The organism is Faecalicatena orotica (genome assembly GCF_905197545.1).
GTDB lineage: Bacteria > Bacillota > Clostridia > Lachnospirales > Lachnospiraceae > Faecalicatena_A > Faecalicatena_A orotica.
Window position 1 is genome coordinate 57672 of the sequence record NZ_CAJJZH010000009.1, and the last position, 57671, is coordinate 115342.

Below are 57671 nucleotides of genomic sequence, written 5' to 3' on the forward strand. Positions count from 1 at the left end.
CATCGGGATCGACGGGGGGATGTTTAAGGTACAGAATACATATCTGGCATATGAACATGCAAAGAGAATGGAGGAAGCCAAATGAAAGGAAATATGAAAGCATTAGTATCCTACGCGCCATATGATAACAGGCTTGAAGAGACAGGCATCCCGTCGGCGGGACCTGGTGAGCTCGTATTGAAGGTTCTTGGCTGTGGAATCTGTGCAGGGGATGTGAAGTCTTACCACGGGGGGATCAGAATCTGGGGAACGAGTGAAGAAAACCGTTACATCGAGGCTCCTGTAACAGGCGGACATGAATTTTTTGGCGAGGTAGCAGAGGCAGGAGATGGCATGGGGGAATATAAGACCGGAGACAGGGTATGTGCGGAACAGATTGCCCCATGCGGCGAATGTGATTTCTGCAGACAGGGAAAATACTGGATGTGCACCGGGTCGGCTGTATATGGCTTCAAACAGCATATCCAGGGAGGTTTTGCCGAGTATATCAAACTGCATAAAAACAGTATTATACATAGAATCCCGGATACATTTACGAATGAGCAGGCAGTCCTGATTGAACCGATTGCCTGCGGGATGCATGCGGTCGAACTTGCGGATATCAGACATGATGATGTCGTGGTAATTGCAGGCCTCGGCGCTATCGGAACCTCTATGGTAAACCTTGCCAGACTCTGCCTGCCAAAGATGGTGATCGGAATCGATATAAAAGAATTCCGCCTGGATATGGGCAGAAAATATGGCGCAGATTATGTACTGAATCCGGCAGAATGCAATGTGGCCGAAGAAATACACAGGCTCACAGGTGGGGATGGGTGTGATGTATATATAGAAGCATCAGGAAGCCCCAGAAGTGTATCACAGGGACTGGAATCACTGAAAAATCATGGCAGATATGTGCAGATGGGCGTATTTGCGGAGGAAGTAAAAGCAGACTGGAATGTAATCGGGGATGGAAAGGAACTGAGCATCAGGGGCTCCCACCTGTCTGCGCTTACCTTTCATTCAGTCATAGAAGGGATTGAGAGCGGCCTGATAAAAACAGACGGGCTAATCTCTCATTCCTTTGAACTGAAAGACTGGGAAAAGGCATTTCGTACGGCAGAGGAAGAGCCGGCAGCAATGAAGGTTATGCTGGTTCCTTAGCCAAAAGGACGAAGGAGGGGAAGAAAAAAATCACATCTGATGAAAAAATCAAAGATTTCTGGTATAATATAACAAGCTATCCATGCGGGGTAAAACAAGGCGTGGTCATCGATTTTCTACAGCCGGGCGGCATAATTTATATCGATGGGAAAGGAAATACTTGTGGCGGTTATAAAAGATGTTGCAAAATTAGCCGGAGTTTCAGTTGGGACAGTTTCCAAATACCTGAATACACCGGAGCTATTAAGAGAAGATAAAAGGGAAGCTGTTGAGGATGCGATTCAAAAGCTGAACTACAGACCCAATTTATTTGCCAGAAATTTAAGAGTACAGGATTCAAAGACAATTGCGGTTATTGCGCAGGAGATACGGAATCCATTTCATGCGGCACTGTTCAATACAATCAGGAAGGAGGCAATGAAGTACAATTATTCCGTTGTGCTGTACTCTATTAATGATGTGAACGGGAACATTGACACCCTGTTTGAATCACTGCCCCTCCACTATTTCAGCGGGCTGGTTTTGTGCTACTTTCATGATATGGAACAGTCGATCGCCTTTGCAAAAAGGCATGACAAAGTACCGATGGTCATTATGAGTAATTCAGACCGGTATTTTAATGAGTATGACTCTGCGAAGATCATCCATGCAGATTTTACTCTCGGGATTGAAAAAGTATGTGAATATCTAATCAGCCGGGGCAATAAGAACATAGCCTACATAGGCTGCAAGACGAAGGATACGGCCCACGAGCCGAAGCTGAAAGGCTTTCTTATGACAATGGAAAAATATGGCCTGAAGCCCCACAGCATCACGAGACTCGAGAAAGAATATACAATGGAGACCGGGTATGAGTCCGCCGGACAGATTCTAAAGTGCGATACTTTGCCGGATGCTATTTTAAGCGATACAGACATCATGGCGGTAGGTGCCCTGAACTGCCTGAGGGATCATAATATCAAAGTGCCGGATGACCTGATGCTGGCCTCCTGTGACAATATTGAATTTGCCAGGTACTGCTGTCCAAGACTGACGACCGTGAATGTCCCCATAGAAGCAATGAGCATAAAAGCGGTAGAGCTCCTTGTGGCCCAGATGGAGGACAAACCCCACCTAAGCACAGGCACCTCCTTCGAGCTGGAGCTGATCATCCGGGAGTCTACAAAATAAAATATCAAAGAGGAATCTGCGGCCCCCTGCCTTTCACTTGCTGATTGGCCGGGGGCCTTCTTGTCACAAGCCTGTTACAAGTTCGTCCTATAATTCCCAATTTGTTATTGATTTTTGGATTGAGGTTTAGTAGAATGAATGCAGTAGCGTTAGGAGGAATAGAAATGTCTGATATTACAAGAGTTGCCCTGGATGCAATGGGCGGCGATAATGCACCGGGAGAGATGATCAAGGGTGCGGTGGAAGCCGTGAAGCAAAGGGGCGATATCAAGATCCTGTTGACAGGGCAGGAAGAACTGCTGAAGAAGACGTTATCAGAGTACACATATCCGTCAGACCAGATTGAGATTATAAATGCATCTGAAGTAATCGAGACTGCCGAACCACCTGTTGTGGCGATTCGCAGGAAGAAAGATTCTTCCATTGTGGTAGCTATGAATCTGGTGAAAAAAGGAGAAGCTGATGCGTTCGTATCTGCAGGAAGCTCCGGGGCGATTCTGGTCGGCGGCCAGGTGATCGTCGGAAGAATCAAGGGGGTGGAGAGACCGCCGCTGGCGCCGCTGATTCCCACAGCCAGAGGTGTATCTTTACTGGTAGACTGCGGTGCGAATGTAGATGCAAGGCCTTCACACCTTGTGCAGTTCGCAAAGATGGGTTCCATCTATATGGAGAATGTCATAGGGAAGAAGAACCCGACCGTAGGAATCGTGAATATCGGTGCGGAAGAAGAAAAAGGAAACGCACTGGTCAAGGAGACATTCCCCCTGCTGAAGGAATGCAGCGACATTAACTTTGTGGGAAGCGTGGAGGCCAGGGATATTCCGGCAGGAGCCGTAGACGTTGTCGTGTGCGAGGCTTTTGTGGGTAATGTAATCCTGAAGCTGTATGAAGGCGTGGGAGGTACACTGATCAGCAAGATTAAGGCCGGCATGATGACATCACTTAGGACCAAGATCGGGGCACTTCTCGTCAAACCGGCGCTGAAAAGCACACTGAAGGACTTCGATGCCAGCGAGTACGGCGGAGCGCCGCTTCTGGGATTGAACGGGCTGGTTGTCAAGACACATGGAAGTTCTACTTCGAAAGAAGTATGCAATTCAATTATCCAATGCGTGACATTCAAGGAACAACGGATCAATGAAAAGATCAGAGACGTAGTATCCAAAACGCAGGAAGAAAAAAAAGAAGACTAATGTAACAAAGAAAGGGAAGAGGACAATGGAATTTGAAAAATTACAGGAAATTATTGCAGACGTATTAAACGTACAGAAGGATGATATCAATCTGGAGACGACATTTGTGGATGATTTGGGAGCAGATTCATTAGACATTTTCCAGATAATCATGGGGATTGAAGAAGAATTCGACATTGAGATTGACAATGACGAGGCAGAGAAGATTGCGACAGTAGGTGATGCGGTTTATCAGATTAGAAAGGCTGTAGAATAATAGGTTACTTATGAAAAAGCCCCCTATGGGCTTTTTCATTTTAACTGGATTGATAAAAAGAAGGAGGGCAGTAAGCCGGCTTAAGTGCGGACATGCTTTCCGGAAGGTGGGGGTTATGAGCGATCGTTTAAAAGAACTCGAGAAGAAAATAGGATATAAATTTCAGGATTTTTCTCTGCTTAGGCGTGCAATGATGCACAGCTCCTATACAAATGAGAAGCATCTGGAAAAGTACCATTGTAATGAACGCCTGGAATTTCTCGGAGATGCAGTGCTGGAACTTGTTTCCAGTGAATTTTTATTTTTAGAGTCACCCAAGGTGTCAGAAGGGGAACTTACGAAGACACGGGCAAGCATGGTATGTGAACCTGCGCTCGCTTTCTGTGCACGCGATATCGATCTGGGAAGTTATCTGCTGCTCGGAAAAGGAGAAGAGGCGACCGGCGGGAGAAAGCGTGATTCCATCACGTCAGATGCATTGGAAGCCCTGATCGGGGCGATCTATCTGGACGGTGGTTTTACTAATGCAAAAGAGTTTATCCATCGCTTTATACTGACGGATTTAGAGGATAAGAAGCTCTTTTTTGATAGCAAGACTATTTTGCAGGAGATCGTACAGGCAAAGATGGAAGGCGCTATTTCATACCATTTGGTAAAGGAAGAAGGGCCGGACCATAATAAGTCCTTCTTCGTAGAAGTACTGATCGGTGAAAAAGGGTTCGGAATCGGGGAAGGCAGAACCAAAAAAGCCGCAGAACAGGAGGCCGCATATAAGGCAATTCTGGAAATTAGAAAATAAAGCAGGTGTTATATGTATTTAAAGAGCATAGAGGTACAGGGCTTTAAGTCTTTTGCCAATAAAATTAAATTCGAATTCCACAACGGGATCACCGGTATCGTGGGCCCGAACGGCAGCGGGAAGAGCAATGTTGCCGATGCAGTGCGGTGGGTTCTCGGAGAACAGCGTGTGAAGCAGCTTCGCGGCGGCACGATGCAGGATGTCATTTTCTCCGGAACAGAGAACAGAAAACCGCTCAGCTATGCATCCGTTGCCATTACACTGGACAATTCGGATCACCAGCTGCCCGTGGAGTACGGGGAAGTGACAGTCACCAGAAAGCTGTACCGCTCCGGGGAGAGTGAATATCTTATTAACGGTGCAGGATGCAGGCTGAAAGATATCAACGAGATGTTTTACGACACCGGGATCGGGAAAGAAGGGTATTCTATCATCGGTCAGGGACAGATTGATAAAATCCTGAGTGGAAAGCCGGAAGAACGCCGTGAATTATTTGATGAGGCGGCCGGAATCGTGAAGTTTAAACGGCGTAAGAATCTTTCTTTAAAGAAACTGGAGGATGAACGACTGAATCTGACCCGTGTCAACGACATCCTCTCAGAGCTGGAAAAACAGATCGGGCCTTTAAAGAGGCAGTCAGAGGTGGCAAGAGAGTATCTGAAGAAAAAGGAAGAACTGAAGACTTATGATATTAATATGTTCCTGCTGGAAACGGAACGTATCAGGGACCAGATCAGAGAGCTGGACGATAAGCTTAAGATTGCCGGCGATGAATTAGATGAGACAAGCGTCAAGTATGAAAATATGAAGACGGAATATGAGGCCATTGAAGAAGAAGTGGACGAGATTGATTTTTCGATCGAAAAGGCGAAGGGCCAGCTCAATGAGACCACCCTTTTAAAGCAACAGCTGGAAGGCCAGATCAATGTCCTGAAGGAACAGATTAACACGGTCCGCATGAATGACGAGCATTACGATAACCGCCTGAATACCATTCGTGTGGAGATCGATACAAGACAGGCACAGCAGGAAGAGCTTCTAAAAGAACAGGCCGCCGTGAAGGCAAAGCTTGCGGAGGTGACCAGAAGTGACACAGAGGCCAAAGAAGCCCTGATCGATATCCAGACGCGTATTGCGTCCCGGACGGCGGAGGCGGAACAGAGCAAGGCCGAGATCATGGAGCTCTTGAACAGCAGGGCATCTACAAAGGCAAAGATCCAGCATTACGATACCACTCAGGAACAGATTACAACGAGGAAGGCCGAGCTGGGGAGAAAGATCATAGAAGTGTCTTCTGAAGCGGAAAAGCAGAATGCAGTGCTTGCCTCATATGAGAATGAGCTGAGGCAGATATCAGAGGAAATCAACGGATATACGGCACAGGTCAATGAAAACGAGCAGGAGATTGAGACACTCCAGAAAGTCCTGTCAGAGAAGCAGGAACAGCTGCGCATCGGACAGACTGCATATCACAGGGAATCATCGAGACTGGAGTCTCTAAAGAATATCACGGAGCGGTACGATGGTTACGGCAACAGTATCCGTAAAGTGATGGGCAATAAGGACCGGGAAAAGGGCCTGATTGGTGTTGTTGCGGATATCATCAAGGTTGATAAGGAATATGAGATTGCCATTGAGACCGCGTTAGGCGGAAATATCCAGAACATCGTGACAGATAATGAGGAGACTGCGAAACGTATGATCTCCTACCTGAAACAGAATAAGTTCGGGCGTGCCACTTTTCTGCCGCTCACAAGCATGCACAGCGGCGGGGGACTGCGCCAGCCGGAGGTGTTAAAAGAACCAGGGGTAGTGGGGCTTGCCAATACACTGGTACATGTGGAGGCGCAGTTCCAGGGGCTGGCCGACCAGCTTTTAGGAAGAACAATCGTCGTGGAAAACATCAATCATGGGGTGCAGCTCGCCAGAAAGTACAGGCAGTCCCTGCGCCTTGTGACACTGGAAGGGGAACTGATTAATCCGGGCGGTTCCATGACAGGAGGAGCTTTCAAGAATTCCAGCAACCTTTTGAGCAGGCGGCGCGAGATCGAAGAGTTCGAGCAGACGGTCAGAATGCTGAAGAAGGATATGAACGACTGCGAGAAGGCAGTCAACGAGGTGAAGGCAAAGCGTGCCGCGTGCTACAGCGTCATTGACGAGATCCAGCAGAAGCTGAGGAAGGCATCCGTAGTCGAGAACACCGCTAAGATGAATCTGGAGCAGGTGATTACAAGACAGAAAGAGGCGAAGGACCGCTATGACAGCTACCTGAGGGAACAGGAGACACTGGAGCAGCGCCTTCAGGAGATTCTGGACAATGAGGATTCCATCCAGATGGAACTGGAAGCTTCGGAAGCACTGGAAAAAGAACTGAATGAAAAGATTGAAAAACTGCAGAAAAATCTGGAAACAGATAAGGTGCAGGAGTCTATACAGTTAAAGCGTTCAGAGGAAGTACATCTGGCGCTTGCCAGCCTGGAGCAGCAGAATGTGTTTATCCATGAGAACACGAGCCGTATCAAAGAGGAAATCGAGAAGTTTGAAGCAGAGCTGAAAGAACTGGATATCAACAAAGGGAATGCGTCAGAAGAGATTCAGGAAAAAGAAAATAAAATACAGGATCTTAAGGATACGATAGAGCAGTCAAAGGAACTGTTTGCAGAGATTGATACGGAGATTAAGAGCCAGGTGGCGAAGAGAGACGAACTGAACCAGAAGCATAAAGCATTTCTTGGAAAAAGAGAGGAACTCTCCAGACATATGTCAGAACTGGACAAGGAGTGTTTCCGCCTCAACAGCCGGAAAGAGTCTTATGAGGAGGCATCGGAAAAGCAGATTAACTACATGTGGGAGGAATATGAGATCACCTATAATCATGCACTGGAGCTGCGGAACGAAAACCTGACGGACCTCGCCTATATGAAACGCCAGATCCAGAACTTAAAAGGAGATATCAAAAAGCTGGGCGATGTCAATGTCAATGCTATCGAGGATTACAAGAATGTCTCAGAACGTTTTGAATTCCTGAAAGGACAGCATGACGATCTGATCGAGGCAGAGGCCACACTGATCAAGATCATCGAGGAGCTGGATGCGGCGATGCGTAAGCAGTTTGAAGAACAGTTTGCACTGATCTCAAAAGAATTTGACAGCGTATTCAAGCAGCTCTTCGGAGGCGGAAAGGGTACACTGGAGCTGATGGAGGATGAAGATATCCTGGAGGCGGGGATCCGGATCATCGCACAGCCGCCGGGGAAAAAACTACAGAATATGATGCAGCTGTCCGGCGGGGAGAAGGCACTGACGGCTATTTCACTGCTGTTTGCCATCCAGAACCTGAAGCCTTCCCCATTCTGCCTTCTGGATGAGATTGAGGCGGCGCTGGATGACAGCAATGTAACCCGCTTTGCCCAGTATCTGCATAAGCTGACAAAGAATACACAGTTTATCGTAATCACGCACAGAAGGGGCACCATGACCGCGGCAGACAGACTCTACGGTATTACCATGCAGGAGAAAGGGGTTTCCACCCTTGTATCCGTAGACCTGTTGGAGAATGAACTGGATAAATAAGAATGGAGGAGTAAGATGGAAGAAAAACAAGGCTTTTTTAAACGGCTTGTGTCCGGCCTGACAAAGACGAGAGACAATATTGTATCCGGCATGGACAGTATTTTCCACGGCTTTTCGAAAATAGATGACGACTTCTATGAGGAACTGGAAGAGACCCTTATCATGGGGGACTTAGGCGTGAATACGACGATGGAGATCATAGAAGACCTGAAAGGGAAAGTCCGGGAACAGCATATCAAAGAACCTGTGGAATGCAGGCAGCTTTTGATTGACAGTATCAAGGAACAGATGGATGTAGGCGAGACAGCCTATGAATTCGAAGAAAAGACATCCGTTGTGTTTGTAATCGGCGTCAACGGGGTCGGTAAAACGACGACGATTGGCAAGCTGGCAGGGAAATTCCATGACCAGCATAAAAAGGTGATTCTGGCAGCGGCGGATACATTTCGGGCGGCAGCAGGTGAGCAGCTGAAAGAATGGGCAAACCGCGCAGAGGTGGAGATGATCGGCGGGCAGGAGGGCGCAGACCCGGCATCCGTCGTATATGATGCGGTAGCCGCCGCGAAGGCGAGGAAAGCAGACATACTCCTGTGTGACACAGCAGGAAGGCTCCACAATAAGAAGAATCTGATGGATGAGCTGAGAAAGATCAGCCGTGTGATCGAGAGAGAATATCCCGAGGCATATAAGGAGACACTTGTCGTACTCGATGCCACGATCGGACAGAATGCCCTCGCACAGGCAAAGGAATTCAATGAAGTAGCAGATATAACGGGAGTCATCCTGACAAAGATGGACGGCACGGCAAAAGGCGGAATCGCCGTTGCCATACAGGCCGAGCTCGGTATCCCGGTAAAATATATCGGAGTCGGTGAGACGATTGAGGATTTACAGAAGTTTGATGCAGATGAATTTGTAAATGCATTATTCTACAGCGGGCAAACGGAAGAGGAATAGCCAAAAAGAAAGAAGGGGTAAAATGTTAACGTTAGAGAAGTTTGAAGAAGCAAGTGAACTCGTAAAACAGGTAACCAACCCGACCAAGCTGGTTTTTAGTGATTATCTGAGTGAACTGAGCGGCGGGAAAGTGTATCTGAAGCCAGAAAACATGCAGCACACAGGTGCATATAAGCTGCGCGGCGCGTACTACAAGATCAGCACACTGTCCGAGGAGGACCGGCAAAAGGGGCTGATCACGGCATCAGCCGGCAACCATGCCCAGGGCGTGGCATACGCAGCAAAGAAATACGGCTGTAAGGCAACCATCGTCATGCCCACGGTTACTCCGCTGATTAAGGTGAACCGTACTAAGAGCTATGGCGCCGAAGTTATTCTTTACGGGGACGTTTATGATGATGCCTGTGCTTATGCATATGAACTGGCGGAGAAGGAAGGGTATACGTTTGTACACCCGTTTGACGATCTCGATGTCGCAACAGGGCAGGGAACGATCGCAATGGAGATTGTGCAGGAACTTCCCACAGTAGATTACATCCTTGTCCCGGTCGGAGGGGGCGGACTTATTACAGGCGTGGCCACACTCGCCAAAATGCTGAACCCGAAGATCAAAGTGATCGGCGTGGAGCCGTCTGAGGCTGCCAGCATGACGGCGGCTTTAAAGGCCGGGGAAGTCGTGGAGCTTGAGAGTGCCAATACGATTGCAGACGGTACTGCCGTGAAGTCGGTCGGTGTCCAGAACCTGCCTTACGTACAGGAAAACGTTGACGATATCCTTCTGGTTGACGATGACGAGCTGATTGGCGCCTTCCTCGATATGGTGGAGAATCATAAAATGATCGTGGAAAACTCAGGCCTTTTATCCGTTGCGGCACTTAAGCAGCTGGACTGCAAAGGAAAGAAAGTAGTCTGTATCTTAAGCGGCGGCAACATGGATGTGATTACGATGTCTTCTATCGTGCAGCACGGCCTGATCCAGAGAGACAGGATATTCTCCGTATCTGTCCTGCTTCCGGATAAGCCGGGTGAGCTGGTGAGCGTCGCTTCCACGATTGCAGACCAGCAGGGTAACGTAATCAAACTGGAGCATAATCAGTTCGTAAGCACGAACAGAAACGCGGCTGTGGAATTGAGGATTACAATGGAAGCCTTCGGGACAGAACACAAACATAAAATACTGGATGCACTGGAAGCAAAAGGATTCCGTCCGAAACTAATCAGTGCGAAGTTATATTAATCAGGAGCTGGATATGGAACGTAAAAAGCCGCAGTCAGGGGAAATCTATACACACTTTAAAGGCAGACAGTACAAGGTGCTGAATGTAGCTATACACACGGAAACGGGGGAAGAACTGGTCATATACGAGGCAATGTACGGCAGCCGGGGAATTTACGCCCGCCCGCTTGCCATGTTTTTAAGCCCTGTTGACAGAGAAAAATATCCCGATGCCGGTCAGAGATACCGGTTCGAACTGGCCGGAAGAGATGAGGGACAGAAAGCAGCTTCTGAAACAGAAGGCGAGGGCAAGAAAGCAGAGCCGTCATTGATTATGCAGTTTTTAGACTGCAGGTCAAATGAAGAAAAACTGAGGTTCCTCTATCAGCACCGTACTGAGGTAAAAGAGTCCTTCCTGACAACGGCAGCAGAGAGTCTCGGCAGTGTTCTGACGGAAAAGACGACAGAACTCAGATACGAAGAACTCATGAGTTATCTACGGATGAAGATCAAATATGAGACAGGCAGATTAAGATAAAAATCAAAGAACCGGATCACTAAATGAGGAAGTGATCCGGTCTTTTTTAAACTCTTTCGGAATTTCTCTTTTTTTCAAGCAGAGCGTGAATCTTATCAGTTGGATTAAGAACAGCTCCGATCGTTGTATCGTGGTTCAGCGAATCGATGATCAGTGCAAGGAACTTACTCATATCCGCTGTTACGAAATAAGGCTTTTCCTTCACAACCGGAGGCAGATACGTAAGATTTGTTGCGATAACCCGGTCCAGATAGCCTTTTTCATAATACTCATCAAATTTGCCAAACCCTTCGGTAAACAGTCCGAATGTTGTACACACAAAAACACGTCCGGCCTTTCTGTCCTTGAGCTGCTTAGCAACATCCAGCATACTCTCACCGGATGAAATCATATCATCTACAATGATAACATCCTTGCCCTCGACATCATCTCCGAGGAATTCATGAGCAACAATCGGGTTCTTTCCGCCTACGACAGTAGAATAGTCGCGTCGCTTGTAGAACATCCCCATGTCGACACCGAGAATATTAGAAAAGTAGACTGCACGATGCATTGCACCCTCATCGGGGCTGATAATCATCAGGTGCTCCTTGTCTACCTTTAAGTCTGGTACGGAGCGGAATAAAGCCTTCATAAACTGGTAAGGCGGGTTAAAGCTGTCGAATCCATTCAGTGGGATTGCATTTTGCACCCTTGGGTCGTGTGCATCAAAGGTAATGATATTGGATGCCCCCATGTCAATCAGCTCTTTCAGTGCGATTGCACAATCCAAAGACTCTCTTTTCGTGCGCTTATGCTGACGGCTTTCATACATAAATGGCATAATAACGTTGATGCGGCGTGCTTTGCCTGTGGCGGCGGAAATAATTCTTTTCAGGTCCTGGTAATGGTCGTCCGGGGACATGTGGTTAACATGGCCGTTGAGGGTATAGGTCAGGTTATAGTTGCATACATCTGTCATAATGAATAAATCAGTCCCGCGGATAGTTTCTTTGAGAATCCCTTTGGCTTCACCGGAGCCAAAGCGCGGACAGCAGCAGTCTACGAGGTAATTATGGGATTCATAATTGACATAGAGGGGGGAAGGCTTTACTTCACAAATTGTATTTTCGCGGAAAGATACAATATAGTCATTTACCTTTCTCCCCAGTTCTTTACAGCTTTCCATAGCAGCGATCTTAAGCGGCGCGACAGGAAGTGTCTTTTCTAACAGTTCGATGTTTGACATGATTTTCTCCTATGTTCGACGAAATTAAGACCGGAAAATCCCAGTCTCTTACATATAGGTTATATCATTTTTTTGAATGAAATTCAAGCATGGCTTTCGCAGGGGAGGGTTTTATGATATAATAAGGTTACTGTGCGCATAACAGTAAATATGATACAGCAGGAAAATAAGGAGTTAAGAAATATATGAAACATGTACACGTTGTAAGCCAGGTAGAACCGGGGAGCATCGGTGAAGAAATGGGGATCGGGCCCGGGGACAAGCTTCTGGGCATCAACGGCAATGAAATTTCGGACGTATTTGATTATTATTACTATATGGAAGCGGAAGAAGTTCTATTGTTAATAGAGAAACCCGATGGAGAACAGTGGGAGCTGGAGATTGAAAAGGATGAGGATGAAAGTCTGGGACTTCAGTTTGAGCAGAGTCTGATGGATGAGTACCGTTCCTGCAGGAACAAGTGCATGTTCTGCTTTATAGACCAGATGCCGGAAGGAATGCGTGATACCTTGTACTTTAAGGATGATGATTCAAGGCTTTCTTTCCTGCAGGGAAACTATATTACACTGACCAATATGAGTGAGGAAGACGTAGAAAGGATCGTAAGATACCATCTGGAGCCGATTAATATATCATTCCAGACGACGAACCCGGAACTCAGGTGCAGGATGCTCCATAACAGGTTTGCAGGAGATGCACTGAAAAAGGTGGACATCCTGTATCAGGGCGGAATCCAGATGAATGGGCAGATCGTGCTCTGTAAGGGCGTGAATGACAAGGATGAGCTGGAGAGAAGCATCCGTGACCTGACAGGCTACCTGCCGTTTTTACGGAGCGTATCTGTCGTTCCGGTAGGACTGACAAAGTACAGGGATGGCCTGTATCCTTTGGAGCCTTTTACAAAAGAGGACGCAAGGGAAGTTTTAAAAACGATCCATGCGTGGCAGGATAAAGTCTATGAGGAATATGGAATCCATTTTATCCATGCGGGAGACGAATGGTATATTCTGGCCGAAGAGGAACTCCCGGAGGAGCAACGCTATGACGGCTATTTGCAGCTGGAGAACGGCGTGGGAATGCTGCGTCTCTTATTCGATGAATTTGAAGAAGGATTAAAGGCGCTTGAAGGAGATTTGCGAAAAAGAGAGATATCACTTGCAACCGGCCGGCTTGCATACCCATATTTAAAGCGGATGCTGGGAAGACTAAGAGAGAAGTTCCCAAATGTCCTCGTCCGTCTCTATCCGATCGAGAATCATTTCTTCGGGGAGCGCATCACAGTTTCCGGACTGATCACCGGACAGGACCTGACGGAACAGCTGAAAGGGAAGGAACTGGGGGCGGCACTTTTGCTTCCCTGCAACATGCTCCGCATCGGGGAAGAAGTGTTTTTGGATGATTTTACGGTCCAGGATGTGGAGAATGCTTTACAAGTTCCGGTAGATATTGTAAAATCAAGCGGGCAGGATTTCATAAATGCTGTATTGGGCCCGCATACAGATTAAGAAAGGTAGTTATATAATATGAGTAAACCAGTAGTAGCGATTGTAGGAAGGCCGAATGTTGGAAAATCTACACTATTCAATGCTCTGGCAGGAGAGATGATTTCAATTGTCAAAGATACACCGGGAGTGACAAGGGACCGTATTTATGCGGATGTCAGCTGGCTGGACAGAGAGTTCACCCTGATTGACACAGGTGGTATCGAACCGGACAGTAAAGACATTATCCTTGCACAGATGAGGGAACAGGCGCAGATTGCCATTGACACGGCGGATGTTATTATTTTTATTACAGATGTAAGACAGGGGCTGGTAGATTCTGACTCTAAAGTGGCAGATATGCTGAGGAGGTCAGGAAAGCCGGTTGTACTTGTCGTAAATAAGGTAGACAGCTTCAATAAGTTTATGCCGGATGTATACGAGTTTTATAACTTGGGAATCGGGGACCCGGTTCCGGTTTCCGCATCATCACGGCTCGGGCTCGGGGACATGCTGGATGCAGTGGCAGCATATTTCCCAGAGGGGGCAGGAGAAGAGGAGGAAGACGACAGACCGAGGATTGCAATCGTCGGGAAACCGAATGTCGGAAAGTCTTCTATTATTAATAAGCTCTTGGGCGAAAACAGGGTGATTGTCTCTGACATCGCAGGAACTACGAGGGATGCCATTGATACAGACATTGTACACAATGGAAAGGAATATATTTTCATTGATACGGCTGGCCTGCGCAGAAAGAATAAGATCAAAGAGGAACTCGAGCGTTACAGTATTATACGGACGGTAACGGCGGTTGAACGTGCAGATGTCGTGCTTATGGTGATTGATGCCGAGGAGGGCGTGACGGAGCAGGATGCAAAGATTGCCGGAATCGCGCATGAACGTGGAAAAGGAATCATTATTGTCGTCAATAAATGGGATGCCATAGAGAAAAATGACAAAACAACGAGGGAGTACGAGTTAAAGATCAGACAGGTCCTGTCTTATCTTTCTTATGCCGAGGTAATGTTCGTGTCCGCAAAGACAGGGCAGAGGCTGACGAAGCTTTACGATGTGATTGATATGGTCATTGAAAACCAGACACTGCGTGTTGCAACAGGAGTCCTCAATGAGATCATGACCGAGGCAGTTGCGATGCAGCAGCCGCCGTCTGACAAGGGAAAGAGGCTGAAGCTGTATTATATTACGCAGGTTTCCGTGAAGCCGCCGACCTTCGTCATCTTTGTGAACGACAAAGAGCTGATGCATTTCTCATACACCAGATATCTGGAAAATAAGATCAGAGAGGCGTTCGGTTTCAGAGGAACATCACTGAAGTTCTTTATCAGGGAAAGAAAGGAAAAGGAGCAATAGTTATGGAACGTTTAGTCTGCCTTGTAATCGGTTATGTCTTCGGTCTTCTGCAGACAGGTTACCTCGTAGGGAAACTGAATCATATCGATATCCGGAAAGAAGGAAGCGGCAATGCCGGTTCGACAAATGCAGTGCGTGTCATGGGATGGAAAGCCGGCCTCATGACATTTGCAGGGGATGTATTGAAGTGCGTTCTGGCAATTTTTCTTGTACGTTATCTGTACCGCGGCAGTGAATATCTGCCGCTCCTTGCCATGTATGCCGGTATGGGCGCAACGCTGGGACATAATTTCCCGTTTTACCTGAAGTTCAAGGGAGGAAAAGGAATTGCCGTTCTTGCCGGCCTGGTCGTATCAACGAATCCGGCTATGGTCCCGATTCCGCTGGCTGCATTTTTAATCGCGGTTATATTTTCGAGATATGTATCCCTCGGGTCACTCCTTGCATCTACGCTGTTTTTTATAGAGGTAGCGACCTTTGGACAGTATGGGATTTTTAAAATGGCAGCTCCGTATCTTTATGAAATGTACATATTAGTCCTGCTTCTCACGATTCTGGCATGGTACCGCCACAAGGAGAATATTAAGCGCCTGCTTGCAGGAGAAGAGAACCGGTTCGGATCAGGAAAAAAGAAGTAGTAAAAGTGGAGTAATAAAACAGATTCATGTGTAAAGGAGAAGAAATTATGGCAAATGTAGGTGTGTTAGGAGCCGGAAGCTGGGGAACAGCACTTTCCGTCCTGCTGTATGAGAATGGACACCAGGTGACAGTATGGTCTATTGATAAGGCTGAAGTGGAGATGCTCACGCTGAAAAGAGAGCATGAGACAAAACTGCCGGGAGTCAGACTGCCGGAGGACCTGATGATTACAAATGATCTTGAGGAAGCAGTAACAGGCAGGGATTTTCTTGTACTTGCGGTGCCATCTCCATTTACGAGGGCTACGGCAAAGAGCATGAGTCCTTATATAAAAGAGGGGCAGATTATTGTGGATGTGGCGAAGGGAATCGAAGAGACTACCCTGATGACACTCTCCCAGCAGATCGAAGAAGAGATCCCACAGGCCGATGTTGCAGTTCTTTCCGGGCCGAGCCATGCCGAGGAAGTGGGAAGAAAGCTTCCGACGACGTGCGTGATCGGTGCGAAAACGAGAAAGACGGCAGAATACCTGCAGTCCATGTTCATCAGCCGTGTATTCCGCGTATACACGAGCCCGGACATCTTAGGGATTGAGCTTGGCGGTTCTTTGAAGAATGTCATTGCCCTGGCAGCAGGAATCGCGGATGGCCTCGGATACGGTGATAATACGAAGGCGGCCCTGATCACCAGGGGGATTGCGGAGATAGCAAGGCTTGGTGTTAAGATGGGCGGCAAGATTGAAACCTTCACCGGTTTGACAGGAATCGGAGATCTGATTGTTACATGTGCCAGCGTCCACAGCCGTAACCGGAAAGCCGGTTATCTGATCGGACAGGGAAGGACAATGGAAGAAGCGATGGAAGAAGTCAAGATGGTCGTAGAAGGTGTTTATTCGGCAAAGGCAGCGGCAAAGCTGGCAAGAAAATACGACGTATCCATGCCGATCGTCGATCAGGTTAATGCAGTCCTCTTCGCGGGCAAGAACCCGGCAGAGGCGGTAGACCAGCTGATGCTCAGGGAACTCAAGAGTGAACATTCGTCCCTTCCCTGGCCGGATGAAGTATAAGCAATGAGACATCCGTCAAATATTTTTCAGGATTGATTCATAAACCCCCTTTTCTGTGCATACATTGGTATCAGCAGAACAAGGGGGTATTTCTATGGATTCATTTCAGTTATACAAAGACATGAAAGCAAGAACAAACGGAGAAATGTATATCGGAGTCGTTGGTCCTGTTCGGACAGGCAAGTCAACCTTTATTAAGAGATTTATGGACCTGCTGGTGCTTCCGAATATGGCAGACGAACATGCAAGAGAAAGAACAAAGGATGAACTTCCCCAGTCCGCATCCGGTACAACGATCATGACAACAGAACCGAAGTTTGTGCCGAAGGAGGCAGCCACGATCAAGCTGTCCGATGATGCAGAAGTAAAGATACGCCTGATAGACTGTGTGGGATACATGGTTGACGGCGCGTCCGGGCATATAGAAAACGATGCAGAGCGACAGGTAAAAACGCCCTGGTTTGAGTATGAAATACCATTTACAAAGGCAGCCGCGATCGGGACACAGAAGGTCATCCACGACCATGCGACAATCGGGATCGTCGTGACCACAGACGGAAGCATTGGTGACCTTCCGAGAGAAAATTACATAGCAGCGGAAGAAAAGACAATCAAGGAGCTCCAGTCTATCGGTAAACCGTTCATTGTCCTTCTAAACACGAAAAAACCTTACACAGATGAAGCAAAATCACTCAAGGAGGAACTGGAGGAAAAATATAAAGTATCTGTCCTCCCGGTCAACTGTGAACAGCTTAGGACAGAAGATATCCATAACATTATGAGACAGGTGTTATTTGAATTCCCGATATCAGAGGTGGAATTCTATATTCCAAAGTGGGTGGAAATGCTATCCAGAGAACACAGGATCAAGGCAGACCTGCTCCAGAACGTAAAGGATATCATGGCTTCACTCAAAGATATCCGGAGTGCGTCAGGAGAGGCTCCGCAGACAGACAGTCCATACATAGAAAAAGTGAACGTGGACAAAATCGAGATGGACACCGGGAAAGTAAAGATACGGATCGCGTTCGCAGAACAGTACTACTATGAAATCTTAAGTGAATTGACCGGGACGGACATCAAAGGAGAATACGAACTAATCACGGCTATGAAGGAACTTGCGGCCATGAAAGAGGAGTATACCCAGATCAAGGATGCTTTCGCAGATGTGAAGATGAAAGGATACGGTGTCGTAAGTCCGAAGAAGGAAGAAATCATGCTGGATGAACCGCAGATCATCAAGCAGGGAAATAAGTACGGAGTCAAGATTCACTCGGAGGCGCCTTCGATCCATATGATACGTGCCAATATAGAGACCGAGATCGCACCGATCGTCGGCAATGAGAAACAGGCACAGGATCTGGTAGAATACATCAAGGCCGAGAGTGAGACGCCCGAAGGGGTCTGGGGAACGAATATATTCGGTAAATCCATTGAAGAACTGGTCATGGACGGAATGCGAAATAAGATTACAATGATTAACGATGAGAGCCAGGTAAAACTGCAGGATACCATGCAGAAAATCGTAAACGACAGCAACGGGGGGCTGGTCTGCATCATTATTTAAGGATGCTGGATACAGGACGCCGATGGCAGGACGTGTCCCAAAGCCGGCGGCACAGCGCCTGCTGGCTTAAAGTCCGGGGCGTTTCGCTTAGAAGCTGTAGACGAAAAAGGTGGGAAAAGAGAGGGATATGCCCACCTTTTTCGTCAACATCTTCTACTGCTTACTTTACGGATTTTTCACCAGCAGGCGCTGTGCCGCCGGCTTTGGGACACGTCCTGTCATCGGCTGGTGCATCCGTGCGCCATCCGGCAAGGAGAAAGTGCAGGTGGATAGTTTGATAGGAAAGTTCGGTGTTTCATGGGCTTCTTATTTGTGTTATAATAATTCCCAGATGTATATCTATAATTTAAGGAAATAAAATAGGAGGGTACGATGAGCAGGCAGTATGAGAAGCTGGTGAAATGTTATGAATATTATCAGTCTGTGACGGATTTTTCCCCTCGTGTGGGGTTGATTCTTGGTTCGGGACTTGGAAATTATGCTAGAAATATGAAGGTGGTATGTGAAATCCCGTATGGTGATATTCCGGGGTTCCCTGTGTCTACGGTTGAAGGGCATGACGGGCGTTTTCTGCTGGGATATATTGGTATGGTGCCGGTTGCTGTCATGAAGGGACGTGTCCATTATTATGAAGGGTATTCTATCGAAGACGTTGTGCTTCCGGTGAGGCTTATGAAGATGATGGGGATTGAGAAGCTGTTCCTGACGAATGCCTCGGGCGGGATCAACCGGAATTTCCACGAGGGTGATTTTATGATGATCACAGATCAGATATCCAGTTTTGTCCCCTCTCCACTGATTGGTGAGAATGTGTCTGAACTTGGAACCCGTTTCCCGGATATGACGCATATTTATGATGTGGAACTGATGGGGCTGATACGGAATGTGGCACAGGAAGAACAGATCCAGATCCAGGAGGGTGTTTATGTCCAGACGACCGGGCCGAATTTTGAGAGTCCCGCGGAGATCCGTATGTTTGCGGCAATCGGGGCGGACGCAGTAGGCATGAGTACGGCTTGTGAAGCAATCGCTGCCCGCCATGCCGGGGTGAGGGTGTGCGGGATATCCTGTATATCGAATATGGCGTGCGGTATCACGGGGGAAGAGTTAAGCCATCTGGATGTGCAGGCAGTTGCGGACAGGCGGTCAGAGGAATTTGAACGTCTTGTAACGTGCATTATTGAAAAGATGTAGAAGGCCTGCGGTTACTATCTGCATGGTTTTGGGAAAGGATAGTTGCATGAATACTAGAATATATAATGTAAGAATTTTAACAATGGAGGCAGGTAAGAGTATTTTCCGGGGCGAGGTTTGGGTAAAGGGTGATACGATTGCTTATGTGGGCCCGTCTGTATTGGATGCTAAGGAGAAATGGGACAGGGAGATTGACGGTCAGGGGAATCTGCTTATGCCGGGTTTTAAGAATGCACATACGCACTCGGCGATGACGTTCCTTCGTTCCCATGCCGATGATATGAAACTGGATGAGTGGCTGAATAACAGGGTGTTCCCGGCGGAGGCAAAGCTTTGTGAAGAGGACATCTACTGGCTGAATAAGCTTGCGATCATGGAATATCTGACAAGCGGAATCACATCCGTGTTCGATATGTACCTGAGTAAGCCGGCAACACTCAGGACTGTGGAAGATACAGGATACCGCATGGTAATCTGTGAGAGTATCAATGACTTTGGAGGGACGGTCCGCGAAGTGGAAGACGACTATAAAAGATATAATCAGGACCCGGACAGGCTGATCTCTTACCAGCTCGGCTTCCACGCAGAATATACAACCGGAAGGCCTCTTATGGAGGAACTTGCGGGGCTCTCAGAAAAATACGGGATTCCGGTTTATGTGCATTGTTCAGAGACAAAAAAAGAGGTGGAAGACTGCAGGAGACGGACAGGTATGACTCCGGTAGGTTATATGGATTCGCTTGGTCTTTTCCGTCAGGGAGGCGGTATATTCCACGGTGTGCATATGGATGATGCGGATTTTGACATTCTAAAGCAGAGAAACCTTTATGTTGTGACGAATCCGGCTTCGAATCTGAAGCTTGCCAGCGGCATTGCACCGGTAAAACGTTATCTGGATATGGGAATTCCGGTGGCTATCGGAACGGACGGACCTGCAAGCAACAATTGTCTGGATATGTTCCGGGAGATGTTTTTGACGACAGGTCTCCAGAAAGCCATATGTGATGACCCGGAGGCAGTGCCTGCAATGGAGGTCCTGAAAATGGCGGTTGTGAACGGGGCACATGCAATGGGGCTGCCGGAATGTGATATTCTGGCAGAGGGCAGGAAGGCAGATATGATATTAATCGATCTGCAGCAGCCTAATATGCAGCCTCTGCAGAATATTGAGAAGAATCTTGTTTACAGTGGAAGCAAGCAGAATGTAAAGATGACGATGGTTGCAGGAAAGGTCCTTTATCAGGACGGGGAATACAATCTGGGTTCATCAAAGGAGGAAATATTTGCAAGGGCGAATGAGTCAGCCCGGCGCATTTTAGGGTAAATAAAGGATTGTCCGGGAACACATTCTGAGGGGAAAGCGGATTCCGGATATGGGATGAAATGACAAGATACAGTGAGTTTATAATTAGAAAGGGGTACAATAGATGAAGGCAGCAATTTTTACAATAGATTCAGGCTTATATAAGGCAAAAAAAGAGAGTGCGGCAGCAAGTGCACTGAAGAGGATACTCGGACAGGTTGGTTTTGAAGTAAAGGCGGCAGGAGTCCTGCCCGAAGATAAAAAAGTACTGGCGGCGGTTATGAAGAGACTGGCGGACACACAGAGCGTAGATCTGATCCTGACAACAGGAGCTACGGGAATCCGCAGGCGGGACTGTGCACCGGATGTTGTGGAGGAGATATCCGACCGGCTTCTTCCGGGCATTCCGGAGGCGATCCGTGCCTATAATATCCGCTATACAAAGAAGGCGATCCTGAACCGCTCGGCCGCGGGAATCAGGAAGAATACGCTGATAGTGAATCTGCCGGACAGCGCGAAGGCTGCGAAGGAAAGTCTGGAATATATCCTGCCGGAATTAGTACAGGTTGTGGAGATATTAAGTTTATGATAAGAGTCACATATTTAAGCCACAGCGGGTTCCTCGTGGAGCTCGAACAGGCATATTTATTATTTGATTATTACAAAGGAGAACTGCCGGAGATAAAGGCGGGAAAACCGTTTTTTGTCTTCGTCAGCCATGCCCATTACGACCATTTCAGAAAGGATATTTTTAAACTCAGGGAATATATTCCGGAGATTTACTATATTTTATCGAATGATGTAGATGCCCCGAAGACAGAGGATACCCTCCTGGCCGGTCCGAATGAAGAACACATAATCGGCAGTCTGAAGGTGCGCACACTGCGCTCCACGGACGAGGGAGTTGCGTTTCTGGCCGAGTGCGGGGACTGTACTGTTTACCATGCAGGCGACCTGAACTGGTGGCACTGGGAAGAAGAGGGGAAAGCCTACAATACGATGATGCGCAGGAATTACCAGTATGAGATTAATAAACTGCACGGCGTGAAAATCGATGTGGCATTTGTCCCTGTTGACCCCAGACTGGGGGAACAGTATTTCTGGGGACTGGACTGTTTCATGAAACGGACGGATACACAGGCAGTATTCCCCATGCATTTCTGGGATAATTATGGTATATTTGACCGGATTGTACTCGAAAAAAGTGCAGAAGAGTATGTAGATAAGATATACAGGATTACAAAAGAAGGACAGACGTTTGAACTGGAGAAGAGGGAAGAAAAATCTTTTGCCGACAGCGTGAAAGAAATGATGGATTAGCAGATTGGAGAGTTGGAAAGTGATGCAGGTAAAGTTATATACAGACGGCGCGGCGAGAGGAAATCCGGACGGGCCGGGAGGATACGGTTCTGTGCTCGAATATGTGGACCAGAAGGGGACACTTCACACGAAGGAATTGTCACAGGGGTATGTGAAGACGACGAATAACCGGATGGAACTGATGGCTGTGATTGCCGGCCTGGAGGCACTGAACCGGTCCTGTGATGTCGAGGTGTATTCCGATTCGAAGTATGTAGTGGATGCATTTAACCAGCACTGGGTGGATGGATGGCTGAAAAAAGGATGGAAGCGCGGCAAGAATGAACCGGTGAAGAATGTGGACCTCTGGAAGCGCCTGCTTGCGGCAAAGGAGAAGCACAATGTTGTGTTCCACTGGGTAAAGGGACATGACGGGCATCTCCAGAATGAGCGGTGTGATGAACTTGCGACAACGGCGGCTGACGGCAGCGGACTGATTGTTGATGAAGGGCTTGCCAGATGAGTGAATACATAGTATAATGTACATCTGAGTTAAGTAAGACAGACAATCGCGGCTGCATGCGCCGAAAGGCCGCAGACGAGGAAAGTCCGGGCTTCACAGGGCAGGATGCCGGATAACGTCCGGTGGAGGTGACTCCAAGGCCAGTGCAACAGAAATAAACCGCCGGGAGGACATATCTGACCCAGTGCCAGATATGATTTCCGGTAAGGGTGGAAAGGCAGTGTAAGAGACTACCGCCTCGCTGGTAACAGAGAGGGCACATGTAAACCCCATCCGAAGCAAGACCGAATAAAAGCGGTGTGGCGGCCCGTCACGCTTTAGGTAGGTCGCTTGAGCCTGATGGCGACATCAGGCCTAGATAGATGATTGTCCAATGACATAACCCGGCTTATCGTCTTGCTTAACCAGGTGAATTGAGAGAAGAATATGTATGGTGCCGCAGTTGACTTTGCAGCATCATTTTTTGTACGATAAAGGAAAACTTTATAATAATAGCAGATACGGAAAGGCTGATGAAAAAATGGGAATGAGAATCAATGCACAGCTGCCCCTGCCGGCAGATTTAAAGGCGGAATACCCGCTGTCAGATACAGTAAAGAAACTTAAGAAGAGAAGAGACCGGGAAATCCGGGATATTTTTACCGGGGAGTCTGATAAATTTATCGTACTGGTAGGTCCCTGTTCGGCAGACAACGAGGATGCCGTATGCGAGTATGTGGACAGACTGGCCAGAGTCAATGAGGAAGTCTCTGATAAACTGATGATTATTCCGCGTATCTATACGAATAAGCCCCGTACAACCGGAGAGGGATATAAAGGGATGCTGCATCAGCCGGAGCCTGATCAGGCGCCGGACCTTCTGGCAGGAATTATAGCCATCAGGAAGATGCACATCCGTGCGATCCAGCAAAGCGGCCTGACGGCAGCGGATGAGATGCTGTATCCTGAGAACAGGAGTTATCTGGATGACATCCTTTCTTATGAGGCGATCGGGGCCCGTTCTGTTGAGAACCAGCAGCACCGCCTGACGGCTAGCGGCATGGATATCCCGATCGGCATGAAGAATCCGACCAGCGGTGATTTTTCCGTGATGCTGAACTCCGTCGTTGCAGCACAGAGTTCCCATACGTTTATCTACAGGGAGATGGATGTGACAACGGACGGAAATGATTTGGCACATGTCATCCTGCGTGGCGGTGTGGATAAATATGGTACCTGTATACCGAACTATCATTATGAGGATTTGATGCGCCTTCTGGAAATGTATGGACAGAAAGGCCTGAAGAATCCGGCGGCAGTGATTGATGCCAATCATTCAAATTCTAACAAGCAGTACAAAGAGCAGATCAGGATTGTGAGCGAGGTACTCCACAGCAGGAACTATAATCCGGATCTGAAGAAGCTTATCAAGGGCGTAATGATAGAGAGCTATCTGGAAGAAGGATGCCAGAGCATCGACAGTGAACGGGTATATGGAAAGTCTATTACAGACCCGTGTCTCGGATGGGAGGATACGCGCCGGCTTATCTATAAAATTGCAGAGAATATTTAACACAGGAACGAATTGACAAGAGTGGGAAAGATACAGGCGAACTATGTACAGCAGAATACTTCGTGCAATCTATAAAATAGAGAATAACCATGTGTTTTCAGCAGTGAAGAAGGGATTTACACTTTTAATCCCTGTTCTTCTCGTGGGTTCTTTTGCGCTTTTATTCCTTAATTTCCCAATTCCTGTGTTTCAGAAATTTATTGCAGAATGGGCGGGGGGAGTCTTATCGACATCCCTGCACTTTCTCTTTGATTCAACGGTTGGTTTCATGTCTATATATCTTGTGGTCAGCATCAGTTATTATTATTCCTCTGAAATGAAGGAACGTGATGGGTTTCTTCAGGTGATGGCTATGGTAGTATCTGTGGTTTGCTTTGCGGCTTCTTTTGGAGCGGCTGGTGGTTCTATGGAACTAAGTGACTTAGGTCCTGTCGGGGTATTTACAGCGATGTTTTCTTCCGTGGCTGCGACTAAGCTGTTCTACTTTTTTTATGGAAAGATCTCAGCAGCACACAGATTCCGATCCAGAGGGGCGGACGTGGATTATAGAAATTCACTTTCTGCAATTTATCCCCTTCTTCTGTGTGCGCTTATTTTTATCGGAATGAATCTGACTATCCAGACAGTCTTTAAAGTAGATAACTTAAACGATCTTGTGACAGATGGCATAGTATTTTTGTTCCACAATATCAATGATGGGTTAGGCGCCGGAATCCTGTATGTTGTTGTACTGGATATTCTGTGGATATTCGGTATACACGGGGGCAATGCGCTGGAGCAGGTGGCACAGACGTATCTGGTCCCGAATGACAATGCAGCGGGAGTGATTATATCCAAATCCTTTTTGGACAGCTATGCATTGATAGGGGGCTGCGGGGCGGCAATCTGCCTCCTGGCGGCGCTGCTCATCTTTTCCAAAGGAAAGGATAACCGGCAGCTGGCTTACTCCGCATCCGGTGCGGTTTTGTTCAACATTAATGAGATCCTTGTGTACGGACTTCCCGTTGTGCTGAATCCGGTTCTGATCATTCCATTTATTCTGACCCCGGTAATTTCCCTCCTCATCGCGTATGGTTTTGCCACAATGGGATTTCTGCCGATACTGGGAAGGACTGTGACATGGACGACACCTGTTTTATTTAGTGGGTATTTATCCTCCGGTTCATGGAGGGGCGTGGCCGTGCAGCTGGTGATTCTGGCAGCAGGGACAGGGGTTTATGCCCCCTTTGTATGCCTTGCACAGAAAGTAAAAGAACAACAGGCAAAGATGCTTTTAAATGAGCTGACTGCTTATTTTAAACTGGTGCAGCAGGAGGGGCGGGACGTCCATCTTATGGAACAGCATGACAGCAAAGGACTGCTGGCTCGGAATATGGCAGAGCAGCTTCGGATCGATGTCGAACAGGAGCGGCTGACGATGGGGTATCAGCCGCAATATCATAAAGAGCATGGTCTGACAGGTGCAGAGAGTCTGCTTAGATGGAGATATATGGACTACCCGGTTTATCCTCCTCTGGTAGTGGCTCTGGCGAAGGAGGATGGTTTCTTTGACCGGCTGACACAGGTTGTGGTAAAAACATCCATGAAAGCATGTAGTGAACTTTTAAGAGAGGGCAGTGCATTGACGATATCGGCAAACATATCGGCTGACCAGATGGATTCAGAACAGTTTATCAATCGTGTTATCCGTATGGCGGAAACATATGGAGTATCGGGGCATTATTGCCTCGAGGTGACAGAAGAGTCAGCGGTTGACCGGATGGAAGAGATTCCGCACCATATCAGCAGGCTGAAGTCGGCAGGGATTCTGGCAGCAGTCGATGATTTCAGCATGGGCAGGACCAGCCTTATGTATCTACAGACATCCAGTTTTTACGCTGTAAAACTGGATGGAAGACTGGTACAGGGGCTTCTGGAAAATGAGCGGAATCAGGAGATCATTGCATCAATTGTATCTCTTGGAACCAATCTTGGATTTGTTGTGATGGCAGAATACGTAGAGACAGAAGAGATCCGTGAAAAGTTAGAGTCTCTGGGATGTAATCTATATCAGGGATATTTATACAGTCCGGCGGTTCCGCTGGAGCGGCTGAAAGAAATTGTGAAAGGCAGTCAGCCAAAAAAATAGCAGCATTTGTAAGGTCAGAGTGTGCAGGCAGGTCAGGATTTGTGGGAAATGCAAATCCAAAGCAGCCTGTACACTTTTTTTATTTACAAATGTTACAGTAGGAGTTATACTGGTAACAACAAGATAGTTCCGCTTCGCGGATTTACGAACAAGAGGGAGGAGGACTATATGAAAAAACAAGATACCGGAGTCGTTAAACTTGAGATTTGGGATGAATTTGTAAAGCATTTCAGAAATGAGAGAACAGCCGCAGCTTATCTGACTGAGATAGCGGAATTTGAACGAATCAGCAAAAAGTCCTTTTTCGCCAGTGGTGCAAAGGAGGCGGAAAGATATTACAAATGGTTGAAGAACAGAGAAGAATGCGGTGAAATAAGCGGAAGTACGCTAGGAAAAAAGTTCTGGGAATTACATTCTTTTGCATCCTTTGCAGAAAAATGGAGTGGGATGTACGGGGTACAGCCGGGGTTCGAGGACTGTTTTTTCCCTTGGCTGAGGGAAGCAGGGCATCAGGAAAAGCTGGTACACAGTATCCCGGTAGAAGATATGGATGCTTTATACCGGGCGGCGCAGGAGGACAAAATGGCTTATACAATCATTACCATCATCCACAGAGTCGGGTTATCGTCCAGAGAAATCTCGGAATTAAGACCCGGCGATTTTGCCTCTTATGACAATGGTGTATTCGCACATATAAGAAGCAGGGAAGAACTTTGTTTCATTCCGGCGGACGTTGTACAAATACTGAATCAGTTTCTGGAAGAAAGAGAGGATTTCGAATTCCTTTTTTACAATAGAAAAGGAGATCCATTAAATAAAATGTTCATCAGCAGGATGCTGAAAAAATATACGGGACTGGCAGGAATACCATCTTACAGTGCCGAGAAGATACGGACGACCTGTGGCGTTACAATGTCCGCATATGGTGCAACAGCGCGACAGGTTGCCAGACAGATGGGGATTACAGGGACACAGATTCGAAAATATCAGAACAGGCAGTATAAGGATAATCTGAGAGTCAGGGCAAATGAACTGGTAAAGATACGGATAGAACCGCCAGTGTAGATGAATTGGTAAAATATTCTGAAAATGAAGGTGCATAGGGGTCAGACCCCTATGCACAATGTTGGTACTACTTATTATCGTTATATTTTTCCTCACAGTATTTACAACGGTATATCTGATTTTCTTCGTCTGTCAATACAAAGACATGTTCCAGCCCCTGCTCAATGGAAGTGATGCAGCGGGGATTTCTGCAGCGCAGGACATTTCGAATTTCTTTTGGAAGTGTCAGGCGCTTTTTCTCTACAATCTCTTCGTTTTGGACGATGTTGACTGTTATTTTATGGTCGATGAAACCGAGAATGTCTAAATCCATGAAATCGATCGGGCATTCTATTTTCATGATGTCTTTCTTGCCCATTTTGCTGCTTTTTGCATTCTTTATGATTGCCACGCAGCAGTCTAATTTATCAAGATGTAAGTATTTATAAATTTCCATGCTTTTGCCGGCTTCGATGTGGTCGAGTACAAAACCTTCGGAGATACGGCCAACGTTCAAAGTGTTTTTCAACATAATGTTCCTTCTTTCTTCTAATCTGGGTGTATGTTAGTCTACATGAATATCCAGCAGAGTGAGGATCAGTGCCATGCGGACATAGACTCCGTACTGCATCTGCTTAAAATATGCTGCACGAGGGTCATCGTCTATTTCCACGGATATCTCGTTCACCCTCGGAAGTGGGTGAAGTACATACATATCCTCAGGTGCAAGCTTCATTTTCTTCTTATCTAATATATAGAAGTCTTTCATACGCACATAGTCTTCTTCATTGAAGAAACGTTCTTTCTGGACTCTTGTCATATACAGGATGTCGAGTTCAGGCATTGCATCTTCCAGACGGACGACTTCTTTATAGGAAATGTTCTGTTTGTCCAGTACATCATGGCGCATATAGTCAGGAAGTCTCAGTTCTTCAGGTGAAATCATGACGAATTTGATGCCGGTGTAGCGCACAAGTGCATGAATCAGTGAGTGTACGGTACGCCCGAATTTCAGGTCGCCGCAGAGGCCGATTGTCATATTGTTCAGACGGCCTTTGACGTTTAAAATTGTCAGCAGGTCAGTCAGTGTCTGGGTTGGATGCTGATGCCCGCCGTCACCGGCATTGATGACCGGGATGGAAGAATGCTGGCAGGCAACCATCGGTGCGCCTTCTTTCGGATGACGCATGGCACAGATATCTGCATAGCAGGAAATCGTCCGGATCGTATCAGAAACGCTCTCTCCCTTGGCAGCAGAACTGGAATCTGCGGAAGAAAATCCCATAATGCTTCCCCCCAGGTTCAGCATGGCAGCCTCATGGCTCAATCTTGTCCGGGTACTTGGCTCATAAAATAAAGTAGCCAGTTTTTTCCCGTCACAGGCATGTGCATATTTGTCAGGATGTGCCTCTATATCCTGCGCAAGAGTTAAAAGTTCGTCAAGTTCCTCTACGGAAAAATCCAGAGGACTCATTAAATGTCTCATAAAAAACCTCCTCGTATGCCCCAGGGCATATTAATCTTATCAGTATTTCAGCCATTTTAGAGATTATTGGGATAGTACACTAATAATTCCCGGGCCGACTTGCGTTTTGGCGGTTCCGGCTCTGATTCCGGATAACCAATTGCAATTAATGCAGCAAGTTCCTGATCTTCTGGTATGTTTAGAAGTTCTGTGATACCATCTTCATCAAAAATCCCCATGATTACCGTGCCGAGCCCATATTCTTTAGCGGCAAGGCAAAACGTCTGGCATGCAATCCCCACATCACACATCTGCCATCTGTCGCCCTTTTTCGTCGAATAAGAACCATCGCGCTCGAAACCACACCGCCCCTTTATGAAGGTGACAGCGATCAGCATTGGTGCCTGCCGGATAATATTCGCATTGTGCTCACGGGTGAATTCATCGGCAATCTTTCCGAGAAGGGAAGAATCTTCGATTGCGATATAACGGGTAATCTGAGTGTTTTTCCAAGATGGAGAATAGGATGCTGCATCCACAATTGAATTAATAATTGAATGGTCAATCGGGTCCGGCTTGTATTTACGGATACTTCTCCGGGTTTTGATGCAATCAATCACGTTCATTTGTATACCTCCCTGTCTGAAATTGTGTTACTGTGCACGTCCTATGGGCGAACACAGTAACCTGAAATTCTCTTCAACTAATCATATACTAAAACAGGGTGATTTTCAACAAGAAATTTATGAGTTTTTTTAGAGGCATATCTGGTTAACGCAGGATTTTTTCAAACAGCAGTCCTGCACCGAACCATAAGGGGGCATAATCGAATCTTATGAGTCCTTTCAGATTATATTTGGACTTGCTGTAGTCCCAGGGACACGCGTGATGCTTTTTCAAAAAGCTGCCTGAGAGGAACTCACCGGCAAAGATACAGCAGGTATACACACTGCCGCGCAAAAACGGGCTCTTCCCTTTCAGGAGACGGCAGACCGGGGTCAGCAGACAAGCTGCCCCATAAATCGGGAACATCCAGATGGAAGTCCGTCCGACCAGAGTGAATTCTTTTCGTTTAAAGGAATGCAGGGCTGTGAATATAATCTCCATGCACCAGCCCACGGTGCCGCATATAATAAATTTGTTCTTCATGGTAAGAAGTATGTTTAGGACAGGGGAATTTTATACGCAGTTTATGTTAAAAAACAGCCTGAACGGAAAAAATGGTTGGATTATACAGTTAAATGTATTATAATATTTCTTAGTTTGTGCAAAGGAGAAATAAAAATGGCTACATTGGAAGAACTGAGAATGCAGTTGGATGAGATCGATGACCAGCTTGTAAATCTGTATGAAAGCAGGATGCAGGTATGCAGGGAAGTCGGGGAACTGAAGGTAAATACAGGCAGAAAAGTGTTTGACCGGCAAAGAGAGCGGGAAAAGCTGGAGGCAGTATCTGCAAAGGTATCCGGGGATTTTAACAAGAAGGGAATTCAGGAACTGTATGAACAGCTTATGTCCATGAGCAGAAAGCTGCAGTACCAGCAGCTGGTTGAGGCCGGCGCACTCGGACGCCTTCCATTTATTGAGGTGGATTCACTGGACAAATCAAATGCCAGGGTGGTATTCCCGGGGGTGGAAGGCGCTTACAGCCAGGCTGCCATGCAGCATTATTTCGGTGAGAACTGCAACAGTTTCCATGTGCGTACATTCCGGGATGCGATGGAAGCGATTGAGGAAGGGTCTGCCGATTATGCGGTTCTTCCGATTGAGAATTCGTCAGCAGGTGCTGTCGATGAGATGTACGATCATCTTGTAGAGTTTGAAAATTACATAGTAGGTGAAACAGTGATCCCTATTACACATACACTTGCCGGCCTGCCGGGAACGAAACTGGATGATATCCAGCGGGTGTATTCAAAAGGAGTAGCACTTCTGCAGGCATCACGTTTTCTGAATGAACACGGTAACTGGCAGCAAATCAGTGTGGCTAATACGTCTATCGCGGCCAAGAAGGTCCTGGATGACCAGGATTACACCCAGGCGGCTGTGTGCAGTGCATATGCGGCTAAAGTTCATGGATTGTCTGTACTTGAAGAAAATATCAATGATGTGCCGAATAACTCCACAAGGTTTATCGTTGTAACGAATCAGAAGATTTTCCTTCATGATGCGTCAAAGATCAGTATCTGCTTCGAGGTGCCCCATGAGAGTGGTTCGCTGTACCACATCCTGTCTCACTTCATATATAATGACCTGAACATGACAAAGATCGAATCCCGCCCGATTGAGGGAAGAAACTGGGAGTACCGTTTTTTCGTGGATTTTGAAGGGAATATGGCGGATGCAGCGGTGAAAAATGCAATCAGGGGCCTTCGGGAAGAAGCCAGAAATCTGAAGATACTCGGGAATTATTAAAACAGGAACGGACAGGAAAGAGGAACAGATATGCGTACGAATGAATTAATGCTCTATAAAAATATGGAATATGGGGAACTTCTTCTGGATATGACATTTTTGATAGAGAATTATGAGAATGAATATTATAACAGGGAAGACTTAAGAAGCCTGCTCTTTGAATGTGTGAATGCGCTGCTGGAGCTGTCAGTGAGCCACGGTTTTGAAGGAAATCTGTGGCACACGTATCTGACATTTCTTCTGGCAAGCGATGAGAATGCATACAGTACATCCTGTGAGATCGTAGGCCCGGTGGATGGAAGCATCAACGATATTGCACTTCAGGACTTCGGGGTTTTCAAAGAATTGTTTGATTATGATTTCAGCAGGCTGGAGGAAATACTGGACGTAAAATGTTTCTCAGTTCTGCTGGATTATCAGAGCATCAATGAAGGCAGCAAGGTTTTCAATAAACGCATCAGGGACAGAATCTGCGGGCTTGCAAAAGCTCTTGGAAATGCCGGAAGCGTGGGGATGTTTAAAAATATACTGACCCAGTTCTATAAGGAATTTGGCGTGGGAAAGCTCGGTCTGCATAAGGCCTTCCGTGTGGAACACCCGGAAGAGGAAGGCGTACAGATCGTGCCGATTACGAATATTGCACATGTGCACCTGGATGATCTGGTCGGATACGAGATTGCAAAAAAGAAACTGATCGATAATACACGGGCATTTGTAGAGGGCAGGAGGGCAAACAATTGTCTTCTGTACGGTGATGCAGGAACAGGAAAGTCGTCTTCCATCAAGGCAGTCCTGAATCAGTATTATGACCAGGGGCTGAGGATGATCGAGGTCTATAAGCATCAGTTCCAGGATCTGAATGATGTGATCGCGCAGATCAAGAACAGGAATTATAAGTTTATTATTTATATGGATGACCTCTCATTCGAGGAATTTGAGATTGAGTATAAATACTTAAAGGCTGTCATCGAAGGCGGGCTGGAAAAGAAACCGAACAATGTACTGATCTATGCCACTTCAAACCGCAGGCATCTTGTGCGCGAGACATTCAAGGATAAGGCGGACCGGGACGAAGAATTGCATACGAATGATACAGTTCAGGAGAAACTGTCATTGGTAGCCAGATTCGGGGTGACAATCTATTTTGGTTCTCCGGACAAAAAAGAATTCCAGATGATTGTAAAAGAACTGGCAAAACAGAATGGAATTAAAATGCCCGAGGAGCAGCTGCTCCTCGAGGCAAATAAATGGGAACTGACCCACGGCGGCCTTTCAGGCCGTACGGCACAGCAGTTTATTGACTATCTTCTCGGATGTCAGTAAGACGTGTGTACAGCAGCCCCAGAACAAAAAAGAAGGATATTTCATGAATAAAATTGCAAAAAAAACAGGGAGTGTACTTTTGCTGCTAATTTTCTGTGTAGTTCTTACAGCAGGATGCAGCGGAAAACTGACTCCTAAAAAATTAATGTCATCGGTTTCAAAGAATCTTGCAGGGGCGGAATCCATAACTAATACGCTGAGTATGCATATAGAACTGGAAGATGTACTGGATACAATGAAGATTTCGATGGACATGACGATGGAAAATACTGCAAAACCGAAGGCTGGCCATGCGAAGGGGACGGCAGAGGTGAATTTCAGCGGAAATAAGGTAGGCAGCGGTATCGAGATATATCAGGTAAATGAGGGCGATGAATTTGTAACATACAGCAGTATGTATGATAAGTGGAGCAGAGAAGCTGCCAGCAGCGCCGGGAAGAGTACGTTTAACGGCAATCTTTTCGAGGAGGCGGGCGCATCCATTAATTCATTCCGCCTGGCAGAGCAGAGTGTAGAGGTAGGCGAAAAGGAATGCTATGAGATGTACGGGGATATAACAGGAAAAGAACTGCTGCAGTTTATGGGGCTGGATATGATGGGTGCATTTGGTCTGGTAGAAATCCCGGATGAAGATGCAATTGCAAATCTGGCAGTTCCGGTTACGATAGACGTATATCAGGAGGAACTACTGCCGGCCAGAGTAATCGTGGATATGACAGATGTGATGAATGACCTGTACGATGAATACGGTAAAAGTACGAATGTGAATGACTTTACAATTCAGCTCGGTTATACGGGATTCGATAATGTTGGGGAAATCCAGGTACCGCAGGAAGTAAAAGACGCCTGTACACCATAATAATGATGTATAATAGGGGCTGTAGAAATATTCCCCTAAAAGCGAAAAGCTCTCGTCGTACAATGTACGGCGGGAGCTTCTTTGACATTACGTAACGATAACGTCATTTTCCAACATATATTAAATAGAAAACTTTCCTGTACTATGAAAGCTCCTTAATATGCGAGATATCACTGTCTATGACAAGCGAATAATTTGTATAGTATACAACGAAACCGGGTTTCGCCCCTTTTGGTTTTTTAACATGTTTCTTTTCTATATAATCTATTTCTACCTTGTCACTTCCGCGTGATTTTGAATAATAAGCGGCCAGACGTCCGGCTTCTTCGAATGTCTTGTCGGGAAGTTCTTCTCCCTCTGATTTGACAATGACATGTGACCCGGGAGCCCCCTTAGCATGGAACCACCAGTCATTGCCCACGGCAAAGCTGAATGTGAGTTCATCGTTCTGAAGGTTATTTTTGCCTACATAAATATGAAACCCATCGCTGGATATATAATGAAGCGGTTTATTTTTTATTTTTACCTTTTTCTTTGTAAACTTCCGGCGCATATAGCCTGCGCTAATCAGTTCTTCCTTGATTTCGGCCAGATCGTCTTCCGTCAGTGCGATGTCCAGGGCCGTGCTTATTGATTCGAGGTAAGTTATGTCATCACCAGTTTCCTGAATCAGTTTGGATAAAGCCTCCCATGTTCTCTTTTGCTTGTTGTATTTATCAAAATAACGCTGTGCATTTTCCTGAGGTGTTTTCGTGCCATCCAAAGGAATCGTGACCATCTCATTGGTATAATAGTTGAGCGCTTCCAGTTTTTTAGCGCCTGCATCAAGGTTATAGCCGTAGGTGTTGATCAGTTCGCCGTAAACCTTGTATTTATCGCGGTTCTCCGTATCCTTAAGCTGCTTAAGCTGCAGATCATACTTTTTCCGGTTCCTTTCCAGTGCAGTCTGTACGATATGGCGCAGGTCAGCTGACTTCTGACGGATGCGCGTGATCGTATTTTTAGAAGCATAATATGTTTCCAACACTTCTGAAATACTGGAAAATTCCCGCTGCGCGTAGCCGCCAAAATGGGTCAGCGTAAGTGCGGAGAACTCTTTTGGCTCCTTTCCATCGTAATAAATGGCAGGAGAGAATTGGTTCTCCTTCACTGCCAGAAAAAATATGTTAAACTGATTATACACATGTTTCAGGATGTCTTCTGACAGTTCCTTTGGAGTGACAGAAGAATCTACACCAGAAAGCGAACATACTTCTTCAGCCACTACAGGGCTTACACCGGTGAAGCTGGTATATATGGCCTTGGAAAGCGGCATTGGCTTTTCCGTAAGAAGACGGATAAAATCAGGCTCCTCTACACTCAGGGGATCAGACTTTTCCATTGTGTCAGGGATAAAGTACTCCCTGCCCGGAAGAACCTCGCGCACAGAACTCATCTGGGCAGATACATGCTTGATACTGTCGATCACCATGCCGTCCTCTGTGCAGAAAATGATGTTGCTGTGTTTTCCCATAATCTCCACGACCAGGTCTTTCCGGCACAAATCGCCGAGTTCATCAAGATGTTCGATCGTAAAATGGATGATACGCTCCAGCTTCGGCTGGTAAATGTCTACAATCCGGCCATTACTGATATGTTTTCTCAAAAGCATACAGAAATTAGGGGCCGTCATCGGGCTTGGTTTGTTTGAATCTGTTAAATATATCAGCGGGAGAGAGGCGCTTGCAGAAATACAGAGCCGTTTCTGCCCGGAAGGAGACTTCAGTGTCAGAAGCAGTTCATCTGTCTCAGGCTGTGCGATTTTAGCGATTCTGCTATTTAATAATTGTTCTTTTAGTTCGTGGACCAGACAGGCCACGCATGTTCCGTCAAATGCCATGATTTTTCCTTTCTTTATGCGGCAGGATGGTTACCACGTTTTTAAATAATAGTAGCCTTATTCCGCCCAAATGTCAAGAATTGCAGGTGAAAGGTTGACCGGGAAGGGGCATAGGGGGTATAATGTTTCATAATGCGTAAGAAACAAAATATGGAAAATAAAGGATGAACGACCATGATAAAAAGCATGACAGGTTTCGGCAGGTGTGAGGTTTTAAAGGAATCCAGAAAGTTTACGGTGGAGCTGAAAAGTGTGAACCACAGATATCTGGATGTGAATATCCGCATGCCAAAGAAGCTTAACTTTTTTGAAACATCAATCCGTACGCTGCTGAAACAGTATGCGAACAGAGGGAAAGTGGATATTTTTATTACTTATGAGGATACGTCTGAAAGTCAGGTATCTCTCAAATACAATGCTTCACTGGCGGCAGAATACATGAAGTATTTTAAACAGATGGAAGAAGAGTTTGGTCTGGAGAACGATATACGTGTCTCTGCCTTGTCCCGTTATCCCGAGGTTATCACGATGGAAGAACAGTGTGAGGATGAGGAAGAACTCTGGAATGGGCTGAAAGAGGCTTTGGAAGGTGCATTTGCACAGTTTGTGGAGACAAGGAAGACGGAGGGGCAGAACCTGAAGCAGGACATTCTTGAGAAGCTGACAGGGATGGAGAAGCTGGTTGCTTTTATCGAAGAACGTTCCCCTGAGATCATAGCCCAGTACCGCGCCAGGCTGGAAGAAAAAGTGGGAGAGCTGCTTAAGGATACCCAGATGGAGGAAAGCCGCATTGCTGCGGAAGTCATCCTGTTTGCAGACAAGATCTGCACAGATGAGGAAGTGGTCCGTTTAAAGAGCCATATCAGTCATATGAGGGACACGCTGGAAGAAAAGGAAGGGATCGGAAGAAAGCTGGATTTCATTGCCCAGGAGATGAACCGTGAGGCGAATACGATCCTGTCCAAGGCAAACGATCTGGAGGTTTCCAACTGTGCCATCAGCCTGAAGACAGAGATAGAAAAGGTCAGGGAGCAGATACAGAACATAGAATAAGTAACATAAAATATAGAACAGGTAAAGGATGTCTGAGATGAATAGAAGAGGAATTCTGATCGTCGTGTCCGGATTTTCCGGTTCCGGCAAGGGAACTTTAATGAAGGAACTGTTGGGCCGCTATAAGGAGACATATGCGCTTTCTATCTCCGCAACAACACGTTCTCCAAGGGAAGGAGAAGTGGACGGAAGGGAATATTTTTTCAAAACCCGGGAAGAATTTGAAAAAATGATTGCGAAAGATGAACTGATAGAGTATGCTAGGTATGTGGAAAATTATTACGGAACCCCGCGTGAATATGTGGAGAAGCAGTTAGAAGCAGGTAAGGACGTCATTCTGGAGATTGAGATACAGGGCGCCCTGAAGGTAAAGGAGGCATTTCCGGACACACTGCTTTTGTTTGTCACACCTCCGTCGGCAGAAGAGCTTAAGAAGCGTCTTGTCGGAAGGGGCACGGAGACAATGGAGGTCATTGAATCCCGGATGAAGCGCGCAGTAGAAGAAGCCGAAGGCATGAACAGATACGATTATCTGATAATCAATGATGAACTGGAGGTCTGCACGGAGCAGATGCATACTATTATCCAGAGTGAACATCACAGAAGTTTTCGTAATACAGGATTTATGAAAGAAATTAAAGCTGATTTGGACAGAAGTTTGAAAGGAGAATCATAAGATATGTTACATCCATCTTACACAGACTTAATGCAGGTCGTTAACAAAGACGTAGAGGAAGGCGAGACAAAGATCGTCAACAGCCGCTACTCTATTGTACTGGCAACATCAAAAAGGGCAAGACAGCTGATCGACGGTGAACTGCCTCTTGTAAATGCAAAGAATGGCGAGAAGCCGCTTTCAACTGCTATTGAAGAACTGAATGAAGGCAAGCTGAAGATTATCGCTGAGAATGCAGAAGAAGAATAGTAAAGAAAAGGAGGCAGATGCGCTTAGAGTATCTGCCTTTTAAAAATATGGGAGGTTTTATGAAGATACTTTTTATTTCTCTGGGATGCGACAAGAACCTGGTGGATACCGAGGTTATGCTGGGGCTTCTGGCATCAAGAGGATATCAGATGACAGATGATGAGACAGAAGCAGATATCATTGTTATCAATACATGCTGTTTCATCCATGATGCCAAGGAGGAGAGTATTCAGAATATTCTTGATATGGCAGAATATAAGAAAGAAGGAAACTTAAAGGCTCTGATTGTGACCGGGTGTCTGGCAGAACGCTATCGTCAGGAGATACTGGATGAGATTCCTGAAGTGGATGCCGTGCTGGGGACGACAGCCTATGACAAGATTCTGGATGCTGTAGATGAGGCTTTAGCTGGGCATCATGTAGTAACGATGGAAGATATCAACGCTCTTCCAGACGTGACGCAAAACCGTCTGGTAACGACAGGGGGACATTATGCATACCTGAAGATTGCAGAGGGATGTGATAAACACTGTACCTACTGCATCATCCCGAAGATCCGGGGGAACTTCCGGAGTGTACCGATGGAGCGCCTGATCAAGGAGGCGGAATATCTTGCCGGGCAGGGGGTAAAGGAACTGATCCTCGTAGCGCAGGAGACCACGCTTTATGGAAAGGACCTTTATGGAGAGAAGAGGCTGCACCTGCTTTTGAAAGAGCTGTGCAGAATTAGTGGAATTCAGTGGATCAGGATTCTGTACTGTTATCCGGAAGAGATTACGGATGAACTGATTCAGGTAATGAAGGAAGAAAAGAAGATCTGCCATTATCTGGATCTGCCAATCCAGCATGCCAGTGACGATATCCTGAAGCGCATGGGAAGAAGGACGTCAAAGCAGGAACTTAAGGATATTATCGGCAGACTGAGACGGGAGATCCCGGACATCTGCCTGCGTACAACGCTGATCACCGGCTTTCCGGGAGAGACGCAGGAGCAGCATGACGAATTGCTTGATTTTGTAGATGAGATGGAATTTGACCGTCTGGGCGTGTTCACTTACTCACCGGAGGAGGATACCCCGGCAGCTTCGATGCCGGACCAGATTGACGAGGAAGTGAAGCAGGAACGTCAGGCAGACCTGATGGAGCTTCAGCAGGAGATCGCGTTTGATAATGCCCAAAACATGGTCGGCAGGGAAGTACTGGTTATGATAGAAGGAAAAGTGGCAGACGAGAATGCCTACGTCGGCAGGACTTACCGGGATGCCCCGAATGTAGACGGACTAATCTTTGTAAATACAGACGAAGTACTTGTGTCCGGGGATTTTGCAAAAGTCAAAGTAACCGGGGCAGTAGACTATGATCTGATAGGAGGACTTGTGTAATGAATTTACCAAATAAGCTTACAATATTAAGAGTCATTATGGTGCCGTTTTTTGTATTGTTCATGCTTACTGATATCGGGGGCAGTGCAAATAAATGGATTGCACTTGTGCTCTTTGTGATTGCCAGTCTGACAGACCTTTTAGACGGGAAGATTGCAAGAAAGTACAATCTTGTGACAAATTTCGGGAAGTTTATGGACCCTCTTGCTGACAAGCTTTTAGTCTGCTCTGCAATGATCTGCCTGATTGAGATGAATAAGCTCTCAGCATGGATTGTAATCGTGATCATCAGCAGGGAGTTTATTATCAGCGGATTCAGACTTGTAGCGTCTGATAACGGGGTTGTAATCGCAGCCAGCTACTGGGGGAAGTTCAAGACTGTTTTCCAGATGGCAATGATTATCGTGCTGATCGCAGATCTGGGAGGTATGTTTGCTGTAATCGGAGATATCCTTGTATGGATTGCGCTTGCACTTACTGTGATTTCCCTGATAGACTATGTGGTAAAGAACAAACAGGTTCTGACACAGGGAGGGATGTAAAAGATGTATCCGGAGTGGGTATTGAATAAAAAAGAAGCGGATGAGGCGAGCCTTGAGGAACGCCTTGTTGCAATGCTGGCCGGCAGGGGACTTACCATTACTACAGCAGAATCCTGTACCGGCGGCCTGATCGCTGGAACACTGGTGAACGTGTCCGGTGCCTCTGACGTGCTGAATGAAGGATATGTGACCTATTCCAATGAGGCAAAGGAGCGGCTTGTCGGGGTAAAACACGAGACGCTTGAGACATACGGGGCTGTCAGTGAACAGACTGCGGCAGAGATGGCCAGGGGAGCTGCGAAGGCAGCACATGCGGATGTGGCTTTAAGTGCTACCGGAATTGCCGGACCGGGCGGCGGGACTGAGGAAAAGCCGGTCGGGCTGGTGTATATCGGATGTTATGCCTTGGGAAAGACAAAAGTGTTAAAATGCCAGTTTACGGGAACCAGAATGGAGAACCGGATGCAGACGGTGGAAGATGCCCTGACTCTGGCGGTTGAACAGCTAGAAGGCTGCTGACAGCAGATAGAATATTATAGAAAGAAAAAAGACTTCTGAGTTACCATTAACCGGGCTTGCCAGCCTGGCTTCTGTAAGCAGGAGTCTTTTATTGTACCACTTTTCTGATTTCACATAAATTCCATATAACTTTTAAGGTTCTTCTAAAGTAACGTATTTATACTGTCATGGAAATATAAAATAAGCAAGGAGAATTGGCAGTTAAGTATGAGGACAGGTAAATATGGAAGAAGAGTCGGCTGAGGCAGTGATACAGTCTATTTCCGGGGAAGTTTATCAGTACTTAAATGGTGGAGAGTAGCTGGAAACTAAAATTGTCTTATAAATATGACACATGTCAGGCGAAACTTGTATAATCTTACAATTGACGAAAGTCGAAAATTGTGCGAAAATATCTCATATACGGCGTTAAATAAATATCAAGCGCCTATAGGAAGAAAATCATACATATTTGAAAGGAGTTTTAACATGATTTATTCACATGAAGTAGAAATGATGTGTCCGGTAGCTCAGGGTGCAAATCACGGACCAGCTCCAATTCCGGAAGAAGCAAAATGGGTACAGGCTAAAGAGGTTAAAGATATTTCTGGATTAACACATGGTGTAGGCTGGTGTGCTCCTCAGCAGGGTACATGCAAGCTGACATTGAATGTTAAAGAAGGTATCATTCAGGAAGCACTGGTTGAGACAATCGGATGTTCAGGAATGACACATTCAGCAGCTATGGCATCAGAGATCCTTCCGGGAAAGACTATTCTGGAGGCACTGAACACAGACCTTGTCTGTGATGCTATCAATACAGCAATGAGAGAACTCTTCTTACAGATTGTATACGGAAGAACACAGAGTGCATTCTCTGAAGACGGACTTCCTATCGGCGCAGGTCTGGAAGATTTAGGAAAGGGACTTCGTTCACAGGTTGGTACAATGTACGGAACACTGGCAAAAGGTCCTCGTTACCTGGAGATGGCAGAAGGATATGTAACAGGAATCGCTCTGGATGAGAACGATGAGATCATCGGATACCAGTTCGTAAGCCTCGGCAAATTAACAGACTTTATCAAAGCAGGCGATACACCGAATGATGCATGGGAAAAAGCAAAAGGCCAGTACGGACGTGTTGCTGATGCAGCTAAGATTATCGACCCACGTAAAGAATAACAGGTAACGTTAAAATAAATCAGGAGGACAATTAAATGGCTTTATTTGAATCATATGAAAGAAGAATTGATAAAATCAATGAAGTATTAAACAGCTATGGCATTGCTTCTATCGAAGAGGCAGAGAAGATCACAAAGGATGCCGGACTTGATGTTTACAATCAGGTAAAGAGCATCCAGCCGATCTGTTTTGAAAATGCCTGCTGGGCATACATTGTAGGTGCGGCAATCGCAATCAAAAAAGACTGCAGGACAGCAGCGGAAGCAGCAGCAGCAATCGGAGAAGGACTTCAGTCTTTCTGTATCCCTGGTTCTGTAGCTGACCAGCGTAAAGTAGGTCTTGGACATGGTAACTTAGGAAAAATGCTTCTGGAAGAAGACACAGACTGCTTCGCATTCCTGGCAGGACATGAATCTTTTGCAGCAGCAGAAGGTGCCATCGGTATCGCTGAGAAAGCAAACAAAGTCCGTAAAAAACCTCTGCGTGTAATCCTGAACGGTCTTGGAAAAGATGCAGCAAAGATTATCTCCAGAATTAACGGATTTACATATGTACAGACAGAGTATGACTACTATACAGGAGAACTGAAAGAAGTTCAGAGAACTGCTTATTCAGAAGGACTCCGTGCAAAAGTTAACTGCTACGGTGCAAATGATGTACGTGAAGGTGTTGCAATCATGCACAGTGAAGGCGTAGACGTATCTATTACAGGAAACTCTACAAACCCGACACGTTTCCAGCACCCGGTTGCAGGTACATACAAGAAAGAATGTATCGAGCAGGGTAAAAAGTACTTCTCAGTAGCATCAGGCGGTGGTACAGGACGTACACTTCACCCGGATAACATGGCTGCAGGACCGGCTTCTTATGGTATGACAGATACTCTGGGACGTATGCATTCAGATGCACAGTTCGCAGGATCTTCATCTGTACCGGCTCACGTAGAGATGATGGGACTGATCGGCGCAGGCAACAACCCGATGGTTGGTATGACTGTTGCTGTTGCAGTAGGCATCGAAGAAGCAGCAAAGGCTGGAAAGTTCTAGGAAGATAATTTAAATATTTTTTGAGAACCGCGCTAACTGTTTATGGTTGGTGCGGTTTTTGAGAATATGAGTTGTTACTGGTTTTTAGGAGGTACTAAAATGACAGTTGAAAGAATAGAAAATATGTGCGGCGGAGAGGGCCATGTAATCATCAAAAGAATACTGGGTGAAAAAGAATTAAACGGAAAATGCGGCCTGTATGCCGAAGTTACGCTGGAACCGGGATGTACGCTGGGCTATCATGAGCACCACGCAGAGAGTGAGACATACTATATACTCTCGGGTGAAGGTGTATATAACGACAATGGAAACGAAAGAAGTGTGAAGCCGGGAGATGTTACCTTTACCCCGGATAACTGCGGACACGGGCTGGCTAATACAGGGCTGGAGAATCTGGTATTTATGGCACTGATTATTAAGGATAATTAAATCAATATAAAAAGAGCGGGCGCTGCGAAATAGGCGAGTAATTCATCTATGGAGCAGCGCCCGTTTTTTAACTCATATGTCTTCGTACCAGACAGGAAACAGCACCCGCCAGGCATAATCCAAGTAATACGTTATGAAGTGAACCGAATACATCAAGGGCACCTTTTATTCCATTCAAGATCTCATAAGAACCCAGAGTATCCGGCAGGAAGGAACAGAGCAGGAAGGAAAGATAAGAGGCTATATAGATAAAAATGAAGGAAAACAGGCCTCTTCCGGTATCTTCCCGGTAGACTTTCCGCCCCTCGCGTATTCTCATTTTTGTTAATGACCAGAAAAAGGAGATCAGCTCGAACAGCAGGAAAACGGCTGCTACCGCCGCATATGCGGCCAGTGCAAAGTTCTTTTCCGTTAAGATATTCTGCGGGTCCCCGTAAGGTGCGGCCCCCCTCCAGAAATTATAGGCAAGGACGCCAAACGTACCTGCCATGATCAGAACGGAAATAATTCTGACAACAGAGCGGGCTACGCGATAGATTGCTTTTGTACCGTATTTAGCTGTCTTTTTGACAGGCGAGAGCAGCCGGCCGGAAGATTTGCGCCTTGCACGTTTTCTTCTGGGGGAATCGTGGTCGTACTGATAATCATTACTGTCGTAATCGTCATCATCATACAGGTTGTCTTCATAGTCATCACCATACAGGTCGTCTTCATAGTCATCATCGTAATCGCTGTCATATTCATCCGTGTCAGCGGCTACTGTTTTATTGACTGTATCACCAGACACAGGTTTCGTATCAAAGCTATATGAAAAGGGAATTTCTTCTTCGTAGGTTACTTCAAAATCATCATCAAAAATAGTAGCACCGTTTTTGGTAGTACTCATCAAACTCCTCCTCGAATTGAATCTAACAAAATATATCTATCCACTTTAGGTATGGTATAACTTTTTCTTAATATACTCAAGGGCAAACACAAAAAATTCATAAAGTCCTAAGATTTCTTTTATATTTTTATGAAAAGTGTTAGAATAAAAAAGTGTTGCGATCATGAGAAAAAAGAAGCAGGAGTGATAGATATGATTACGGATATGACAGAAGGAAAGCCTTTTGGGATACTTTGGAGATTCACGGTACCTATGCTGATCAGTGTAATGTTCCAGCAGCTTTATAATATAGTAGACAGTGTTGTAGCGGGGAAGTTTGTCGGAGTGAACGCCCTGGCGGCAGTGGGTGCATCTTATCCCATTACGATGATCTTTATGGCGGTGGCTACGGGGCTGAATATTGGATGCTCGGTTGTGATTTCGCTCTATTTCGGTGCAAAAGAGTATGAACAGATGAAAAGTGCCGTGAGCACCTCCCTTCTGACGGTTCTGGGGATCAGTGTTTTCCTTACCATCCTGGGCCTTATTCTGGGCAGGCCGCTGATGACTCTTTTAAAGACGCCGGAAGATATTTTCGGGGATTCGGCACTTTACCTTAACATATACATATGCGGACTGATTTTTCTTTTTATGTATAATATCTGTACGGGTGTCTTTACCGCGCTGGGAGATTCAAAGACTCCTCTGTATTTCCTGATTGCATCCTCGATTGGGAATATCATTCTGGACCTTGTTTTTGTCATCTGTTTCCATATGGGTGTGGGCGGCGTGGCGTGGGCCACATTTCTGGCACAGGGCGTTTCTTCCATACTTGCGTTCTTCACCCTGCAGAAGCGGTTGAAAAGTGTCGGGAGCAGAGAGTACAGAAGGTTTTCCTCTACTATGCTCAAAAAGATCATGGAAGTAGCGGTTCCGAGCATCCTGCAGCAGAGCTTTATCTCGGTCGGGAACCTGTTTGTCCAGGGGCTGATTAACAGTTACGGTTCCGCGGTTGTGGCGGGGTATTCGGCGGGAATGAAGATCAATACATTTGCAATCACCTCGTTTACCACGCTGGGAAATGGTGTTTCCAGCTTTACGGCCCAGAATATGGGGGCGCGAAAGCCAGACCGGATTTCGAAAGGCTTCCGCGCGGGTACAGTCATGGTTCTGAGTGTTGCAGTACCGGTATTCCTTCTCTTTTTCTTCGCCGGACAGCCAATCGTGCAGCTGTTTATGAGCGAAGGGGGAGAGCGGGCCGCCGAAGTCGGCGTGGAGTTCCTGCGAATTACATCCCCGTTCTATGCAGTAATCTCGTTAAAACTCATTGCGGACGGCATCCTGAGGGGAGCCGGGGCAATGAAAGCGTTTATGATTGCTACGTTCTCTGACCTGATCCTGAGAGTGATTCTGGCATTTGTGTTGTCAGGAGTCTGGGGAGAGACAGGGATCTGGCTGTCGTGGCCGGTCGGCTGGGTGATAGGGACATCACTTTCCGTCGGATTTTATATATCGGGTATCTGGAAAAAGCAGAACCTGATTGCTTAGAATGTATTTAAATAAGGCTTATTCTGACGTGAGGATATCCTGTAGCCAGTCGATGCCAAGAAGGGCAAGTATGATGCAGAGCCCGAGCACAATACTGAGTATGATCTGGGAAATGGAGGGTACCCATATTGCCTTTGCCCCGAACATGGTAAAGATCACAAAATAGTAAATGATAATGGACAGTACCATATAGATACCAAAAATTTTCAGCATAACTTTTGCTTTTGCCATATAAAGATCCCGTTTCAGGATGGGGAGTGTATCGTATTTCCGGAGCAGAAAGGATAACTGATCCCGCTCACGGATCCAGAACAGGCGGAAGTTCAAATAGACTGTCTCTATGGCGAGTCCGGCCCAGAAGGCAGGATGCCAGAAGGAAACGGGTTCCACCGCTGCCGTAAGACCGTCCGCATTCAGGCCGTACGTCTGGATGGATGCCTGGGTTTGAGCCTGAATGAAGTAAACATACAGTATGATAACCATGATAATATAATAATAACTGGCATGCAGCCTCTTTTTTTCTATCTGATATAGTGTCATAATGTATCCTCCTCACAGGAATCAGGACAAAAGGTCTTTAATATGAAATCTTTTAAACGGATCGGCATCGGGATTCTTTTCCCGGGCAGAGCGGCGGTACTGGTCTTCCAGTGATTCTTTTGTATCGTTCCTGATGAGCCTTCCATTTTTTAAAACAAGGACATAGTCAGCAAGTTTGTCTAAATCCTCGGTTATATGGGTGGATAGAAGAATCCCGATATCTTTTTCGAGAACATCCTTAAGGATTGCAAGAAAATCCCTCCGGAAAACAGGATCGAAACCTGCCATCGGTTCATCCAGGAAAAGGAATCGAGGCTGGTGTGCAAGTGCGAAGCAAAACTGCATTTTCATGGCTTCCCCTTTGGAAAGCTGATAAACCTTGCGGGAAGGCGCAAGCTCCATCTTATCCAGCCAGAAGTAGTAGTCTTCAAGTGACCATTCCGGAAAATAAATTCCCAGATTCTGCCCGTTCTCCAGTATAGACTGTTCCTGAAAAAATGATAAATTCTCTGAAATATATCCAATCTTTTCTTTATATGCGGCAGGATTCTGTGACAAGGAGATACCGTCTATGACTGCCTCGCCCTGCATCCTGCGTGCTGTCCCGGATATGCAGCGGAATAAGGTTGTTTTCCCGGAACCGTTTGGGCCGATCAGTGCGGCAAGGTAACCGCTTTCGAGCATAAAGGAGATATCCTGTAATGTAAAGTTTTTATAGCTCTTTGTAATATTTCTGCATTCGAATTTTGACATCTTATTCGTCACTTCCTTCCCAGAGAATCTGCACCATATCCTGAAACTGGCTGAGTGTTAATTCCAGACGCCGGCCTTCCTGTATTAATTGGCTGATCTGCCCCTCCAGCCGCTTCAGCTGTTCTTCCCGGAGTGCCTCCCGGTCAGGTTCTTTGATATAGAAGCCTTTCTGGGGAAGTGAGTAGATCAGCCCGCCCGCCTCCAGTTCCTCATAGGCGCGTTTAGTTGTGATGACACTGATGCTTAAGTCTTTTGCCAGTGAGCGGATGGAAGGAAGCATATCTCCTGGTTTGAGCTCTCCTTTTAGGATGGCATTTTTAACAGCCTGTATAATTTGTTCATAAATAGGGAGACTTGAGTCTTCCCTGATGAATATATTCAATCGTTTCACTCCTTTTTATCCGGAATAGGGTAATATATTTTTTCATAGGAAAGCATGTAGGACAAAACAGGAGTAATGCAATACTTTGCCAGCAGGATATTGACGGCAAAGGCAATGCACCAGATAAGGAATATCCACCATGTCCATGTGATCCGGGCTGCGGCAAGGGAATAGAAAATAATAATCTCTAAGAGCAGCAGTGCAAACCAGTAGACGCCGGCAATGACCTCGCTGCTCTTTTCACTGACTATATCAGGCTCTGCAATAAGTGCTTCTTTTCTGTTGCCCGGATCTGTGCGGAGGTTCAGGTCAATCAGCAGGAAAAACCAGAGACTGAGCTGTACGAGAATTTCCGTCCAGTTTTGGGAGACAAAGAACTGTCCTATTACGATGTAACGGAGGAGTATATATGTAAATACAATACTCAGAATTACTTTTATCATTAGATGCAGTCTTAAGTACTTCATTTTTTCTTTTTCCCCTGCCGCACAGACATACAGCGGTCTGGAAAGACGGATTGGCATTTTTTCAAGCAAAACCCACAGCAGTATGATTGCAGCTGCAGAGGCGGCAGATAAAAGGATGATTCCGCTGCTGTCAGAACTGAAAAAGTGATCCAGCGCAGCCTGCGGATAAGTGCCGTCCGGGCGCACCATATCCCCTAAGTACTGAAGAAGGGTGATGTGCACAATCATGCTCATACCGATACAATAAACGATGAAGTAAATCAGGATACTTAAAAAATTCTTTTTGATATCCAGCCATAAATCATTCAGAATAATACGGATCATTTTATGAACCCTCCTTTGCTGAGATAATACATCAGGTCTTCCAGTGACGGTCTGGTTACGGCCAGTCCTTTTAACTGTCCTTCCTTTGGAAATTCAATCAGGAGAGAACTTTTATAAGGTTCATAGAGCCGGCAGATGACATTGGGCCCGAAGGTATGTTCAATCTGCTCACGCGTTCCGGAGGCAATGTAAAAACGGTCCCCCAGTTCTTCCTTATCCAGCTCCAGGCATATGCTGCCTTCGTCTAAAAGAATGATATAATCCCCAATCTGGTCAAGGTCATTCGTCAGGTGTGTGGAGAAGAGGATGCTGCGCTTTCCGCTTTCCACAATATCCTGCATGTAGCCCAGAAGCTCTCTGCGAAAGAGCGGGTCCAGCCCGGCGGCCGGTTCATCCATCAGAAAGAGCTTTGCATCGTGTGATAAGGCAAAGGCAAGCTGGAAGCGGGTTTTTTGTCCCTTAGACAGTTTTCCGGCCTTCTGCTTCGGAAGCAGCCCGAAGCGTTCACAGAACTGGAGGTAAAGGGAATGATCGTACCGGGAATAAAGCGAACCAAAGAGCCTGCCGTTGGCTTCTATACTGAGATTGTCTTCAAACAGTGATTCATCCAGCACAAACCCGATTTCATTCTTTGCCTCTTTTTCTTCTGTTTCCATATTATACCCATTGACATAAATATCACCGCTGTCCTTCTGATACAGCCGGAGGATCGTCTTAATCAGTGATGTCTTGCCGGCCCCGTTCCTGCCAATCAGTCCCATGATATATCCCGGTTCCAGTGACAGATTAATATCGAGAAGTTGCAGACTGCCGATGGACTTGTTCAATTTGCGGATTTCCAGCAGATTATCCATAAAATCCCTCCTGACGTGTACTGTGTATAGGTGCCTATGACTGTATATAATCTGTATATGTCTATATATACAGATTAAGCCTGGAAGATATATTTGTCAATAGGGGAATAGAAAATAAAAGAATTTGGTAATAATAACCTGTGTACAGAGAATGACATACACATTTGAAAAGGAGATTATGAGATGAATATTCAGAAATGCGGAATTATCGGATGCGGCGGTGTGGGTGCCACAACCGCCTATACACTGGTCGAGAGCGGTCTTTTTAATGAAATGGTCCTGATTGATATTGACAAACGAAAGGCGGAGGGGGAAGCGCTGGATATCGGGCACGGAATTCCTTTTACTGTACCTTCGGACATCTACGCAGGGGATTACTCAGATTTGAAGGATGCCTATCTGGTCGTTGTCACAGCAGGGGCGAACCAGATGCCGGGAGAGACAAGGCTCGATATTTCGGCAAAGAATGCGAAAGTATTCCGCCAGATCATTCCGGAGATTGTAAAATACAATTCTGAATGTATTCTTTTAATTGTTACAAATCCGGTGGATGTCCTTACAAGCCTTGCACTGAAACTTTCGGGATTTCCGGCAGGACGTGTGATTGGGAGTGGGACGGTACTGGATACGGCGAGGCTGAAATATCTTCTGGGAAAGAAGTTTAATCTGGATTACCGGAATATACATGCATGGATGATCGGTGAGCACGGCGACAGCGAGCTGGCTGCATGGAGCAGTGCGACTGTGGCAGGACTCCCTGTGGATGAATACTGCCGCCAGCACGGGAGAACAAGGGACAGTCTCCAGTTGAATGAGATTTATGAGGAAGTCAGAGACAGTGCATATGAGATTATAGATCGAAAAGGTTCCACATTCTATGCGGTTGCGATGGCCGTAAAACGAATCGCACAGGCACTTGTCAGGGATGAGCATTCCATTTTGACTGTATCAAGCCTTGCCCAGGGACATTATGGAATCAACCATGTCTGCATTGGCCTGCCGACCGTGCTCGGCGTTAACGGGGCAGAAGACATCATAGAAATCCCCCTGAATGCACAGGAGAGGGAGAAACTGAAAGAGTCTGCGGCAGCCCTGAGTAAGATTTATCATGAGGTGCAGGACATTTAAAGTATAGTCTGGAAGAGGAATCCTATTTTATTAAAAAAGAATGAAAATTGTAAAATAGTGTCGACTTCTCAAATTTATCTGGTAAAATAAATATGCTAATACGATGATATAAGCTTTAGAGAAATGTGAATGACATAGAACGGGAATTGTTATGGGAAAGGAGCTCTATGCAGGAAGATTTTTATTCAGAGGCAGAGGACCCTGCTTTATATAAAAGTGAAATGAAGAGAAGGCACTGGATGGCAAGGAGAAGAAGGCAGCGGCGTATCAGGATCCTTGTATTTACAGGCAGTATTGTCCTTATGGGTACGGTTCTGTTCGCACAGAAATATACCGCATCTGAACATCAGGTGGTACGTGCGGAGAAAAAGCAGAAAGTGGTAGAGACATCAGCCGATATTGATAATTCACAGAAGAAAGTATCTGCAAATGATAAGGAAGGTGTGAATTCAGATACTGCGGAATATGAGATAGATGCATCTGCATGGAATCTGATCCTTGTAAATAGCAGCCATCTTGTTCCGGATGGGTATTCCGTGGAGCTGACAGAATTAACAGATGGTGAAGCCGTGGATTCGAGGATTTATGATGACCTGAAGGCAATGCTGGATGCAGCCGAAGGCGAAGGGCTGTCCCCGGTTATATGTTCCTCATACAGGTCACTGGAAAAGCAGACCACATTATTTGAGGAGCAGGTCAGCATGAACATGTCAAATGGCGCTTCCAGAGAAGAGGCAGAGAAACAGGCGGCGGTATGGGTGGCCCCTCCCGGTACGAGTGAACACCAGCTGGGACTGGCCCTTGACATTGTGTCGAGTTCCTACCAAGGGCTCGACGAGGCACAGGAAGAGACTGCTGAACAGAAGTGGCTGATGAAGCATTGCGCGGAGTACGGCTTTATACTCCGTTATCCCACTGATAAAAGTGATATCACGGGGATTGGCTACGAACCGTGGCATTACAGATATGTCGGGAAAAAGGCGGCCAAAGAAATCATGAAGCAGGGAATCTGCCTTGAAGAATATCTGGGTGCAGCGAAATCAAATTGATGAAGTAGAATTAAGCTCCGGCAAGTTGACGTTTTTAGGAAAATCCCTTATGATAGAAAGGTCGAAAAGGGAGGAATATTCTTATGAATGTTTTAAATATAGAGCATATCAGTAAAATTTACGGAGAAAAAGTCATCTTTGATGATGTTTCCTGCGGAATCCATGAGGGAGATAAGATCGGGATCATCGGAATTAACGGGACCGGCAAGACCACCTTACTGAGAATCATAGCCGGGCTGGAAGAACCAGATGACGGGCAGGTGGTCAGGCAGAATGGGATGAAAGCCGGTTATCTGCCGCAGAACCAGAAATTCCCGGAGGAGGCATCTGTTTTATCTTATGTGCTTGCAGGACAGAAGCAGGATGTTTGGAATGTAGAGAGTGATGCGAAAAGTATATTGAACCATCTGGGACTTACTGACCATGAGGCAGTCATGGGGCATTTATCCGGCGGCCAGAAGAAGAGGGCGGCGCTCGCAAAGGTTCTGGTAGAACCTGCGGACGTCCTGATTCTGGACGAGCCGACCAATCATCTGGACGAAGACATGATAAACTGGCTGGAGGACTATCTGAAGAGGTACAGGGGCGTCGTCCTGATGGTGACCCATGACAGATATTTTCTGGATAAAGTGACGAATAAGATTCTGGAGATCAGCTATGGGAAGCTCTATGCCTATGAAGCAAACTATTCAAGGTTCCTTGAGATGAAGGCACAGCGGGAAGAGATGGAGCAGGCGAGCGAAAGAAAGCGCCAGAGCGTCCTGAGGATGGAGCTCGAGTGGGCAGCCAGAGGCTGCCGGGCGAGGAGCACTAAGCAGCGGGCCAGACTGGAACGACTGGAAGCACTGAAAAACGGTAATGCCCCGGTCCAGCCCCAGCTGGTAGAGATGGATTCCGTCGAAACACGCATGGGCAAAAAGACGATAGAGCTTCACCATGTGAGTAAGAGTTATGGAAGCAGAATCATGGTAAAAGATTTTGACTATATCGTTTTGAGGAACCAGCGCCTTGGTATCGTAGGCCCCAACGGCTGCGGAAAGTCAACCCTGATTAAGATGATTGCCGGAATACTCCAGCCGGATTCCGGAAGTATAGAAATCGGTGAGACGGTAAAGATCGGTTATTTCGCCCAGGAAGTACCGGATATGAATACAAGCCAGAGAGTCATTGATTATGTACGCGATATTGCGGAATATATTCCGACCAGACAGGGCAGGATTACCGCTTCGCAAATGCTGGAACGGTTTTTGTTTACCCCTGATATGCAGTATTCCCCTATTGAAAAGCTTTCGGGAGGGGAGAAGAAGCGGCTGTATCTGCTCGGAATCCTTCAGGCAGGGCCGAACTGCCTGCTGATAGATGAGTGCAATGATCTTGATATTCCTACGCTGACGATTTTCGAAGATTATTTGAACAGCTTTCCGGGAATCGTAATCACAGTTTCACATGACAGGTATTTCCTTGATAATGTTGTGGACAGGGTTTTTGCGTTTGAGGGGGATGGCCGGCTTGTGCAGTACGAAGGCGGCTACACGGATTACATAGAGGCAAGGCAGCGAAATGCTGCATCTGGTGCGGCAACGGCCGGGCCAGTGGATGCTCCTGAAGAAAAGAAGAGCAGCAGGGACTGGAAGCAGAACAGCCCGGTAAAGCTGAAGTTCTCATATAAAGAGCAGAAAGAATATGAAACAATCGATGAGACGATTGCCGCACTCGAAGAGAAAATAGAATCTCTGGAGGACGAAGTTCTTAAAAATGCCACAAATTCAGCAAAATTAAATGAGCTGCTTGAGAAAAAAGAACTGGCAGAAAAGGAACTGGAAGAGAAAATGGAACGCTGGGTCTATCTGAATGATCTTGCGGAAAAAATTGAGGCACAGAAAACAGGCGGAAATTAGAATAAAAAACAGGCGGAGTGAACCGCCTGTTTTTGTTTATCAAGTGGCCTAAGCGGCACTTATATGATATAATAATTTAGTACATTGACCCCAGGAATATTAAGATGTATAATAGTCATGTGATTTTAAAAACGAAAATGAAGTAAAAAAATCGAAAGATGTGACTATATTAAATTCGTATGTGATTATACGGGGTCGTAATCAAATCGGAAAGAGGTGTTTGGATATGAAAAAACCAGTATTAGTGATTATGGCTGCGGGAATGGGCAGCCGTTATGGCGGCTTGAAGCAGATTGATCCTGTAGATGAAGAAGGGCATATCATCATGGATTTTTCCATTTATGATGCCAGACGGGCAGGGTTTGAGAAGGTTGTTTTTATTATTAAGGAAGAGTTTGACGAAGAATTCCGCTCCAGCATAGGAGATAGAATCAGCGAATTCATGGAAGTGGATTATGTATATCAAAAGCTTGAAGATCTGCCAGAAGGATTTTCTGTTCCGGAAGGCCGTGTGAAGCCATTTGGTACAGGTCATGCCATCTTAAGCTGCCGGAATGTTGTGGACGGACCTTTTGCGGTTATCAATGCGGACGACTACTATGGAGTGCATGCATTAAAGGAAATATACAATTATCTTTCACAGAATGAAGATGATGACAAATACAGGTATGCTATGGTCGGATATCACCTGATTAAGACGATGACAGAGAACGGTTCTGTGTCACGCGGTGTCTGTGAGACTGATGAAGCGGGGTATCTGACAGGAATTACAGAACGTACGCAGATAGAAAAGACAAAGGATGGCGCGGCATTTACAGAAGACGGCGGTAAGAGCTGGACGAAGATTGACCCGGAATGTATTGTATCTTTGAACATGTTTGGCTTTACTGCAAGCATGATCAAGGAGCTCCAGATGCGTTTTCCAAAGTTCCTTGAAAAGAATCTGAAGGAGAATCCGCTGAAATGCGAATATTTCCTCCCGACGGTTGTAGGCGAACTCATTGAAGAAGGAAAGGCAACCGTGAAAGTACTGGAGTCAAAAGACAGATGGTACGGTATTACCTATAAGGAAGATAAGCAGAGCGTTGTGGATGCTGTTGCCGGGATGAAAGAAAACGGTACATATCCGATGCATCTCTGGAAATAAGGAATCAGCAGGATAGAGGCGCAGCAGGCGCCGGTAACAGGACATCAGTAGAGAAAGGAAGTAAATCATGGCAATTTTAGTAGCAGGCGGAGCAGGATATATAGGGAGTCATACATGTGTGGAACTGTTGGAGAGAGGATATGAGGTTGTCGTAGTGGACAATCTGTATAATTCAAGCGAGACGGCACTGGAAAGAGTCCAGAATATCACAGGCAGGACTCTCAAGTTCTATAAAGGGGACATTCTGAACAGGGAAGATCTGGACCCGGTTTTTGAAAAGGAAGATATTGAAGCTGTCATCAACTTTGCGGGACTGAAGGCGGTCGGGGAATCCGTGGAGAAGCCCTGGGAGTACTATCACAATAACATTACCGGGACGTTAATCCTATGCGATGTGATGAGGAAGCATGGCTGTAAGAACATTATTTTCAGTTCATCCGCGACAGTTTATGGGGATCCTGCAGAGATTCCAATTACTGAAAACTGCCCGAAGGGAGAAATCACAAACCCATATGGACGGACGAAAGGGATGCTGGAGCAGATTCTGACAGATCTGCATACCGGAGATCCTGAGTGGAATGTGATGCTCCTTCGTTATTTTAACCCGATTGGGGCACATAAATCGGGGCTGATTGGAGAAGATCCGAAAGGAATCCCGAATAACCTTGTACCTTATATCGCACAGGTTGCAGTCGGGAAATTGAACTGTCTGGGGGTATTCGGGGATGATTATGACACACCGGACGGCACAGGGGTGCGTGACTATATCCATGTAGTTGATCTGGCTGTCGGGCATGTCAAGGCAATTGAAAAGCTAAAGACCAGCAAAGGCGTCCACATTTATAACCTTGGAACAGGAGTTGGATACAGCGTGCTGGATGTGGTAAAGGCCTACGAGAAGGCATGTGGCAGGGAAATACCATATCAGATCAAGCCGCGCCGTGCGGGAGACATTGCCACCTGCTACTGTGATGCCTCAAAAGCAAAAGAAGAACTCGGCTGGACGGCCGAAAGAGGAATCGAGGAAATGTGTGAGGATTCCTGGAGATGGCAGTCCATGAACCCGGACGGTTACAGAACTGCCGGCCAGACAGAAAAGTAAATAGGAGAAAGCAAAATGTACGGAGAAGATAAATTGTCAGATATGAACTGCCTGCCATTATCCTCCAGCCAGATGAATATCTGGAACCTGGAAATGGCACACCCGGGACTCCCCATGAACAACATATGTACAGCACTGAAAATAGAAGGGAATCTAAATCTGGAGTATCTTCAGACGTGCATGGAACTTGCGTTCCGGGCATTTCCGTCTCTTCGCACAAGAATCACAGTGAGGGACGGAAAGCCCGGACAATATATTACAGAGGAACTGCCGGGAAGGACAGCTTTATTCGATTTCACGGAAACGGATGAGGAAGGGCTTACGACCTGGTTCCATTCTGTTGCCAGAGAGCATTTTATGCTCGAGGACCATTCCCTGTGTGAGATGTTATTATTTAAGACATCTGAGAGCAGTGGCGGGATCCTTACAAGAGTACACCACATCATCGCCGATGCATGGTCTCACGCATTGGTTACCAATCATATCATTCATAATTATTTCCGGCTCCTTAGCGGTCTTAAGCCTGATCATGAGGCTGTCCCGTTTTATGAGGAGCATATCATAAATGAACAAAATTATTTACAATCCAGAGCCTTTGAGAAAGATAAAAGGTACTGGAAAGAGGCTTTGAAAAATATTTCACCGGGACTGGCAAAAGAGTACCAGTGTGCTCTCGTAAGCCCTGTCGGTTATCGTAAATCATACCGGTTATCCAATCGCCTGAACCGTCTGATTGGCAGTTTTTGTGAGAAAGAGAAGGTTTCTCCGTTTGCGGTCTTTTACATGGGTCTGGCGATTTACTTAAGGCGCATGAAAGGGCAGGAGAGATTCTGCATCGGTGTGCCGACAATCAACAGACTCAATTACAGGGAAAAGCAGGCCGGCGGGATGTTTGTCAATACACTGCCGTTTGTAAATGAACTTGATATTTCGATGTCATGGAACCAGTTTAATGAAAAGCTTCAGTCTGACTGGTTTTCCTTATTGTGCCATCAAAGAATCCCGTTTGAATATATAAAAAAACTGGCTCAGGAAGGCGGCCACGAAGGAAACGAGCCTTTGTTCCACATTGTGCTGTCCTATCAGAACGGTAAGATGGACCATTTAAGAGGGGCCCGTGTTTTTCTGGAAGGCCGGTGGCTGTACAGTGGTTACCAGAGCGAAGCGCTGTGCATTCATTTAAGCAGCCGCGACGGAGAAAACCAGTTTACGGTAGATTATGATTATCTGACACAGATTTTCAGTGAACAGGAAATAGAGAAGCTCCATGAAACGCTTTCACGCATCCTAAAAGAAGCCCTCCGGGAACCGGACAAGCCGATATCCTGCCTCTCCCTGCTTGGCGAGGAGACCGAGGAAAGGGTCATCTTTGATTTTAACCAGACGGATACATGGTATGAACGTGAAAAATGTATTGCACAAAAGCTGGATGAGATGATGCAGCTGTATCCGGACCGGGCAGCCGTTATATTTGAAGGAAAAAGAATATCATATAAAGAGCTGGGAAGACAGGCGGGAATCATTTCCGAAAGAATCAGGGAGATAACAGGGGATGAACAAGGAACGGTTGCATTGCTGATGGAACGCAGTGACCGTTTGTTTGCCGCGCTTACAGGTATCATATTTTCAGGTAACAGCTGGCTTTTTATAGATACAGAGCTGCCATCCATGAGGAAAGAGGAATTGCTGGCAGACAGCCATGCGCTGTTTGTCATTACTGATGACAGTCAGGCACTGGATGGGGAAGACGCCCGAAAAGAAATGTTATGGGGGCAGGACACTGCAGTACATGTCCTGGAGTTTACCGCGCTTATTTCTGGAAAGGACAGCCCGGTTTCCACTGATCCCATTGTATTATCACAACCGGATGATCTGGCATATCTGGTTTATACATCCGGCAGCACAGGTCTTCCGAAGGCGGTAGAAGTGGAACAGCACAGTGTTGTGAATCTGGCCGCAGCCATGCAGCCACTATATCCAAAGGGCGCGGTCCTTTCGATCTGTAATGTAGGATTCGATGCCTTTCTGCTGGAAAGTGTGTCCGCACTTTTAAACGGAAAGACGATCGTTATGGCTTCCGGTCAGGAAATGAATCATCCCCGGAAGATCGGCAGGCTGATTCTGAATTATGATGCTGGGTTTATGGCGCTGACGCCGTCCAGGTTATCCGCTTATATGGCAGAGGAAGAATTTAGAAAAGCACTGTCTCATCTGGAAACGATCATATGCGGAGGAGAGAGTTTTCCTCTGCAGCTTTACAGAACTCTTTCAGGCCTTACATCAGCGGTGGTATACAACCAGTATGGACCTTCCGAGGCGACAGTGGCAGTCAGCCATGCAGCAGTAAACGGCAGGGAATCCGTCAATATCGGTGCCCCCCTGCAGAACTGCAGGATCTATATACTGGATGAATATATGAACCCGCTGCCGCCCGGTTCAGCCGGTGAGATTTATATCGGAGGTGAATGTCTGGCAAGAGGGTATCATAGCCGGGAGAAACTGACAAAGGAGAGTTTCCTTGCGGACCCGTTTATAAAGGGGGCGCGGATATACCGCACCGGTGATTATGGGAAATGGTCGGAAGACGGGAGAATCTTTTATCTGGGAAGGAAAGACGATCAGGTAAAACTGCTTGGACACAGAATTGAGCTTTCCGAGATAGAATCCGTGCTCATGCTCCATCCCGGAGTCCGGACGGCGGCAGTGACGGTATCAGAAGGGATGCTGACTGCGTATTTTGCGGGAGATGAAGAACTGACAGAGGAAGCACTACTTACCTACGCCGCAAATTACCTGCCGCGGTATCTGATACCGGCTGCAGCGGTAAGGGTAGAAAAACTGCCGCTTACCACAAATGGAAAAGTCGATTTCAGACTGCTGGAAAAACCGGTTATTACAAATGAGCAGGTACATCCTGCCGATGAAGTAGAAGAAGTTCTTCTCGATATCTGGAAACGGGTACTTAAGCGGGAAGAACTGGGAGTACAATCGGATTACTTCCGGTCAGGCGGCGATTCCCTGAATGCGGTGCTGATGCTTCTGGAGGTAGAAAAAGAATTTTCAAGGAGTATATCGGTTACAGAATTATATGGTTGTTCCACACTGAGAAGACTCGGCAACCTGATCCGGGGGAAGGCGGTTGAAAGTGGGAACCGGAAAGCAGGCATAAAGAAGGCTCAAGAGCAGGCATTTTATCCGTTGACGCCTTCTCAGGAAAGTTTTTATGTTCTCCAGCAGCTGGATGAGACAAAGATCAGCTATAATATGCCGATGGCCTTCCGACTTGGTACATGGCTGGATTTCCCGAGACTGGAACAGGCTTTCCGCAAAATGGCAGAACAGGATCCGGTACTTAGGACTGTTTTTATGATTG

Annotated in this window: 54 protein-coding genes and 1 other RNA gene (2 of these 55 cut by a window edge); 43 read left to right on the forward strand and 12 right to left on the reverse strand. The window is 46.4% G+C overall.

Translation table 11 applies throughout. From position 1 onward, the window contains the following. The 10 genes from ABIN22_RS17920 to ABIN22_RS17965 form a co-directional block, all read left to right on the forward strand. Positions 1-85: the 3' portion of an SDR family NAD(P)-dependent oxidoreductase gene (locus ABIN22_RS17920; RefSeq protein ID WP_346910308.1), read on the forward strand. The gene continues 710 nt to the left of window position 1, outside the view; only the last 85 of its 795 coding nucleotides appear in the window; its start codon lies off the left edge, out of view; the stop codon is at positions 83-85. After that, complete coding sequence (locus tag ABIN22_RS17925) at positions 82-1146, forward strand: zinc-binding dehydrogenase (protein ID WP_346910310.1); 1065 nt, start codon at positions 82-84, stop codon at positions 1144-1146. The genes ABIN22_RS17920 and ABIN22_RS17925 overlap by 4 nt, the downstream gene beginning before the upstream one ends. A gap of 144 nt (positions 1147-1290) precedes the next feature. Further along, a complete protein-coding gene (locus ABIN22_RS17930; protein ID WP_346910312.1) occupies positions 1291-2316 on the forward strand; it encodes a LacI family DNA-binding transcriptional regulator in 1026 nt (341 codons plus the stop codon). 164 nt (positions 2317-2480) lie between these two features. Beyond that, on the forward strand, positions 2481-3509 hold the full coding sequence (gene plsX / locus ABIN22_RS17935; RefSeq protein ID WP_109729181.1) for a phosphate acyltransferase PlsX: 1029 nt from the start codon (positions 2481-2483) through the stop codon (positions 3507-3509). Positions 3510-3534: 25 nt separating this feature from the next. After that, positions 3535-3765 carry an acyl carrier protein gene (gene acpP / locus ABIN22_RS17940; protein WP_109729182.1) on the forward strand — a complete coding sequence of 77 codons (231 nt, stop codon included), beginning with the start codon at positions 3535-3537 and terminating at the stop codon, positions 3763-3765. 115 nt (positions 3766-3880) lie between these two features. Continuing rightward, positions 3881-4564, forward strand: coding sequence for a ribonuclease III (gene rnc / locus ABIN22_RS17945; protein ID WP_109729183.1), 684 nt, complete (start codon positions 3881-3883; stop codon positions 4562-4564). 12 nt (positions 4565-4576) lie between these two features. Further along, the gene (gene smc, locus ABIN22_RS17950; protein ID WP_346910315.1) at positions 4577-8137 is read left to right on the forward strand and encodes a chromosome segregation protein SMC; all 3561 of its coding nucleotides are present in this window, start codon (positions 4577-4579) and stop codon (positions 8135-8137) included. A gap of 15 nt (positions 8138-8152) precedes the next feature. Then, positions 8153-9094: a signal recognition particle-docking protein FtsY gene (gene ftsY / locus ABIN22_RS17955; RefSeq protein ID WP_346910317.1), complete on the forward strand. Its 942-nt coding sequence runs from the start codon at positions 8153-8155 to the stop codon at positions 9092-9094. Positions 9095-9116: 22 nt separating this feature from the next. Further along, a complete protein-coding gene (gene ilvA / locus ABIN22_RS17960) occupies positions 9117-10331 on the forward strand; it encodes a threonine ammonia-lyase (RefSeq protein WP_346910319.1) in 1215 nt (404 codons plus the stop codon). 13 nt (positions 10332-10344) lie between these two features. Further along, positions 10345-10848, forward strand: a complete 504-nt coding sequence (locus ABIN22_RS17965) for a DUF1653 domain-containing protein (RefSeq protein ID WP_109729187.1) — start codon at positions 10345-10347, stop codon at positions 10846-10848. Positions 10849-10894: 46 nt separating this feature from the next. Here ABIN22_RS17965 and ABIN22_RS17970 read toward each other — a convergent pair whose 3' ends face one another. Then, entirely contained in the window at positions 10895-12076 is a 1182-nt protein-coding gene (locus ABIN22_RS17970) for a ribose-phosphate pyrophosphokinase (protein WP_109729188.1), read from the reverse strand. A 185-nt stretch (positions 12077-12261) separates the two neighbouring features. Here ABIN22_RS17970 and ABIN22_RS17975 point away from each other — a divergent pair, with 185 nt between their 5' ends. The 14 genes from ABIN22_RS17975 (at position 12262) to ABIN22_RS18040 (ending at position 27264) form a co-directional block, all read left to right on the forward strand. Further along, the gene (locus tag ABIN22_RS17975; protein WP_346910322.1) at positions 12262-13581 is read left to right on the forward strand and encodes a DUF512 domain-containing protein; all 1320 of its coding nucleotides are present in this window, start codon (positions 12262-12264) and stop codon (positions 13579-13581) included. Positions 13582-13599: 18 nt separating this feature from the next. Next, positions 13600-14928 (forward strand): ribosome biogenesis GTPase Der, encoded by a 1329-nt coding sequence (gene der / locus ABIN22_RS17980; RefSeq protein WP_346910324.1) that lies wholly within the window; start codon positions 13600-13602, stop codon positions 14926-14928. A 2-nt stretch (positions 14929-14930) separates the two neighbouring features. Continuing rightward, a complete protein-coding gene (gene plsY / locus ABIN22_RS17985; RefSeq protein ID WP_109729191.1) occupies positions 14931-15566 on the forward strand; it encodes a glycerol-3-phosphate 1-O-acyltransferase PlsY in 636 nt (211 codons plus the stop codon). 47 nt (positions 15567-15613) lie between these two features. Then, the gene (locus ABIN22_RS17990) at positions 15614-16633 is read left to right on the forward strand and encodes an NAD(P)H-dependent glycerol-3-phosphate dehydrogenase (protein WP_109729192.1); all 1020 of its coding nucleotides are present in this window, start codon (positions 15614-15616) and stop codon (positions 16631-16633) included. Between the two features lie 94 nt (positions 16634-16727). Continuing rightward, positions 16728-18200 (forward strand): stage IV sporulation protein A, encoded by a 1473-nt coding sequence (spoIVA, locus tag ABIN22_RS17995; protein WP_109729193.1) that lies wholly within the window; start codon positions 16728-16730, stop codon positions 18198-18200. A gap of 372 nt (positions 18201-18572) precedes the next feature. Further along, positions 18573-19394, forward strand: coding sequence for a purine-nucleoside phosphorylase (locus ABIN22_RS18000; RefSeq protein ID WP_118618567.1), 822 nt, complete (start codon positions 18573-18575; stop codon positions 19392-19394). Between the two features lie 46 nt (positions 19395-19440). Further along, positions 19441-20718 carry an amidohydrolase gene (locus tag ABIN22_RS18005; protein ID WP_109729195.1) on the forward strand — a complete coding sequence of 426 codons (1278 nt, stop codon included), beginning with the start codon at positions 19441-19443 and terminating at the stop codon, positions 20716-20718. A 103-nt stretch (positions 20719-20821) separates the two neighbouring features. Beyond that, positions 20822-21286: a MogA/MoaB family molybdenum cofactor biosynthesis protein gene (locus ABIN22_RS18010; protein ID WP_109729196.1), complete on the forward strand. Its 465-nt coding sequence runs from the start codon at positions 20822-20824 to the stop codon at positions 21284-21286. Beyond that, positions 21283-22017 (forward strand): MBL fold metallo-hydrolase, encoded by a 735-nt coding sequence (locus ABIN22_RS18015; RefSeq protein WP_346910328.1) that lies wholly within the window; start codon positions 21283-21285, stop codon positions 22015-22017. The genes ABIN22_RS18010 and ABIN22_RS18015 overlap by 4 nt, the downstream gene beginning before the upstream one ends. 22 nt (positions 22018-22039) lie before the next feature. Continuing rightward, positions 22040-22519, forward strand: a complete 480-nt coding sequence (gene rnhA / locus ABIN22_RS18020) for a ribonuclease HI (RefSeq protein ID WP_109729198.1) — start codon at positions 22040-22042, stop codon at positions 22517-22519. Between the two features lie 30 nt (positions 22520-22549). Further along, positions 22550-22926: RNase P RNA component class A (rnpB, locus tag ABIN22_RS18025), an RNA gene on the forward strand. Between the two features lie 113 nt (positions 22927-23039). Beyond that, positions 23040-24071 carry a 3-deoxy-7-phosphoheptulonate synthase gene (locus ABIN22_RS18030; protein ID WP_118618902.1) on the forward strand — a complete coding sequence of 344 codons (1032 nt, stop codon included), beginning with the start codon at positions 23040-23042 and terminating at the stop codon, positions 24069-24071. Positions 24072-24114: 43 nt separating this feature from the next. Next, complete coding sequence (locus tag ABIN22_RS18035; RefSeq protein ID WP_346910331.1) at positions 24115-26199, forward strand: EAL domain-containing protein; 2085 nt, start codon at positions 24115-24117, stop codon at positions 26197-26199. A gap of 168 nt (positions 26200-26367) precedes the next feature. Beyond that, the gene (locus ABIN22_RS18040) at positions 26368-27264 is read left to right on the forward strand and encodes a tyrosine-type recombinase/integrase (protein ID WP_346910333.1); all 897 of its coding nucleotides are present in this window, start codon (positions 26368-26370) and stop codon (positions 27262-27264) included. 67 nt (positions 27265-27331) lie between these two features. Here ABIN22_RS18040 and ABIN22_RS18045 read toward each other — a convergent pair whose 3' ends face one another. From ABIN22_RS18045 to ABIN22_RS18060, 4 genes are all read right to left on the reverse strand, one after another. Continuing rightward, positions 27332-27775 (reverse strand): aspartate carbamoyltransferase regulatory subunit, encoded by a 444-nt coding sequence (locus ABIN22_RS18045; protein WP_109729201.1) that lies wholly within the window; start codon positions 27773-27775, stop codon positions 27332-27334. 33 nt (positions 27776-27808) lie between these two features. Continuing rightward, positions 27809-28729 carry an aspartate carbamoyltransferase gene (gene pyrB / locus ABIN22_RS18050; protein ID WP_109729202.1) on the reverse strand — a complete coding sequence of 307 codons (921 nt, stop codon included), beginning with the start codon at positions 28727-28729 and terminating at the stop codon, positions 27809-27811. Between the two features lie 56 nt (positions 28730-28785). Then, the gene (locus ABIN22_RS18055; RefSeq protein WP_109729203.1) at positions 28786-29334 is read right to left on the reverse strand and encodes a nitroreductase family protein; all 549 of its coding nucleotides are present in this window, start codon (positions 29332-29334) and stop codon (positions 28786-28788) included. A 145-nt stretch (positions 29335-29479) separates the two neighbouring features. After that, positions 29480-29857 (reverse strand): putative ABC transporter permease, encoded by a 378-nt coding sequence (locus ABIN22_RS18060; protein WP_109729204.1) that lies wholly within the window; start codon positions 29855-29857, stop codon positions 29480-29482. 135 nt (positions 29858-29992) lie between these two features. Here ABIN22_RS18060 and pheA point away from each other — a divergent pair, with 135 nt between their 5' ends. Genes pheA through ABIN22_RS18075 form a run of 3 tightly spaced genes read left to right on the forward strand, consistent with a single transcriptional unit; the run spans position 29993 to position 33305 of the window. Continuing rightward, on the forward strand, positions 29993-31123 hold the full coding sequence (gene pheA, locus ABIN22_RS18065) for a prephenate dehydratase (RefSeq protein ID WP_118618581.1): 1131 nt from the start codon (positions 29993-29995) through the stop codon (positions 31121-31123). A gap of 30 nt (positions 31124-31153) precedes the next feature. Beyond that, positions 31154-32446, forward strand: coding sequence for an ATP-binding protein (locus ABIN22_RS18070; protein WP_118618583.1), 1293 nt, complete (start codon positions 31154-31156; stop codon positions 32444-32446). A 43-nt stretch (positions 32447-32489) separates the two neighbouring features. Further along, positions 32490-33305 (forward strand): DUF6612 family protein, encoded by an 816-nt coding sequence (locus ABIN22_RS18075; RefSeq protein ID WP_109729207.1) that lies wholly within the window; start codon positions 32490-32492, stop codon positions 33303-33305. Positions 33306-33447: 142 nt separating this feature from the next. On the opposite strand, the gene ABIN22_RS18080 is transcribed toward ABIN22_RS18075, so the two are convergent. Continuing rightward, positions 33448-35184 (reverse strand): Rqc2 family fibronectin-binding protein, encoded by a 1737-nt coding sequence (locus ABIN22_RS18080; RefSeq protein WP_346910337.1) that lies wholly within the window; start codon positions 35182-35184, stop codon positions 33448-33450. 174 nt (positions 35185-35358) lie between these two features. Between ABIN22_RS18080 and ABIN22_RS18085 the strand changes: the two genes are divergently transcribed. The 9 genes from ABIN22_RS18085 to ABIN22_RS18125 all read left to right on the forward strand — a co-directional run bounded on the left by ABIN22_RS18085 (position 35359) and on the right by ABIN22_RS18125 (position 42241). Then, on the forward strand, positions 35359-36237 hold the full coding sequence (locus ABIN22_RS18085) for a YicC/YloC family endoribonuclease (RefSeq protein WP_109729209.1): 879 nt from the start codon (positions 35359-35361) through the stop codon (positions 36235-36237). 37 nt (positions 36238-36274) lie between these two features. After that, the gene (gmk, locus tag ABIN22_RS18090; protein ID WP_346910340.1) at positions 36275-36913 is read left to right on the forward strand and encodes a guanylate kinase; all 639 of its coding nucleotides are present in this window, start codon (positions 36275-36277) and stop codon (positions 36911-36913) included. A 3-nt stretch (positions 36914-36916) separates the two neighbouring features. Continuing rightward, entirely contained in the window at positions 36917-37162 is a 246-nt protein-coding gene (gene rpoZ / locus ABIN22_RS18095) for a DNA-directed RNA polymerase subunit omega (RefSeq protein WP_109729211.1), read from the forward strand. 59 nt (positions 37163-37221) lie between these two features. Then, complete coding sequence (rimO, locus tag ABIN22_RS18100; RefSeq protein WP_109729814.1) at positions 37222-38544, forward strand: 30S ribosomal protein S12 methylthiotransferase RimO; 1323 nt, start codon at positions 37222-37224, stop codon at positions 38542-38544. Further along, positions 38544-39086: a CDP-diacylglycerol--glycerol-3-phosphate 3-phosphatidyltransferase gene (gene pgsA / locus ABIN22_RS18105; RefSeq protein ID WP_109729212.1), complete on the forward strand. Its 543-nt coding sequence runs from the start codon at positions 38544-38546 to the stop codon at positions 39084-39086. The genes rimO and pgsA overlap by 1 nt, the downstream gene beginning before the upstream one ends. A 3-nt stretch (positions 39087-39089) precedes the next feature. Further along, complete coding sequence (locus tag ABIN22_RS18110) at positions 39090-39605, forward strand: CinA family protein (RefSeq protein WP_109729213.1); 516 nt, start codon at positions 39090-39092, stop codon at positions 39603-39605. 468 nt (positions 39606-40073) lie between these two features. Next, positions 40074-40766 (forward strand): iron-sulfur cluster assembly scaffold protein, encoded by a 693-nt coding sequence (locus ABIN22_RS18115; protein ID WP_109729214.1) that lies wholly within the window; start codon positions 40074-40076, stop codon positions 40764-40766. Positions 40767-40801: 35 nt separating this feature from the next. Further along, the gene (locus ABIN22_RS18120) at positions 40802-41812 is read left to right on the forward strand and encodes a GGGtGRT protein (RefSeq protein ID WP_109729215.1); all 1011 of its coding nucleotides are present in this window, start codon (positions 40802-40804) and stop codon (positions 41810-41812) included. Between the two features lie 99 nt (positions 41813-41911). Further along, entirely contained in the window at positions 41912-42241 is a 330-nt protein-coding gene (locus ABIN22_RS18125) for a cupin domain-containing protein (RefSeq protein WP_118618591.1), read from the forward strand. 67 nt (positions 42242-42308) lie between these two features. On the opposite strand, the gene ABIN22_RS18130 is transcribed toward ABIN22_RS18125, so the two are convergent. Continuing rightward, positions 42309-43127 carry an ATP-dependent RNA helicase gene (locus ABIN22_RS18130; protein ID WP_346910345.1) on the reverse strand — a complete coding sequence of 273 codons (819 nt, stop codon included), beginning with the start codon at positions 43125-43127 and terminating at the stop codon, positions 42309-42311. Between the two features lie 192 nt (positions 43128-43319). Here ABIN22_RS18130 and ABIN22_RS18135 point away from each other — a divergent pair, with 192 nt between their 5' ends. Then, a complete protein-coding gene (locus ABIN22_RS18135) occupies positions 43320-44654 on the forward strand; it encodes an MATE family efflux transporter (RefSeq protein WP_109729218.1) in 1335 nt (444 codons plus the stop codon). An 18-nt stretch (positions 44655-44672) separates the two neighbouring features. Here the strand turns inward: ABIN22_RS18135 and ABIN22_RS18140 are convergent, their stop codons facing one another. From ABIN22_RS18140 to ABIN22_RS18160, 5 genes are read right to left on the reverse strand one after another with little or no spacing between them, the layout of a single operon-like run. After that, a complete protein-coding gene (locus ABIN22_RS18140; RefSeq protein WP_109729219.1) occupies positions 44673-45194 on the reverse strand; it encodes a hypothetical protein in 522 nt (173 codons plus the stop codon). Positions 45195-45215: 21 nt separating this feature from the next. Further along, the gene (locus ABIN22_RS18145; protein ID WP_242995911.1) at positions 45216-45947 is read right to left on the reverse strand and encodes an ABC transporter ATP-binding protein; all 732 of its coding nucleotides are present in this window, start codon (positions 45945-45947) and stop codon (positions 45216-45218) included. A 1-nt stretch (position 45948) separates the two neighbouring features. Next, on the reverse strand, positions 45949-46329 hold the full coding sequence (locus ABIN22_RS18150; RefSeq protein WP_109729221.1) for a GntR family transcriptional regulator: 381 nt from the start codon (positions 46327-46329) through the stop codon (positions 45949-45951). Between the two features lie 5 nt (positions 46330-46334). Further along, entirely contained in the window at positions 46335-47120 is a 786-nt protein-coding gene (locus tag ABIN22_RS18155; protein ID WP_346910348.1) for a hypothetical protein, read from the reverse strand. Then, entirely contained in the window at positions 47117-47974 is an 858-nt protein-coding gene (locus ABIN22_RS18160; protein ID WP_118618597.1) for an ABC transporter ATP-binding protein, read from the reverse strand. Before ABIN22_RS18160 ends, ABIN22_RS18155 begins: the two co-directional genes overlap by 4 nt. 183 nt (positions 47975-48157) lie before the next feature. On the opposite strand from ABIN22_RS18160, the gene ABIN22_RS18165 reads away from it, so the two are divergent. The 6 genes from ABIN22_RS18165 to ABIN22_RS18190 all read left to right on the forward strand — a co-directional run. Then, positions 48158-49102 (forward strand): L-lactate dehydrogenase, encoded by a 945-nt coding sequence (locus ABIN22_RS18165; RefSeq protein ID WP_346910350.1) that lies wholly within the window; start codon positions 48158-48160, stop codon positions 49100-49102. Between the two features lie 239 nt (positions 49103-49341). Further along, entirely contained in the window at positions 49342-50151 is an 810-nt protein-coding gene (locus ABIN22_RS18170) for a M15 family metallopeptidase (protein ID WP_109729815.1), read from the forward strand. A gap of 83 nt (positions 50152-50234) precedes the next feature. Next, on the forward strand, positions 50235-52049 hold the full coding sequence (locus ABIN22_RS18175; protein WP_109729225.1) for an ABC-F family ATP-binding cassette domain-containing protein: 1815 nt from the start codon (positions 50235-50237) through the stop codon (positions 52047-52049). 226 nt (positions 52050-52275) lie between these two features. Then, positions 52276-53196, forward strand: a complete 921-nt coding sequence (locus tag ABIN22_RS18180) for a sugar phosphate nucleotidyltransferase (protein WP_109729226.1) — start codon at positions 52276-52278, stop codon at positions 53194-53196. Between the two features lie 67 nt (positions 53197-53263). Continuing rightward, positions 53264-54298 (forward strand): UDP-glucose 4-epimerase GalE, encoded by a 1035-nt coding sequence (galE, locus tag ABIN22_RS18185; RefSeq protein ID WP_109729227.1) that lies wholly within the window; start codon positions 53264-53266, stop codon positions 54296-54298. 15 nt (positions 54299-54313) lie between these two features. After that, on the forward strand, positions 54314-57671 hold the 5' end (the start) of the coding sequence (locus ABIN22_RS18190; protein WP_346910354.1) for a non-ribosomal peptide synthetase. 4016 nt of this gene lie beyond the right edge of the window; 3358 of the gene's 7374 nt are visible here — the first part of the coding sequence; it begins with the start codon at positions 54314-54316; the stop codon falls past the right edge of the window.

Coding starts and splice junctions, on each gene's coding strand:
- ftsY (WP_346910317.1), top strand. CDS start 8,153: ATGGAAGAAAAACAAGGCTTTTTTAAACGGCTTGTGTCCGGCCTGACA.
- ABIN22_RS18165 (WP_346910350.1), top strand. CDS start 48,158: ATGAATATTCAGAAATGCGGAATTATCGGATGCGGCGGTGTGGGTGCC.
- ABIN22_RS18010 (WP_109729196.1), top strand. CDS start 20,822: ATGAAGGCAGCAATTTTTACAATAGATTCAGGCTTATATAAGGCAAAA.
- ABIN22_RS18155 (WP_346910348.1), bottom strand. CDS start 47,120: ATGATCCGTATTATTCTGAATGATTTATGGCTGGATATCAAAAAGAAT.
- ABIN22_RS18160 (WP_118618597.1), bottom strand. CDS start 47,974: ATGGATAATCTGCTGGAAATCCGCAAATTGAACAAGTCCATCGGCAGT.
- ABIN22_RS18125 (WP_118618591.1), top strand. CDS start 41,912: ATGACAGTTGAAAGAATAGAAAATATGTGCGGCGGAGAGGGCCATGTA.
- ABIN22_RS18060 (WP_109729204.1), bottom strand. CDS start 29,857: ATGAAGAACAAATTTATTATATGCGGCACCGTGGGCTGGTGCATGGAG.
- ABIN22_RS18045 (WP_109729201.1), bottom strand. CDS start 27,775: ATGTTGAAAAACACTTTGAACGTTGGCCGTATCTCCGAAGGTTTTGTA.
- ABIN22_RS18080 (WP_346910337.1), bottom strand. CDS start 35,184: ATGGCATTTGACGGAACATGCGTGGCCTGTCTGGTCCACGAACTAAAA.
- galE (WP_109729227.1), top strand. CDS start 53,264: ATGGCAATTTTAGTAGCAGGCGGAGCAGGATATATAGGGAGTCATACA.
- ABIN22_RS18015 (WP_346910328.1), top strand. CDS start 21,283: ATGATAAGAGTCACATATTTAAGCCACAGCGGGTTCCTCGTGGAGCTC.
- rimO (WP_109729814.1), top strand. CDS start 37,222: ATGAAGATACTTTTTATTTCTCTGGGATGCGACAAGAACCTGGTGGAT.
- ABIN22_RS18005 (WP_109729195.1), top strand. CDS start 19,441: ATGAATACTAGAATATATAATGTAAGAATTTTAACAATGGAGGCAGGT.
- ABIN22_RS18140 (WP_109729219.1), bottom strand. CDS start 45,194: ATGACACTATATCAGATAGAAAAAAAGAGGCTGCATGCCAGTTATTAT.
- ABIN22_RS18135 (WP_109729218.1), top strand. CDS start 43,320: ATGATTACGGATATGACAGAAGGAAAGCCTTTTGGGATACTTTGGAGA.
- ABIN22_RS17925 (WP_346910310.1), top strand. CDS start 82: ATGAAAGGAAATATGAAAGCATTAGTATCCTACGCGCCATATGATAAC.
- ABIN22_RS17975 (WP_346910322.1), top strand. CDS start 12,262: ATGAAACATGTACACGTTGTAAGCCAGGTAGAACCGGGGAGCATCGGT.
- spoIVA (WP_109729193.1), top strand. CDS start 16,728: ATGGATTCATTTCAGTTATACAAAGACATGAAAGCAAGAACAAACGGA.
- rnhA (WP_109729198.1), top strand. CDS start 22,040: ATGCAGGTAAAGTTATATACAGACGGCGCGGCGAGAGGAAATCCGGAC.
- ABIN22_RS18085 (WP_109729209.1), top strand. CDS start 35,359: ATGATAAAAAGCATGACAGGTTTCGGCAGGTGTGAGGTTTTAAAGGAA.
- smc (WP_346910315.1), top strand. CDS start 4,577: ATGTATTTAAAGAGCATAGAGGTACAGGGCTTTAAGTCTTTTGCCAAT.
- pyrB (WP_109729202.1), bottom strand. CDS start 28,729: ATGAGACATTTAATGAGTCCTCTGGATTTTTCCGTAGAGGAACTTGAC.
- ABIN22_RS18070 (WP_118618583.1), top strand. CDS start 31,154: ATGCGTACGAATGAATTAATGCTCTATAAAAATATGGAATATGGGGAA.
- ilvA (WP_346910319.1), top strand. CDS start 9,117: ATGTTAACGTTAGAGAAGTTTGAAGAAGCAAGTGAACTCGTAAAACAG.
- ABIN22_RS18180 (WP_109729226.1), top strand. CDS start 52,276: ATGAAAAAACCAGTATTAGTGATTATGGCTGCGGGAATGGGCAGCCGT.
- ABIN22_RS18035 (WP_346910331.1), top strand. CDS start 24,115: ATGTACAGCAGAATACTTCGTGCAATCTATAAAATAGAGAATAACCAT.
- ABIN22_RS18040 (WP_346910333.1), top strand. CDS start 26,368: ATGAAAAAACAAGATACCGGAGTCGTTAAACTTGAGATTTGGGATGAA.
- ABIN22_RS18110 (WP_109729213.1), top strand. CDS start 39,090: ATGTATCCGGAGTGGGTATTGAATAAAAAAGAAGCGGATGAGGCGAGC.
- gmk (WP_346910340.1), top strand. CDS start 36,275: ATGAATAGAAGAGGAATTCTGATCGTCGTGTCCGGATTTTCCGGTTCC.
- ABIN22_RS18145 (WP_242995911.1), bottom strand. CDS start 45,947: ATGTCAAAATTCGAATGCAGAAATATTACAAAGAGCTATAAAAACTTT.
- pgsA (WP_109729212.1), top strand. CDS start 38,544: ATGAATTTACCAAATAAGCTTACAATATTAAGAGTCATTATGGTGCCG.
- ABIN22_RS17990 (WP_109729192.1), top strand. CDS start 15,614: ATGGCAAATGTAGGTGTGTTAGGAGCCGGAAGCTGGGGAACAGCACTT.
- ABIN22_RS18055 (WP_109729203.1), bottom strand. CDS start 29,334: ATGAACGTGATTGATTGCATCAAAACCCGGAGAAGTATCCGTAAATAC.
- ABIN22_RS18120 (WP_109729215.1), top strand. CDS start 40,802: ATGGCTTTATTTGAATCATATGAAAGAAGAATTGATAAAATCAATGAA.
- ABIN22_RS17970 (WP_109729188.1), bottom strand. CDS start 12,076: ATGTCAAACATCGAACTGTTAGAAAAGACACTTCCTGTCGCGCCGCTT.
- plsX (WP_109729181.1), top strand. CDS start 2,481: ATGTCTGATATTACAAGAGTTGCCCTGGATGCAATGGGCGGCGATAAT.
- pheA (WP_118618581.1), top strand. CDS start 29,993: ATGGCTACATTGGAAGAACTGAGAATGCAGTTGGATGAGATCGATGAC.
- ABIN22_RS18170 (WP_109729815.1), top strand. CDS start 49,342: ATGGCAAGGAGAAGAAGGCAGCGGCGTATCAGGATCCTTGTATTTACA.
- der (WP_346910324.1), top strand. CDS start 13,600: ATGAGTAAACCAGTAGTAGCGATTGTAGGAAGGCCGAATGTTGGAAAA.
- ABIN22_RS18130 (WP_346910345.1), bottom strand. CDS start 43,127: ATGAGTACTACCAAAAACGGTGCTACTATTTTTGATGATGATTTTGAA.
- plsY (WP_109729191.1), top strand. CDS start 14,931: ATGGAACGTTTAGTCTGCCTTGTAATCGGTTATGTCTTCGGTCTTCTG.
- ABIN22_RS18075 (WP_109729207.1), top strand. CDS start 32,490: ATGAATAAAATTGCAAAAAAAACAGGGAGTGTACTTTTGCTGCTAATT.
- ABIN22_RS17930 (WP_346910312.1), top strand. CDS start 1,291: ATGGGAAAGGAAATACTTGTGGCGGTTATAAAAGATGTTGCAAAATTA.
- ABIN22_RS18175 (WP_109729225.1), top strand. CDS start 50,235: ATGAATGTTTTAAATATAGAGCATATCAGTAAAATTTACGGAGAAAAA.
- rpoZ (WP_109729211.1), top strand. CDS start 36,917: ATGTTACATCCATCTTACACAGACTTAATGCAGGTCGTTAACAAAGAC.
- rnc (WP_109729183.1), top strand. CDS start 3,881: ATGAGCGATCGTTTAAAAGAACTCGAGAAGAAAATAGGATATAAATTT.
- ABIN22_RS17965 (WP_109729187.1), top strand. CDS start 10,345: ATGGAACGTAAAAAGCCGCAGTCAGGGGAAATCTATACACACTTTAAA.
- ABIN22_RS18030 (WP_118618902.1), top strand. CDS start 23,040: ATGGGAATGAGAATCAATGCACAGCTGCCCCTGCCGGCAGATTTAAAG.
- acpP (WP_109729182.1), top strand. CDS start 3,535: ATGGAATTTGAAAAATTACAGGAAATTATTGCAGACGTATTAAACGTA.
- ABIN22_RS18115 (WP_109729214.1), top strand. CDS start 40,074: ATGATTTATTCACATGAAGTAGAAATGATGTGTCCGGTAGCTCAGGGT.
- ABIN22_RS18000 (WP_118618567.1), top strand. CDS start 18,573: ATGAGCAGGCAGTATGAGAAGCTGGTGAAATGTTATGAATATTATCAG.